The sequence below is a fragment of the Sphingomonas ginsenosidivorax genome, assembly GCF_007995065.1.
In the GTDB taxonomy this organism is placed as follows: Bacteria; Pseudomonadota; Alphaproteobacteria; order Sphingomonadales; family Sphingomonadaceae; genus Sphingomonas; species Sphingomonas ginsenosidivorax.
Genome location: NZ_VOQR01000001.1, coordinates 3,912,126 through 3,958,997, shown reverse-complemented (window position 1 = coordinate 3,958,997; position 46,872 = coordinate 3,912,126). Strand labels below are relative to the sequence as shown.

Below are 46,872 nucleotides of genomic sequence, written 5' to 3'. Positions count from 1 at the left end.
CGATCGCATGCGCCAGGTCGGCGTCGGTATCCGCCCGTCCCTCGACCGCGTCCTTCCAGAACTTGCGGTCGTCGAGCCCGCCGCGGGCGTAGGCGAGGATGACCGGAAGCGTCATCTTGCCCTCGCGGAAATCGTCGCCGATGTCCTTGCCCATCGTGCCCGCATCGGAAACATAGTCGATCGCGTCGTCGACCAGCTGGAACGCGATGCCCAGGTTGCGGCCGTACGCGTCGAGCGCGGCTTCCTCCGCCTCGGATCGTTCCGCGACGACCGCGGCGATCCGGCAGGCGGCGGCGAACAGCGCGGCAGTTTCGCGACGATGATGTCGAGATAGCGTTCCTCGGCGATGTCGACCTGCCGCGCGGCGGTCAGCTGGTTGACCTCGCCCTCGGCGATGATCGCGCTGGTCGACGACAGGATCTTCAGCACCTTGAGGCTGCCGTCCTCGACCATCAGTTCGAAGCTGCGGCTGAACAGGAAGTCGCCGACCAGCACGCTTGCCGGGTTCCCCAGATCAGGTTGGCGGCACGCTTGCCGCGGCGCATGTCGCTGCCGTCGACGACGTCGTCGTGCAGCAGCGTCGCGGTGTGGATGAATTCGACCGCGGCCGCGAGGCGGTGGTGGCGAGAGCCCGTATAGCCGATCAGCCGTGCGCTCGCGAGCGTCAGCATCGGGCGCATCCGCTTGCCGCCGCCCGCGATCAGATGCCCTGCGAGTTCGGGAATCAGCGGGATGTCCGACTGCATGCGGCCGAGGATGACCGCGTTGACAGCGTTCATGTCGCCCGCGACCAGCTTGACCATCGGGTCTAGCGAGGGATCCGGCCGGTGGGATCGAGGCGGTGGATGGTGGCGCTCATCTGCCCCGAGCCTGTGGCCGCATCGCCCTCGCAAAGCAAGTCTTGCCGGGCGCGCCGGACGCCCGCAAAAGGCGCGCGACGTTGAAACGAAGGGTTCGCATGACCGACGACCTGCTGAGCGGATACCGCCAGAGCATCGACATATCGACGCGGCGCTGATCCACATGCTCGCGAGCGCTTCAAGGTGACGCAGGCGGTCGGCCGCCACAAGGCGACCCATGGCCTCCGCCGGCGGATTCCCGGCCGCGAGGAGCGCCAGATCGCGCGGCTGCGCCGGCTGGCGGAAGAAGCGCAGCTCGACCCCGAATTCTCGGAGAAGTTCCTGCGCTTCATCATCGACGAGGTGATCCGCCACCACGAGCGGCTGCAGGCCTGATGGGGTTCCTCCTCGCGATCGAGGGCGCCGACGGCGCGGGCAAGGCGACCGCGTCCGCGCTGGTGGTCGAGCAGTTGCTCGCCGCCGGGCGCAGCGCGTGCGTCATCTCGTTCCCGCGCTATACCGAGACGGTCGGCGGCTGGGCGCTGGGCGCGATGCTCGCGGGCACGCTGCCGCGGCCGGTGTCGCCCAAGGCGGCGGCGACGCTCTATGCGCTCGACCGGATGGAGTCGCGGGGCGTGCTGATGGCGGCGCTCGACGCGCACGAGGTCGTGGTGTTCGACCGCTATATCGCGTCGAACATGGCGTATCAGGCGGCCCAGGTGCCCGCGGACGAGGCGGGCGCGATGATGGAGTGGATCGCGGCCCTGGAGACCGGCGCGTTCGCGCTGCCCGCGCCCAATCTGTCGATCTATCTCGACACCCCGGCGGACATCGCCCGCGGGCTGATCCTCAAGAAGCGCAAGCGGTCGTACACCGACGATACGTTCGACGCGTACGAGGCCGATACTGGGCTGCAGGACCGCGTGCGGGCGAATTATGCGGCGATGACGCAGGGGCGCGTGCTGGGCGAATGGCTGCGCGTATCGACTGTCAAGAACGGCGCGTCTCGGCCACCGGCGGACATCGCCGCGGAGATCGTGGCGGCGCTGTAGTCCTTTCCTGTTCTGGAAGGGAAGGTGGCAGCCAGCAGCTGACGGAGGGGTGTCAGCCTATCGAGAGCGGGTCACCCCTCCGTCTGGCTGCGCCAGCCACCTCCCCTTGCAGGGGAGGATTGGTTCTTGCGCTCACCCCTGCCGGCTCACTCCCGCCTCGCGCACCGCGGCGATCGTCGGGTAGCCGTTCACCGCCATCAGCAGGTCAGCTTCCGCCAGAATGCAGCGCAGCACATGCGCCGCCCCGGCCTCGCCGTCGAGCGCGAGGCCATAGCTGTACGGCCGGCCGATCCCGACCGCCGTCGCGCCCATCGCCAGCGCCTTGACCACGTCGGTGCCGGACCGCACGCCCGAATCGAACAGCACCGGCGTGCTCCCCGACGCAGCCACCACGTCCGGCAACAGGTTGATCGCGGCGATCCCGCCATTGGCCTGCCGCCCGCCATGGTTCGAGCAATAGATCGCATCCGCGCCGAGGTCGATCGCGCGGCGCGCGTCGTCGCCGTGGCAGATGCCCTTCAGGATCAGCGGCAGCTTGGTCAACGAGCGCAACCATGGCATGTCGTCCCAGGTCAGCACGCGCCCGAACAGCCCGGCCCAGGCGCGGACCGCCGCGGGCCCGTCCTGCTCCGGCGGCACGGCAAGCAGCGACCGGAACACGGAGTCGCTGAAATAGTTGGTGAGCACATGCCCGCGCAGCTGCGGGAAATTGCCGGTATTCAGGTCGCGCGGCCGCCATCCGGTCACCCAGGTGTCGAGCGTGACGACGATACCCTTGTAGCCCGCCGCCTCCGCGCGGCGGACGAGGCTTTCGGTCAGCGCCTCGTTCTTGGGGGTATAGAGCTGGAAGAACCCCGGCGTGTCGCCGCAGGCCGCCGCGACCGACTCGAGCGGATCGTTTGACAGCGTCGACGCCATCAGCGGCACGCCGGTCGAAGCGGAGGCACGCGCGGCGGCGAGGTCGCCATGCCCGTCCTGCATGCACATCCCGGTGACGCCGATCGGCGCCATGAACACCGGGCTCGGCAGGCGCATCCCGAACAGGTCGATCGACAGGTCGCGCTGGCGGCAGTCGACCATCATCCGCGGCGTCAGCCCCCAGTGCCGGAACGCATCGGCATTGTGCCGCTGCGTATGCTCGTCGCCGCATCCGCCCTGGACATAGGTGCGCACCGATGGCGGCAACGCGGCACAGGCCTGCGCCTCGAGCGTCGCGAAATCGACCGGCACCCTGGGCAGCACCCCACCGAGTGCCGCGCCGTAGAGGAGATTCTGGTAGTCGCCGTACTGGGGCATGGACCGCTCGCTGCTCGTGATGCGCCGACCCTATCACCGAGCGGCAAAGCGGAACCATTGCTCCCCCGCATTATTTTGTCGTGCGCCCGCGCGGTGCCGACGATATAGCGCCCCGCAATCCTGTCGGCATGCCGCCGGCCATCCCCAATCCGGAATCTGCGTTCATGACCGTGACGACTCGCCCGCCCGTGCTGATCCCCGACAACGTCGCCTTCATGTCGGCGGCCGTGACCTGGGTGCGGCACTGGAACGAACATCTGTTCAGCTTCGCGATCGAGCGGCCGGCATCGGTGCGGTTCCGTTCGGGCGAGTTCGTGATGATCGGGCTGCCGGGCGACACCAAGCCGCTGATGCGCGCCTATTCGATCGCGAGCCCGGCCTATGCCGACGAACTCGAATTCCTGTCGATCAAGGTCGCCGACGGCCCGCTGACCTCGCGGCTGCAGCAGATCCAGACCGGCGACCAGGTCTATCTGGGCAAAAAGCCGACCGGCACGCTCGTGTGCGACGCGCTGCTGCCGGGCAGCCGGCTGTTCCTGCTCGCGACCGGCACCGGGCTTGCCCCGTTCCTCAGCCTGCTGCGCGATCCCGACGTCTATGCGCGGTTCGACCAGATCGTGCTGGTCCACAGCGTCCGCCGCGTCAGCGACTTGGCTTATTACGAAGAACTCGAGTCGCAGCTGGCCGAGGATCCGCTGATCGCCGACGAGGCCAAGGCACAGTTCGTCTACGTGCCGACCGTCACGCAGGAACAGTTCCGCAACCACAAGCGGATCGGCGCGCTAATCGACGACGGCACGGTGTTCGCCGCGCCGCTGAAAGGCCCCGCCAAGCTCGACCCCGCGACCGACCGCGTGATGCTGTGCGGCAGCAACGCGATGATCCGCGACTTTGCCGAACTGCTCGAGGCGACCGGCTTTACCGAAGGTTCGAACGCCAATCCGGGCGATTTCGTGATCGAGCGCGCATTCGTCGGCTAGGGGCTAGACCCCGGCGGCGGGGAGCACCGCGTTCAGCAACTCGATCACGTCCGCGACCCGCGCTGCGATGACCAGTTCCGTACTGTCGTCGAGAATGTCGAGTGCGCGGACGAGATGGTCGCGCGCCACGACGAGGCTGTTCGGCTTGGGAAAAGTCTGCATACACGTCTCGATGTGCGAAAAGGCTGGAAGCCGATCGGACGCGTATATCGCCGAGATTTAACCTATGTTAGATTGAATCGTACCGCGAACGACCGCTCAGATCTCCGCCATCACGCCTTGGTAGATCGGTTCCTCCATCGCCCGGCCCGCGCCGATCGCGACGCAGGTCAGCGCATTCTCCGCGACGATCACGGGCAGGCCGGTCGCCACCGACAGCACCTCGTCGATCCGCGCCAGCAGCGCGCCGCCGCCCGTCATGACGATGCCCTGGTCGACGATGTCGGCAGCCAGTTCGGGTTCGGTCATCTCGAGCGCGTTGAGCACGGTCTCGACGATCTGCCCGACCAGGTCGGCGAGCGAGGCGGCGATGTCGGCCTGGCTCACCTCGATCTCGGTCGGCACGCCGGCGCGCAGGTCGCGGCCCTTGACGCGCATTACCTTGCCCAGCCCGTCCTCGGGCATCATCGCGGTGCCGATCTCGAGCTTGATCCGCTCGGCGGTCGCCTCGCCGATCATCAGATTGTATTTGCGGCGGATCGCCGATGCGATCGCATCGTCCATCTTGTCGCCGCCGACCCGCGCCGAATTGCTGTAGGCGAGCCCGCGCAGCGACAGCACCGCGACCTCGGTAGTGCCGCCGCCGATATCGACCACCATCGCGCCGACCGGCTCGGTCACGGGCAGGCCCGCGCCGATCGCCGCCGCCATCGGCTCCTCGATCAGATACACCTTCTTGGCCCCGGCGCTCGTCGCGGCCTGGCGGATCGCGCGACGCTCGACCGGAGTCGCGCCCGACGGGATGCAGATCGCGATCTCTGGGTGGCGCGGCAGCCGGCTGGGGCCGCCATGCGCCTTGTCGATGAACACCTTGATCATCTGTTCGGCGACGTCGAGGTCGGCGATCACGCCGTCGCGCATCGGCCGGATCGTCTTGATGCCCTCGGGCGTCTTGCCCATCATCAGCTTGGCCTCGGCGCCGACCGCCCGCACGTGCTCGACACCGTCGCGGGTCTCGATCGCCACCACCGACGGCTCGTTCAGCACGATCCCCTGCCCGCGCAGATAGACCACGGTGTTCACGGTGCCGAGATCGATCGCCATATCGTTGGAAGGCAGGCCGAACAGGCGAGGAAAGCGCATCGATTGAACTACCCGGTAAGGCTTCGCACGGACGTCGGCGAAGCGCGCGATCTTGATCCCGTATTCCCGACGGGCGTCAACCCGTGTGCGCCCGGGCGAGCGCTAACGACCGTTCGTCAGAGCTGCCGATTCGTCAGATACGTTCCCGCAGCTCGATCTCACCTTCGACCTCGATCTCGTCCTCGTCGTCGCCCGCGTCCTCGGGAATCGTGAAGTCGGCCTGCCAGTCATAGACCTTCTCCGCGCCGCCATCGACCCAGACGCGGACCGCACCCTTGGTGATCTCGCCGCCCATCTGGCCGACGAAATCGGCGACCAGGGATTCGGCGGCCTCCTCGTGGTCCGTCGCGCCCGAGATGCTCGCGGCCTCGATCTCTTCGTCCAGCTCGATCAGCTGGGCCCAGAACTGCTTTGCCATGTGTCGCTCCTTTGCGTGTCGCCCTGCCGCGTGGCGGCCGGTTTGCCAAGACGGGTGTGTGCGGTCAGCACAGGCTCACGATCGGATGCTGTGCGCGGACGCGGTCGACCAGCGTCTCGACCGCGTCGATATCGTCGAACGCGCCCGACGGCGTCACCGACCAGTTACAGTGCGGGTGCGTGGCGAGCGGATAAACCTTCACCTCGCCCAGCACGAGCCGCCACCGCCGGCGGTCGCCGCCATGGTCGCGCAGCAAGGTGGTGATGAGCAGGGACTGGAGATCGGACGCGGTCATCGCGGCGCCTTAGCGGCAAAGACCCGGGGGATCATCCTCTGATCGGGCCCTACGCCGCCAGCCGCAACCGGTTCCGCCCTGCCCGCTTCGCCTGGTACAACGCTGCGTCGGCCGCCTTCAGCACCGCATCCGAATCGCCGACCAACGAGGCGATGCCGGCGCTGACCGTGATCCGCGTGCGCTTCTCGCCCAGTGCGAACGCGGTGTCCGCGATCGTCGCGCGCAACCGTTCGCAGACCAGGCGCGCCTGGTCGACGCTCGCGCCGGGCAGGACGATGCCGAACTCCTCGCCGCCGAGCCGCGCGATGAGATCGCCGTCGCGCACGCACCCCCGCGCGATCGTCGCGAAGGTCCGCAGCACGTCGTCGCCGGCCTGGTGGCCATGCCGGTCGTTGACCGCCTTGAAGTGATCGATATCGAAGATCGCGAGGCATCCGCCCTGTTCGGCGCGGTGGATCTCGGCGAGCCGCAGGTCGAACCGGCGCCGGTTGGCGAGCCCGGTCAGCGGATCGGTCAGGGCCGCGCTGGTCAGTTCGGCCTCCAGCTGCTTGCGATGCGAGACGTCGCGCGCCGCGTTGACGATCCCGATCGCCGCACCGCTCTCGTCGGCGACGCCGCGCGAATGCGCCTCGAACCAGCGCAGCGACCCATCCGCCATCCGCGCGCGGAATTCGACGATCTGCGTCACGCCCGGCGTCGCCACCGCCGCCCGGTGCGCGGCCGAGACGGCAAGCCGGTCCGATTCGAGCACGAGGTCGATCGCGTTGCGCCCGATGACATCGTCGGGCGCATAGCCGCCGAGCTGCGTGATCGACGGCGACGCATAGCGGACCGTCCCATCGACGTGCAGGCTCATCACGATGTCGGTCGAATTGTCGGTCAGCAGCCGGTAGCGCGCCTCGCTGTCGCGCAACCGCGCGTACAGCCGGTCGCGCCGCGCCAGGTCGGCCGCGACGGGCAATGCGGTCATCACCGTCGCGGCGAGGTAGAACTGAAACAGGTGCACCCGCGACACGATGTCGCCGCCGACCAGGTTGACCGGCCCGAAGCCCTTCAGCGTCAGCACGCCACCGATCCCCGCCACGCACACGATCGACAGCGCCGCCCCCAGGCGGCCCAGCCGGAAGGTCGCCAGGATCACGGGCAGGATCGGCACGAACAGCAGGGGCAGCGTCTTCTGCAGGAAGACCGCGAGCGTCGTCAGGACGACCAGCATCAACAACGCCGCGCTCTCGGCGATCTGCCGGCGCGACGCCCTGGAGACCGTGCGTCGGACGTTGCCCGACAGGAACATCGCGAACACCGGCATGAAGGTCAGCGTGCCCAGCGAATGGCCGGCGTACCAGCGGACCCAATTGATCCAATAACCACCGCTGCCGACCCAGGCGGCGACCGCGGCGCCCACCGTCGCGCCGATGACGGGCGCCACCACCGCGGTCGCGAAAACCAGGATCGCCAGCCGGCCGACCGGATCGCCGGCCTGATGCCGCCGCTCGAGCCAGCGCAACAGCACCGCGCCCGTCACTGCCTCGACCACGTTGAGCAGCCCGAGCGGCAGCGCCGCCCGCAAGCCGAGCCCGAACGACGCGGTGGCGACCACGCCGGCAAGGCCACAGCCGACGCAGAGCATCACCCAGTCGCGGCGCGGGCTGGTGACCAGCGCCGCACCCAGCACCGCGGTCGCGATCCAAACACAGGCGACGCCGCCGCCGAAGCGAGTCGTCATGACGGCAGCCATCGCGCTGGCGAAGTAGACGGCGACGACAACCGCCGTCCGGCCAATCGACCTGACAGAGAGTTCCATGATCGCGATGCTACCCCGACGAAGTTAACTGATCTTTGCCCGCCGCAAGACACGCAGGACAGATACGGGTCGGCATGGCGCGCGGATGCGGTTAGGGGACCGGAATGGCGACGCTCGACCCGCACCGTACCGATCTTGCCGCGCTTCGGGCGCGCGACCGGCTGCGTTCGCTGCGCCCCCGGACGGGCGTGGACTTCTCCTCCAACGACTATCTCGGACTGGCGCAGTCACCGCGGCTGCGGGCCGCTGTCGCCGATGCGCTCGCGCGCGGCGTTCCGGTGGGATCGGGTGGTTCGCGCCTGCTGCGCGGCAATTGCGACGAGCACGAAGCGCTGGAGGACGAGGCCGCCCGGTTCTTCGGCAGCGAGGCCGCGCTCGTCTTCGCCAGCGGGTTCGCCGCCAACACGACCCTGTTCGCGACATTGCCGCAGACCGGCGACCTGGTCGTCCACGACGCGCTGATCCATGCCAGCGCGCACGAAGGCATGCGGCTGGGCCGCGCGACCTGCGTGTCCGCCGCGCACAATGACGCCGATGCCGCCGAGGATAAGATCCGCGACTGGCGCCGCCGCGGTGGCACGGGCACGCCGTGGATCGCGGTCGAGAGCCTCTACAGCATGGATGGCGACCGCGCGCCGCTCGCCGCGCTCGCCGTCGTCGCCGAGCGCCACGACGCCGTGCTGCTGATCGACGAGGCGCATGCGACCGGCGTGCTTGGCCCCGACGGCCGCGGCCTGACCGCGGAACTCGCGGACCGGGCCTCGATCATCACGCTCCACACCGCCGGCAAGGCGCTCGGTTGCGAGGGCGCGCTGCTGTGCGGTCCGCCGACGATGCGCGATTTCCTGGTCAATCGTGGGCGCGGCTTCATCTTTTCCACCGCCCCGTCGCCGCTGATGGCGAGTGCGGTGCGCGAATCGCTCCGGATCGTCGCCGACGAGCCCGCGCGACGCGACCGGCTCCGACAGCTGGTCGCGTTCGCCGAACGTAAGCTGGCGCCGTGCGGCGTCGCGCCGAGCGGATCGCAGATCCTGCCGCTGGTGATCGGTGACGACGCCGCGACGATGCGGCTGGCGAGCGCACTGCAGGCGGCCGGCTTCGACGTCCGCGGCATTCGTCCGCCCACCGTGCCGGTCGGCACCTCGCGGCTGCGGATCTCGCTGACGCTGAACGTCACCGACGCCGACATCACCGCATTGGCTGATACGCTGGAGAGCCTGCAATGACCCGCACGTTCGTCGTCACCGGGACCGACACCGACATCGGCAAGACCGTCTTCGCCGCGGGGCTCGCCGCTGCGCTCGGCGCTTCCTACTGGAAGCCGATCCAGGCGGGGCTCGACGGCGGCGGCGACTTCGATACCGTCGCGCGGCTCGGCGTCGCGCGGATCGTGCCCAGCGCCTATGTGCTGCAGACCCCGTGCTCGCCGCACCGTGCCGCCGAGATCGACGGAGTCGCGATCGACACCGAACGCCTTGCGCTGCCCGTGGTCGACGGATCGCTGGTGGTCGAGGGAGCCGGCGGCGTGCTGGTGCCCGTCACCCGCGACCTGGCCTTCGCCGACCTGTTCGCGCGCTGGCGACGCCCGGTCGTGCTGGTCGCGCGCACCGGGCTCGGGACGATCAACCACAGCCTGTTGTCGATCGAGGCGCTGCGCGCGCGCGGCGTGCCGATCCTCGGCATCGCCTTCATCGGCGACGCGGTCGAGGACAGCGAGGCGACGATCGCCGCCATCGGTGGCGTGCGGCGGCTGGGGCGGCTGCCGCGGCTCGACCCGCTCGACGGCGCCACGCTCGCCGCGGCGTTCGCCGATGCGTTCGACTTGGGCGATTTCGCATGAGCGCGGTCTGGCATCCGTTCACGCAGCACGGGCTGGGCGAGCCGATCCCGCAGGTCACGCATGCCGAGGGCGCGATCCTGCATACCGTCGACGGGCGGCGGATCGTCGATGCGATCTCGTCCTGGTGGGTGACGACGCATGGCCATTGCCACCCGCGCATCGTCGCCGCGATGCGTGAGCAGGCCGAGCGGCTCGACCAGATCATCTTCGCCGGCTGGACGCACCAGCCTGCCGAGGACCTGGCGCAGGGGTTGCGCGCGATCATGCCCGAGGCGTTGACGCGCGTATTCTTCTCCGATTCGGGATCGACCAGCGTCGAGGTCGCGCTGAAGATGGCGCTCGGCTACTGGACCGCGCGCGGCGAGCCGCGCCACCGCATCGTCGTGCTCGAACACAGCTATCACGGCGACACGATCGGCGCGATGTCGGTCGGCGCGCGCGGCGTCTACAACCAGGCCTATGCGCCGCTGCTGTTCGACGTGGCGACGGTGCCGTTTCCGTCACCGGGCCACGAGCAGGCGACGCTCGACGCGCTGGAGCGCGCCTGCGCTGACGGTGCGGCGGCGTTCATCGTCGAGCCGCTGGTCCTCGGCGCGGGTGGGATGCTGTTCTATCCGGCACACGTCCTGGCGCAGATGCGCGCGATCTGCGCTGCCGCGGGCGTACTCTTCATCGCCGACGAGGTGATGACCGGGTGGGGCCGGACCGGCACGCTGCTCGCCTGCGAACAGGCCGGCGTCGTGCCCGACATCCTGTGCCTGTCCAAGGGGCTGACCGGGGGCGCCGTGCCGCTGGCGGTGACGATGGCGATCGAGCCGATCTTCGAGGCGCACTGGAGCACCGACCGCGCGCGGATGTTCTTCCATTCGTCGAGCTACACCGCCAACCCGCTCGCCTGCGCGGCGGCGAACGCCAATCTGGCGATCTGGCGCGACGAGCCGGTGCTCGAACGCGTCGCCGGTCTCGCCGCGCGCCAGGCGGCCGGCCTTTCGACGCTCGCGACGCTGCCCGGCGTCACCGGCGCCCGCGCGTTCGGCACGATCATCGCGCTGGAGCTCGGCGGCAACGCGGCCTATCTCTCCGAACTCGGCCCCCGCCTCCTCGCATTCTTCCGCGACCGAGACCTGCTGTTGCGCCCGCTGGGCAACACCGTTTACGTCATGCCCCCCTACAGCATCACCCCTTCCGACCTGGACCGCGTCCATGCAGCGATCGGAGAAGCCTGCGCCGTACTGGCCGGCTGACCGGGCAGGTCACCAGGATGCGGATGAGTGAAGGCGATGGCGGCCCGGGCGTGTAACGCCGTCATCGGAGGCGCGGCGTCCACCGGGACTAGGCGCTTCGATCAAAAGGAGAGCCGCTGGTTGGGCAGTGCGGGGGAGAGCGTCTCGCTCATCCCCCGCGCGGTCGTCCGGCCGGTGCCGGTTTTCCCGGCGGCACCACTCCTGCACGTTTCTTTTCTTGTTACGGCTAGCGACGGCACGGCCAGCATGCGCCAAATCGAATCAAAAAAAAAGGCCGGTCGTGAGACCAGCCAAAGTTTTTAGGAGAGGATGCCTGAAAGGCACGCTCCTTGTGCATCGCAGCACGCTAGCTCGCAAGTGCAATGCGCCTCATTACAGTTGCACTAAATGCAATCGCGCCCAGATGATGGTACTGGCGCACGCTAGAATTTCCTGCCGATCGTCCCCCGCAACGTCCCGACCCGGCTGCCATTGGCCAACAGTCCCCCGAGATCGACGCCGAACGTCCAGTCGGTTTCGGTTTGCAGACCGATACCGAGCTCGAGGTTGAATTCGTCGCGCGGCCAGCGGTCGCCCTCGACGACGCGCGCCAGTCCACCAAGATCTGCGTAATCGAGCCATTGTCCGCCCTGCCCGCGGTAATCGTGGCGCCATTCGAAGCGGAGCCGGGGGCTGACGACCCCCAAGTCGATCGGCCGGTACATCGCGCCGCGCCCACCGAGGACGCTCGACAGCGAATCCAGCGTGCGGCGGCCATAAGCGAGGTCGTACAGGCCCGCCCCCGTCTCGCGATACGCGTCGAGCGTCGCGGCTAGATATTCGACGCGGCCATAGGCCGAGACCATGCCGCCAGGCCCCTGCCGATCGAGCCCTCCAGCCAGCGAACCGAACCGCATCGTGCCGTCGCGGTGCCCGACGCCGATCCCGCCATTCGCCGCGAGCCGCCGGCTGTCGAAATCGACGCCTCCATAGCCGATCACGCCGTCGACGAACGTCCCCGGCAACGGCGCCAGACTGCCATACAGCGCGCCGACCCAGGTATCGCCGTCGAGCCGCGCATCGCCCTTGCCGATCCGGGTCCGCTGGCTGCCATAGCCGCCGCCTATCCCGACCGTCAGCGTGTCGGCTAGCTTGATGTCGCTTCCCGCACTCAGTCCGCCGCTCGTGACGTCGAGGTGGACGCGTCGCGTGGTCGCGTCGCGCGACCCGACCGTGATCGCCCCGCCGCTCCAGATCGCGATTGATCCGATCCTGCGGTCACCACCTCCGGCCGCAGCGGCTGCCGAAGACCCGCGCGGGTAACCGCCCTGCGCGCCCAGGACGCCCGGCGCCGTCGCCTCGGTACGCGACGGCGTTGCGGCGCCGCGCCCGGAGCGTCCGCTGCCGGTTCCATCTCGGTTACCGATTCCGACCCTATCATCGAGCCCGCCGTACCCGTCCGATCCGAACCCGGCCAAGCCGGTGGGTGGGCGGCCATACGCGCCATACGCGGCCTCCGCACCGGCGACTTCGGTTGCGTGCTCCATCTTGAGCGCCGTCTCGCGGTCGATGCCGCTGGGCGGATAACCGCCATAGCCGCCGTACAGGCCAAACCCGTTGGTGAAGCATACCCCGAACGGCCGCGCGGTACTGCTCGCGCCGCCGCCGTGCAGCGCCTCGTTGCGGCGGGCGAAATTGCCGAGCTGCGTGGCCGCGAAGCTGCGCGTCGCTTCGGCCTGCGCCCCGACCAGCCCGCGCACCAGCGGGTCGGCAGCGGGATCCGCACGCGCCGTGACCGTGACCGTGGCGGTCGCCGCCGCGGACGTCCCGACCGCGTTGCTGAGGGTATAGGTGACGACGATCGTACCGCTATAGCGCGGCTCGGGCGTGATCCGCATCTGATAGGTGCGGGCGTCGACTACGCCGCCTTCGATCAGCGCCGCCGTCGCCGCGCCGGACGGGTTCACCGAGACGATTGCCGCTCCGGTATAGGGCGCGCCCCGCGCCTGTGTCGTGAGGTCGACCGTCACCGGCACGTTCTGCCCGGTGCCTGCCGTCAACGTCGGTGCGACCGGCGGCGATCCGAGCACCGTGATCGCGATGGTGGCCGGAGCGGAACGCCCTCCCGGTCCGAAGGCGACGAAAGTGAAGCCGTCATGGCCGCGATAGCCGATCGGCGGGGTATAGGTGGCCACCACGATCGGTTGCCCGCCCGCGCCACCCGCCGGCGTCGTCGCCAGCGTCACCGTGCCGCGGAGTGGCGGCGTGGCGAGATCGATACTCGTCCACACGCCGCTGACCAGGCCGGACAGGGTGACATCGACGGACCGCGTGCCGCCGGCGGGGCTCGTGACGGTGACCGACGTCCCGGCGGCGATCGGGGCCGGCGGCGCGGCGATCACCAGCGTGTAGGTGCGCACGGCCGACGCAGGCGCGGCACCGGTCGAGCTGTCGGTCGCGGTGATCGCGATCGCGAAGCTGCCGCTCTGCGTCGGCGTTCCGGCCAGTTCGCCCGTGGCGGACAGCGCCAGCCCTGCCGGCAACGCCCCGCCCGTGCTCGCGTAGCGATACGGCGCAGCGCCGCCGCTGGCGGACATGGTCGCGGAATAGGCCATGCCCTGTTGTCCCGCCGCCAGCGAGTCGGGCGCGATCGCGATCGCCTGCACGCCGACCGTGATCGTCACCGTTGCCGCCGCCGACACGCCCCCGGGGCCGGTGGCAGTATAGGTGAAGCTGTCCGCACCGTAATAGCCGGCCGTGGGAGCGTAGCGCACCACCTCGCCACTGACGCTCGCGGTGCCATGCAACGGCCCGCTGGCGATGGCGATACCGGTGTGTACGCCTGCGATCGCTCCCGAGAGATCGATGCCGGTCGCGGTGCCGTAGGCGGTGGTGACCGATTGGTCCGCCGCGGTCGGTACCGCCGGCGGCGTCACCGTGACCGTCACCGTAGCGGGCGCAGACGTACCGCCCCCGTTGGACGCGGTGTAGGTGAAGCGATCGGTCCCGGCATAGCCGGGCGCGGGCGCGTAGGTCATCGACATCCCGCCGGCGACGGCAGCGCCGTGCGCGGGCGGACTCGAGACCGCGACCCCGACGGCGGGAGGCCCGCTCAGCTGCAGCGGAACCGGCGTCGGCCCCGCCCCGTATTTGGCGGTCAGGGTGGTATCCACGGCAATCGGCTGCACCGCCGCCTTGACCCGGACGGTATAGTCCTGCGTGGCGGCATAGGGTCCGCTGCCGCCCGAACTGTCGGTCACGGTGACGCCGAAGGTGAAGCTGCCGCCTGCGAGCGGCGTCCCCGACAGCGTCCCGTCGGCGGCGAGCGCCAGCCAGGCAGGCAGTGCGCCAGCGGTCACCGCATAGGCGTAGGGTGCGGTGCCGCCGCTCGCGGCGATACTCGCGACGTAGGTTGCCCCGACGGTCGCGCCCGTCAGCGTCGCAGGGGCGGGCGTCAGCGTGGTCGTGGCTGCGCCGATCGCCAGCGTGTAGCTGCGCGTTCCGGCATAGGGTCCGTTACCACTCGAACTGTCGGTCGCGGTCACGGTGAACGTGAAGCTGCCGCTCGCGCTCGGCGTACCCGCCAGTGTGCCGCTCGCCGACAGGCTCACCCCGGACGGTAGCGCGCCCGCGGTGACCGCAAAGGCATTGGGCGCAGCGCCGCCGACCGCTATGAGGGTCTGGCTGTATGCGGTTCCCACCCGTCCCGCCGGCAGGCTCGCGGGTGCCAGGATTACTGTCGGAGCCGCCACGACCAGCGTATAGGCGCGCGAGGCGCTATAGGGTCCGCCGCTGCCCGCCGCGGTTGCGTCGGTCGCGGTGACGGTGAAGCCGTACGTGCCGGCCGCGGCCGCGGTCGCGGTCCCCATGAGCGTCCCGTCGGCGGCGAGTGCCAGCCCGGCGGGCAGCGCGCCCGCGGTAACCGTGTAGGCGTAGGGCGCGGTACCGCCGCTCGCGGTGAGGCTGGCGCTATAGGCCACCCCCGCGGTCGCGTTCGCGAGCGTCGCAGGCACCAGCGTCAGCGTCGGCGCACCGATGGTCAGCGTGTAGCTACGCGTCCCGGCATACGGCCCGCTGCCGCTCGAACTGTCGGTCGCAGTCACGCTGAATGCGAAGCTCCCGTTCGCACTCGGCGTCCCTGCGAGCGTGCCGCTTGCCGACAGGCTCAACCCGGCCGGCAGCGTGCCCGCGCTGACCGCGTAGCTATAGGACGCCGTGCTGCCGGTCGCGAGAAGCACCTGACTGTACGCGGTGCCCGTCTGCCCCGCCGGCAGGCTTGCCGGCTCCAGCGAAACGGCCGGTGCTGCAACGACCAGCGTATAGCCCCCCGCGCCCGCGAAGCCGCCGGCGTCGGTCGCGGTGATTGTGACGCCGAAGCTGCCACCCGCGGTCGGCGTGCCGGACAGCGTCCCGTCGGCGGCGAGCACCAGCCCGGCGGGCAGCGCGCCCGCGGTCACCGCATAGGCGTAGGGCGCGGTGCCGCCGCTCGCGGCGATACTCGCACTGTAGGTTACCCCGACGGTCGCGCTCGCCAGCGACGTTGGCGTCAGCGCCAGCGTCGGTCCGCCGATCCCCAGCGTGTAGCTGCGCGTCCCTGCATAGGGCCCGCTGCCGCCCGAACTGTCGGTCGCGGTCACGCTGAAGGGGAAGCTGCCGCCCGCGCTGGGGGTCCCCGCAAGCGTGCCGCTCGCCGACAGGCTCAACCCGGACGGGAGTGCACCCGCGGTGACCGCGAATGTGTAGGGTGCGGTGCCCCCGATGGCGAGGAACGTCTGGCTGTATGCCACCCCCGCCTGCCCCGCGGGCAGTCTGGCCGGTGCCAGCACGACAGTCGGTGCCGCCACGACCAGCGTATAGACGCGGGATACGCTGTACGGCCCGCCGCTCCCGACCGCGGTCGCGTCGGTCGCGGTCACGGTGAAGGCGTATGTGCCGCCCGCGGTCGTGGTTCCCGACAGCGTGCCGTCCGCGGCAAGCGTCACCCCGGCGGGCAGTGCACCCGCGGTCACCGCATAGGCATAGGGCGCGGTGCCGCCGCTCGCCGTAATCCCGGCATTGTAGGCCACCCCGACAGTCGCGTTGCCCAGCGTCGCAGGTGCGAGCGTCAAGGCCGGTGCGGCGATCGCCAGCGTGTAGCTGCGCGTCCCGGCATACGGCCCGCTGCCGCCCGAACTGTCGGTCGCGGTCACGCCGAAGCTGAAGCTGCCGCTCGCTTCGGGCGTACCCGCCAGCGTCCCACTTGCCGACAGCGTCAATCCGGACGGCAGCGCGCCCGCGATCACCGCATAGGTGTAGGGCGCCGTGCCGCCGGTCGCGGTGATCGTCGCGCCGTACGCGGTCCCCGCCTGGCCCGCGGGAAGGGTCTCAGGTGTCAGCGTCACGGTCGGTGCCGCAACCGTCAGCGTATAGTCGCGTACGCCCGTGAAGCCGCCGGCGTCGGTTGCGGTGATCGTGATGCCAAAGCTGCCGCCGGCAGTCGGCGTGCCCGAGAGCGCGCCGGCGCCGGACAGGGCCAGGCCTGGCAGGTCGCCCGACGTGATGGCGAAGGAATATGGGCCGCTGCCCCCGCTTGCCGTGACCGTCTCGCCGTACGCGACGCCGACCGTCGCGGCGGGCAGCGTCACGGGCGCCACGACGATCGTCGGGGCGGCGACGCTCAGCGTATAGTTTCGCGTACCCGAAAACGGCCCGACGCCGGTCGAACTGTCCTGCGCCGTCACGTCCACGGAGAAGCTGCCGGCCTGGGTCGGCGTGCCCGACAGCGTCCCGTCGGCCGCCAGCGCCAGGCCCGTCGGCAGGCCCGTTGCGGCGAAGGCATAGGGCGTCGCGCCGCCCGACGCGGTCAGCGTCTGGCTATAGGCCGTCCCCGCCTGCCCAGCCGGCAGCGTCGAGGGCGCGATGGCGATCGTCGGAGTGCCCACCGTGATCGATACCGTCGCGGCTGCCGAGGTGCCGCCGGGACCGGTCGCGGTGTAGCTGTAGCTGTCGGGCCCGGCATAGCCCGCGGTCGGCTGGTAGACCGCGGTCTGGTAATTGCCCGGCGCACCGGGCGTGAGCGTGCCGTGGACCGGACCAGCCCCGAGCGTAACGACGGTGTAGCTGCCGCTGATCGATGCCGACAGGTCGATCGTCGCGGACTGGTTGTAGCCGGTCGACACGCTGCGCGACGCCGCCGTCGGCGCCGCGACATAGGTGAAGCCGTTTGCGAGCGTTGCCGTGCCGCCCGCCGTCACGACCGCCACCGCGACGGTCCCCGCCGCATAGCCGGGTGCTGCGGGCGCCGTCGCGCTGATCTGCGTCGCGCTGTCGACGATAAAGCCCGTCGCCGCGACCCCGCCGACGGTCACCGCGGTCGCACCGGTGAAGTTCGTCCCCGTGATCACGATGCCGGTGCCGCCCGCGATCGGCCCCGATGGCGGCGCGACCGACGACAGAGTGGGCGCGGCGGCATAGGTGAAGACGCCGCCAAGCGTCGCCGTTCCGCCGGGTGTCGTCACGCCGATCGCGACCGGCCCCGCGATACCCGCCGGTGTCGTCGCGGTGATCTGGGTCGCGCTGTCGATCGTGACGGCAGTCGCGGCGGTGGCGCCGAACGTGACCGCCGATGTGCCGGCGAAATTCGTGCCGGTGATGACGACGGTGGTCCCGCCCGCGGTCGGCCCTGTGGTCGGTGTCGCCGCGGTCACCGTCGGCGGACTGGCATACCCATAGGCGCCCGCAAGGACGCCGGTGCCGCCGGTCGTGGTGACGCTGATCCCCACCGTCCCGGTCCCCGGCGGCGAAACCGCGGTGATCTGCGTCGCGCTGTCGATCGTGACGGCAACCGCGGCGGTGGCGCCGAACAGCACGGTGCTGCCGGCGACGAAACCGTTTCCGGTGATGACCACGCTCTGCCCACCGGCAGACGGCCCGGTCCCCGGCGCGACCGCCGACACGGTCGGCGCGGCGACATAGGTATAGGCGTTCGCCAGGCTGCCCGTCCCGCCGGGCGCAGACACTGCGACCGTGACCGGTCCCGCGGGCTTCGCTGGCGTCGTCGCCGTGATCTGCGTCGCACTGTCGACCGTGAACGTCGCCGCCGCGGTCCCGCCGAAACTGACCGCGGTCGCGCCGGTCAGGCCGGTCCCGGTAATGACGACGCTGGCGCCACCCGCCGCAGGACCGCTGACCGGCGCGACCCCCGTGACCGAGGTCGGCGACGTGATCGTCACGGTCGCGTCGTACAGGACCGACGGCGCCAGATAGCTGGCCGGCCCGCCGCCATAGATATCGAACGTCCCGATCTCGCCGACCGTGATCGGTGTCGTCGGGGCCGATCCGATCGTGACGATCTCGACCTGCCCCCCGAGCAGCTGGGTCGCAGGCGACGATGCCGAGGGCGTGATCGAGAAGTTGCCGCCGCTGCTACTGTAGCTGAGCACGTTCCCGGTGGCGGTGAACCGCACCGAATATCCCGTCCCGAGCCGAACGATGGTACCGTCGCCCTTGATGAAACGCCCTCGTGCGGTCGCTCCCGAGATGCCGGCTGCGGTCTGGAGGTCACCGGCCTGGAAGATGATCTGATCGCCGCCGGTCGCGTTGACGCGAAGCGTGGACAACTGGCCCGACCCGGCGCCTCCGGTACCGTAGACGACGCTGTAATGGGTCTGTGCCTGGGCGATCGTCGCGCCGGCGAGAAGCAGCCACGCAAGGACGAGCGTCACGACGATCCGCCGGACCACCCCCACGATACCGTCGCCCGCGCATCTGCGCGGCGTCATGCCCGCTGCCCCCATGCCCGACACTTCGCCTCCCCAACGCCGTGCTCGCCCCCACCTGCGATCACAACAACGTTGCGCAACCCGTAGCGACAGATGCACGACTAATCCATGACATCGGTCGGTTACCGACCAGTAACTTCGACTATACCACCAATACAATATCGACTGCTTTCCTTACCCTTTCTATTCTTATCATAGATTACTCCATTACAGTGCAAATTCGTTTGGATTAGACTTGCTTGATTAAAAGGGACCCGGCATCTGGAGTGTCGGTAAACCCACTTGATCCGTACGAACTATATCGTCTCAAGCACTGGGATCGAACGGCAGGGGAGCGCGGCGTGTCCGACTATTTCATGGGCCAGATCATGATGACCGGCTTCCCGTTCGCGCAAAGGGGTTTCGCGCAGTGTAACGGCGCTCTTCTTGCGATCCGGCAGAACAGCGCACTCTTCTCCTTGCTTGGCATCGCCTATGGCGGCGATGGACAGGCCACCTTTGCCTTGCCCGATCTGCGCAGCCGTACCCCGACGGGCGGAGGGTTCAGTTCGGCCGATGGCGGCTGGCAACCGCCGACGATGCCGCTGGGCGCGATCGGCGGGGTCGAAACGGTGACCCTGATGCCGGATCAGATTCCCCGCCACAGCCATGGGCTTGCAGCCACGTCGGATCAGGCGACCACCTCGTTCCTCGAAGGCAATGAGTTGCTCGCGCAGACGACCAACGGCGCAACGCTCTACGGCGCGCCCAGCAATCTGGTCCCGCTAGGCGGCGGTCCGTCGTCGATGACGGGATCGGGCGCGCCGCATCCCAATATGCAGCCCTATTCGGTGATCAACTTCAACATCGCGCTCTCTGGGATCTTTCCGTCGCGCAGCTAGGTCGACCCCGGGCTGCGTACCGACGGACTCGTATCCGGCGACCCGCCGGCAGGAAGGATGGACGATGAGCGACTGGTTTGTGGGCGAGATACGCATCCTTCCCTATTCGCGCGGCGCACCGTTGGGCTGGCAGCGCTGCGACGGGTCCCTGCTGACGATCAGCGAGAACGAGGTCTTGTTCATCCTGATCGGCACCATCTATGGCGGCGACGGCCAGATAACGTTCGGCGTGCCCGACCTGCGCGGGCGTGTTCCGGTCCATCAGGGGACCGGACGCGGCCTGACGACGCGAACGCTCGGCGAATTGGGCGGCTTCGACTCGGTCACGCTGACGGTGCCGGAGATGGCCCGCCACGCGCATGCCATGATGGCATCGACCGATGTCGGCACCGCGTCGGCGCCCGCCGACCTGGTCCTGGCCACTGTACCGGCCGCCGCGGACGACCAATTCTATGCGACCGCGCCAGCAGGGGTGACTACGGTGCCGTTCCCGACGTCGATGGTCCGGTTGTCGGGCGGCAACCAGGCGCATGACAACACCGCGCCCACGCTCTCGCTGCAATATTGCATCGCCACCGTCGGCGTCTTTCCGACCCAATCCTGATCGCCGCACGACGACCGCCTCCGGCTCATCGATCCAGTTAGGACATTCCCGTGACCCAACCCTTTCTCGGCGAAATCCAGATCTTCGGCTTCGGTTTCGCGCCAGCAAACTGGGCGTTCGCGGCGGGACAGACCTTGCCGTTGCAGCAAAATACCGCGTTGTTCTCGCTCTACGGCACCAATTTCGGGGGGAACGGCTTCAGCACGTTCCAGTTGCCGAACCTCGCCGGGCGCCAGGCATGCGGTTCGGGCCAGGGGCCGGCCACGCAGCCGCGGCAGTTGGGCGAGCCATTCGGCAGCTACGACGCGACGCTGACGATCGACGAGATGCCGATGCACAATCACGTCTTCTCCGATTACCAGCCGGACGGATCGCTATCGACGACCCCTGCGGCGTCCTCTGCGATCGGCTATGCCGCACAGGAGAATTTCCTGGCGTTTGCGGCACCCGGCACGACGGTTGCATTCAATCCCGTCGCGGTCAGCGTAGCGGGCGGCGGCGTCGCGCATCCGAACAGCCAGCCCTATCTGGGGCTCACCTATGCGGTCGCGCTGGTCGGCACGTTTCCGCAATTCCCCTGACTATGGCGACGCCCGCGCGCGATCCGTTTCCCGTCGCGGCGCCACCCCCGCCCGACTGGACCCTGCGCGCGACCGGGATCGCGCTACGGCCGGCGAGCGATGCGGACATGCCGTTCCTCGAGCGGCTGTACGCCGCATCGCGCGCCGACGAACTCGCGCACGTCCCCTGGACCGCGGCGGCCAAGGCGGCGTTCGTCGCCAGCCAGTTCGCGCTTCAGCACCGGCATTATACCGCCGGCGGGTCGACCACCGATTTCTGGATCGTCGAACGGCATGGCCACCCCGCCGGGCGGCTCTACGTCGATCGCGCGCCAGCGATGTGGCACCTCGTCGATCTCCTGCTGGCGAGCGTCGCGCGCGGTCGCGGCATTGGGTCGGCGCTGCTCGACTGGCTCCAGCAATCGGCGCGCGCCTCGGGTGCATCGGGCATCGACCTGCACGTGCTCATACCCAATATGCGCGCCGCCGCGCTGTACGCACGCCATGGCTTCACCCGCGTACCGGATCACAGCCAGACGCATCGACGGATGATCTGGCGGATCAGTTGAACACCGCCTGATACAGCACGCCCGCCGGATCGCGGCCGATCGGCACCAGGAATATGCCGTGCCGGCCGAGCGTCGCATTGGCGAGCGAGTAGATCTTCTGCGGCAATACGACGTGCGACGCCGCGCGAAACACCAGCGAGAAGGGGTGTCGCAGCCCGCCGGCGCCGTGCGACAGCGGTTTCGCCTCGACCAGCGCGAGCGCCACCGACGCGGTACCGAGATCGAGCGCGAACTCTTCACCGACCGCGGCGGCGAAGTTCTGCAGCGACAGCATCGTGTTCACACCGCATCACTCCGTCCAAGAGATCAGCGCCGTCCGAGCCGGCACCGCGACTGTCCGGCCGCAATGCTAGGCGATCGTGCGCGCGCGATCAATTGCGCGCGCGTACCGTTAATGCTTGATCGTACCGTACCATCGCCGCCCCGCCTCTTCCGATACGAGACAAGGCGGCGATCGCCGGGATCCTACATCTTGAATCGCGCGCCAGCCAGGAACGTGCGGCCGAAGTGGTTGTTCTCGTAGTTCCGGTTGGCATCGAGATCGGTGTAGCGATCGCGATATTCGTCGGTCAGGTTGGTGCCCTCGAGCGAGATCTCCAGGCTCGGCGTCAGCTTGTAGCGCACCGACGCATCGACGTTGATCGTCGAGTTATACCCTTCGAACACGTTGCCGGTCGCGCTGTTCTGGTCGACATAGGGCCCGCGATAGCTGATCGAGCTGCGCGCCGAGAACTTCGCGTCCTCATAGTACAGCGTGCCGTTATACTGGCGCTTCGACAGGCCGAACAGCGTGCCCTTCCGCGACACCGAGACGTTCGGACCGAAGGTGCACGCCGCCGCCGGGGTCGCGCCGGCGACGCACGGGTTCACCGTCGGCCCCTGCACCGTGTAGGTCGCGGTCGAATCGATGAAGGTCGCGTTGGCGATCGCGCCGAAGTTCTTGAGGAAGCCCGGCAGGAAACGGAACGTCGTCTGCAGCGCGATCTCGACGCCCTTGAGCGATGCGCCCGAACCGTTGACCGGCGAGGTGATCGTGTAGAGCTGGTCGGCATTCTGAGGCAGCGCGGCCGGGCTCGACGGCGGGATCACCGATCGCGGCAACCCGGTCGATTCGAACGACCCGCTGACCGATTGCGATACCGGGAAGCTCTCGACCTTCTTCTTGAACGCCGCGACTGAGAAGATCGACTGCGGCGCGAAATACCATTCGGCGGCCAGATCGAACGCGGTGGCGCGGAATGGGTCGAGCTGCGGATTGCCGAAGGTGACGCGGTAGTTGAAGCCGTCGACCGATCCGCCGGGGGTCAGGTTGCCCAAAGTCGGCCGCGTCAGCACCTTCGAGATCGCGCCGCGCAGGATGACGGTGCTGGTCGGGAACAGCGCGACGTTGATCGCCGGCAACCAGTCGTCGTAGCTGCGCGCGATCGTCACCGCGAGGCCGTTGTTGAGCCCGGTCGAGCTCTGCGCGGTGTGCACGTAGCGGACGCCGGCGTTGGCGGCATAGTCGAGCCCGAGGACCGAGCCCTTCACGTCGACCTCGCCGTACCCGCCGGTGACCTCTTCGCTGACGCTGCGGATGTTGCCCGCGTCGGCGACCTTGGGCCGGTTGTAGAGCCCGGTGAACGCCGCCGACGCGTCGATGTTGGGGATCAGGAAGGCGTTGGTGTTGCCACTCGGCTGGCCGGCCTTGCCGACCGTGAACGTCTCGCCGAGGTTGCCTGCTGGATAGCCATAGACCGCGGTCGGGCCGAACAGCGACGCCGCCGAACAGGTGATCGTGCCGAGCACCACGTCGCGCCCCGCCGCCGGGCAGATGACCGCATCGCGGGTATAGGCTTCGGTATCGAACGAGAATTTGCGGTAGAGCCCGCCGAGCTTGAGCTTGAAGCCCTCGGCGACGTCATATTCGGTGCGCAGCTGCGCGGTGCGGAACTTGTTGACCGTTTCCGACGGCCGATCGCGAATTTCGGCGAGCTGGAAATTGGCCGGATCGGTCACGCTGGTGCCGAAGGTCAGCAGTGGACTGCGCGAATTGGTATAGTCGTAGCGGTAGCCGGTGGCGTCGCGGTCGTCGAACACGAAGGTCGTCTCGACCGGGATGCTCGCGGTCGACTTGGAGAAGCCGCCCATCAGCGTGAAGCGCAACCGGTCGGTGACGTCCTGGTCCCAGCTGCCGCCGAGCTGGTAGAATTCGGTCTTCGACTTGCGCAGATAATGTTCGGTCCGGACCCAGGCGTCGTTGAGCGTCGCCGCGATCAGGTTGTTGTTGTTGTCATACTGGACGTTACTGAGGTCGATCGAGCGTTCGTTCGAGCGCAGCAGCACCTCGCCCCATTTCTCCTCGCGCGTTTCCTTGAACCGCGAATAGAGGCCGTCGATCGAGATCTTGGTCGCGTCGCTCGGCGACCATTGCACGCTGCCGGTGATGCCCAGGCGTTCGCGGCCGTGGAAGATCTCGCCGTAACGCGGGATACGCGGGTGGAAGGCGAGCGCCGCCTGGTCGCACGCCGCGCTCGGCCGGTAGAAGCCGCCGGCATTGGCCACCCGCGTCGTGCCGGTGTTCGAATTGAAGAAGCACGGCGTGCCGTTGACCGAATCGAACCGCGCCTGTGCCCAGCGCGTCGTGTTGTTGCCGAGTTCGAGATTGTCGGTCTTCGAATAGGCCGCCGATACCGACGCGCCGAACGTGCCGTCGGGCGACTTGAACGACAGCAGCCCGGCGAGCCGCGGCCGCGTGTTCTTGCTGAGGTCGTTGTAGCTCGCCTGCGCCGAGGCGACGAAGGTGAAGCCTGCCTTGCCGCCGAGCGGGTTGCCGGTGTTCAGGTCGACCACCGCGCCGAGCGAGCCTTCGTCGAGCGACGCCTCGGCGGTCTTGTGGACGACGATCGAGTTGAACAGCTCGGACGCGAACACGTTGAAATCGAACGCGCGGTCGCGGTTGGCGCTGGCGCCGTCGGTCGAGGTCGCGACCGTCTCCATGCCGTTGACCCGGACGCGAGTGAACTGCGCGCCGAGACCACGCACGGTGATCGCGCGGCCCTCGCCCGCGTCACGTTGGATCGAGATGCCGGGGATGCGCTGCAGCGATTCGGCCAGGTTCTGGTCGGGGAATTTCGCGATATCCTCGGCGACGATGGCGTCGACCGCAGACACCGACTCGCGCTTGACGTTGAGCGCGGCGTCGAGCGAGCGGCGGAAACCGGTGACGACGATGTCGGCGTCGGAGTCGGCATCGACGGTTTGCGGTGCCGCGGTCGTCGCGGCGGGATCGTTGGCGCCCTCGGCAGGCGCAATCGCGGTCTGTGCAGGCGAGGGATCGGTCTGCGCGGGCGTACCCGGGGTCGCCGTCTGGGGGATCGCCGCGGCCTGCGCGAACGCGCTCGCCGGCAGCAGGAGCGACAGCGCCAATGCGGTGCCGGAGACACCGGAAAGGCGGGAGAACCGCCGCGAGGCCGTTGCGAAGTCTGTCATATATCCATCCCCTTCGGCCGAAACCGTTTTTGCACCGCATGCTTCGCCCGTCCCGGAGGACGACGAACCGGCGCAAACGATGCGGAAGGGGATAGCGTGGCGGCACGTCCTGCCATTCATCCCCTCCTGAGCCGCCGGGTTATCCCGGTCGTGCCCACCGATTCCTTACCGAAGCAGGTAACCGGTGTCAGCCATGCTTACGGACGATCCCGGTGTCAACATCGCGTCGTCGCAAACGGACGGGAGCATCGGTGCTTCGGGTCACGCTCAATCCTCCCCCGCAAGAGGGAGGATGAAAGGGCTCAGGTCCCCGGCTGGATGTAGGGCACGCGCGCGAACAGCTCGCGCTGCCAGCGCCTCGGGTCGTTCTCGACATGGCTGCGCGTGTCGAAGACCATCGTCGCACGCGTCCGCGTGTCGTAGCGCGACCAGCGCGGCAGGCCGGCATGGTTGGGGTCGCCGGTCGCGGCGAACGCGACGAAGCTGTCCTGCATCGCCTTCGACGCCGCGCGCGCGTCCGCGGCAGTGCCGGTCTGCGATCCCGCCGCGCCGAGTGTCCCGAACACCAGCGGGATATCCATGGTGTGGAACGCCCCGCGGCGCGGCTCGGTGCGTGAGGCGAAGTCGACCTGATAGACGAACGCCGGCGCACCCGCCGCCGCGCGCGCTTCCGCCTCGATCACCTGTCCACGCCAGCTGCGCCCAGCGGTCGTCGCATCGTAGAAGATGTCGGTCGGCGTCCAGTCCGGGTAGCGCGCGCGGTACTGCGCCACGACCCATTCGGGGAGGATATCGATCTTCAGCTCGGGCGCCATGCGATCGGCGAGGTTGCTCCAGTCGAGCCCCTTCACCTTGGGCGAATCCGGCCCCAGGAACCCGCCGGTCTCGCGGTGCGTGTTGCCGAGCATCATCGGGATGCTAAGCGATTGCCGGTTTGCATCGGGCCAGAACGGGTGCCGCGTCAGCCAGGTCATGTCGAGCACCGGCCCGAAATACACCCCTCCGCCGAGGATCGGATCGATCGCCGACAGCCCCTCGACCAACCGCTCGACCGGCATCGCGAGCAGCGGCGCGAGATCGCTCTCGCGGACCCCGAGCTTCGCGAGATAGGAGCGCGCGCGCGCGGTGGCGTTGAGCGGGCCCGACGCGGTGACCTGCTGCCCGCTCATCGTCGCGGCGCGCTGGAACAGCCCGGCCGCGGCGGGCATGCCCATCATCGTCGCGATCTTGGCGCCGCCGCCAGACTGGCCGAACACCATGACGCGGGCTGGATCGCCACCGAACGCACCGATGTTGTCGCGCACCCATTTGAGCGCGAGGATCAGGTCGAGCTGCCCGGCATTGCCGCTGTCGGGAAATGCCGCGGACAACCGCGCGAGATAGAGATAGCCGAACGCGTTCAGCCGGTGGTTGACGGTGACGACAACACAATCGCCGCGCGACGCCAGCGCCTGCCCGTCATTGAGCGGATCGGTGACGCTGCCGTTCGAATAGGCGCCGCCATGGATGTAGAGCAGCACCGGCTTCTTCGCGCGCGCATCGGCCGCAGCGGTCCAGATGTTGAGGAACAGGCAGTCCTCGGACTGCGGGGCATAGGCGCCACCCTGCGGCGCGACCGGGCCGAACGCCGTAGCCTGGACGATACCGCCAGCGCGGCGCTCCGCGATCGATGCCTTGAACCGCTGCGCCCGGCCATAGCGGATGCCGAGGAAGCGCGTGACGCCGCCTTCGGTGATACCCGCAAACCCGCCGGCTCTGGCCTGCACAGGTGCGGCAATGCCGCGCCCGGCGATCAGCGCGGCGCCGACGCCCCCCAGCGCCGCGCGCCGCGTCCAGCCGTCAGCGGCGGACATCCAGCCCGCCGGCGAGGTACGCGTCGATATCGACCTGGCGGAACAGCGAGGCATCGCCCGGCAGCGAATGCTTGAGCGCCGCGAGCGCTAGCCCCGTGCGTGCCGCGCCGGCGCTGTCCTCGCCTGAGCGCAACGCGTGGAGCACGCCGCTCGCGAACGCGTCGCCGCCGCCGATCCGGTCGACGATCCCGGCCAGCACGACCTCGTCGGTCTGCGCATGGCCCGCGCGCGTATCGACGCGCGCCGACAGCCGGTGCAGGTCGACATGCTCGACATGCCGCGCGGTCGAGGCGACCGTCTGCAGCTTCGGGAAGGCGTCGAACGCGGCCTCGACCGCCTCGCGCCGGCGATCCTCCGCGCCGCCCGGAAACTCGCGGCCGAGCAGCAGCGCGATGTCGCGGTGGTTGCCGAACATCAGGTCGGCATGCTCGACGAGCTCGGTCAGGATCGCGCGCGGGTTGGCGTCCCAGCGCTCCCACAATTTGCCGCGCCAGTTGCCGTCGAACGACACCGCGATGCCGCGCTCGCTGGCGGCACGGACCGCGGCGAGTGCGCTCTGCGCCGGCACCGGCCCGAGTGCGGGCGTGATCCCCGAGAGATGCAGCCGGTCGACGCCGTCAAGCAGCGTGTCCCAGTCCCACGCGCTGGTCGGTGCCTGCGCGAACGACGACCAGGCGCGATCGTAGATCACTTCGGTCGCGCGCATGCCGGCGCCCGAGGTGACGAAATACAGCCCCATCCGCTCGCCGCCGAGCGCGATGCCTTTGGTGTCGACGCCGTGGCCGCGCAGGGTCGTCACCGCCGAGCGGCCGAGGTCGTTGTCGGGCACCATGCTCGCAAAACCGACATCATGGCCGAGTTTGGCGAGCTGAGTCGCGACGTTCGCCTCGGCGCCCGCGACCCACACGTCGAGCTTGGGCGTCTGCAACAGCAGCTCGCGCCCGGGGGGCGACAGGCGGAGCATGATTTCGCCGAAAGCCAGTAACTTCGCCACTCTATCGCTCCTTAAACCTCGCCCTCACCCATCGCCGCTCCCTCTCCCATCGGGAGCAAGAAGGGGCCCGCCCGGCGGCAGCCGGGTGGGAAGGGTGAGGCGACCTGCTCTGATCAGCGCGCCAGCCAGCCGCCGTCGACCGCCAGGATATGCCCCTGCACATAGTTTGCCGCCGCCGACGACAGGAACACCGCCGCGCCGCCGAGGTCGCTCGCATCGCCCCATTTGCCCGCGGGGATGCGGCCGAGGATCGACGCGTTGCGCTCCTCGTCGGCCTGCAGCGCCGCGGTGTTGTTGGTCGCGATATAGCCCGGCGCGATCGCGTTGACGTTGATGCCCTTCGACGCCCATTCGTTGGCGAGCAGCTTGGTGATGCCGCCGATCCCCGATTTGGACGCGGTGTAGCTCGGCACGCGGATGCCGCCCTGGAAGGTCAGCATCGACGCGATGTTGACGATCTTGCCGCCACCGTTCGCGATCATGTGCCGCCCGGCCGCCTGGCACAGGAAGAACACCGACTTGAGGTTGGTGTCGATCACCGCATCCCAGTCCGCTTCCGAGAAGTCGACCGCGTCGGCGCGGCGGATGATGCCGGCATTGTTGATCAGGATGTCGAGGCCGCCGAGCTTGGCGATCGTCTCGTCGACGACGCGCTGGACGGGTTCGATGGACGAGAGATCAGCCGAGACGATCTCCGCCTTGCGGCCGAGCGTGTGAATCTTCGCGACGGTGTCCTCGGCGGGGGTGCGGCCGACACAGGCGACGTCGGCGCCGGCTTCCGCGAGCGCGACGGCGATCGCCTGGCCGATGCCGGTGTTGGCGCCGGTAACGACGGCGACCTTGCCGGTCAGATCGAAGGGATTGGTCATAAAATACCTCATTCCCCTCCCGCTCGCGGGAGGGGTTAGGGGAGGGCCTGTCGGGAGGCGCCGCGGGAGGACAGCCCCTCCCCCCAGCCCCTCCCGCAAGCGGGAGGGGGGCTTTACGCCAGCTGGCAGATGTCGAGGACGTTCATGTCGGTATAGTCCTGGTTCTCACCGGCCATCGCCCAGATGAACGCATACGCCTTGGTGCCCGAGCCCATGTGCACCGACCAGGGCGGGCTGATCACGGCTTCCTCGTTCGCGATCACGATGTGACGCAGCGCCTCGCCTTCGCCCATGTAGTGGAACACGCGGTCGTTCGGGCCGTCGAGCTCGAAGTAGAAATAGATTTCCGAGCGCCGCTCGTGGATGTGCGGCGGCATTGTGTTCCAGACGCTGCCCGGCTTGAGCACGGTCAGGCCCATGACCAGCTGTGCGCTGTCGCAGATGCCGGGGATGACCATCTGGTGGATGGTACGCTCGTTCGACTCCTCGAGGCTGCCGCGCTCGAGCGTGGTCGACTGCGCGACCGAGACGACGCGGGTGGTGAACGCCTTGTGCGCCGGGCACGACGCCAGATAGAAGCGCGCGCCGTCGCCCGAGAACGACACGTCGGTCGCGCCCATCGTGACGTACAGGCAGTCCTTGTTGCCGAGCGTGAACGTCTCGCCGTCGACGGTCACGGTGCCTTCGGTGCTGCCGACGTTGACGACGGCGAGCTCGCGTCGCTCGAGAAACGGATGGCCCGCAGCCGATGCCGGCTCGGTCTGGTGCGGCAGCGCGACGCTGCCGTTCGACACCGCGACGCCGCCGATGACCATGCGGTCGGCATGCGTGTAGTTGAGGACGCACTCACCGTCGCGGAACAGGTCCTGGATCAGATAGCGGTCGCGCAGTTCGTCGTTCGAGACGCACTCCATCATGTCGGGGTGCGTGGCGTAATAAGTGCGCTCGTACATGGTCAGCTCCGGTCGATGCGACGCGCCGCGTTGGGGCGTCCGGGAAGGGGATAGGCAGTCAATTACATATATTGGAATGCTATCCCACCGTCTTTTCGTCGATCCGGTAGGCGCGGCGGACGAGTCCGGTGGTCAGGTCATATGCGAGTTCGGCCGCTTCCCAGTCGGCGATGCGGTGCTCGGCGACGAGCCGCGCGAGGAAGCCGCAGTCGACGCGGCGCGCGACGTCGTGACGCGCGGGGATCGACAGGAAGGCGCGGGTGTCGTCGTTGAACCCAACGGTATTGTAGAAGCCCGCGGTCTCGGTGGTCTGCTCGCGGAAACGGCGCATCCCCTCCGGGCTATCGTGGAACCACCAGGACGGCCCGAGCTTGAGGCACGGATAATGGCCCGCAAGCGGCGCGAGCTCTCGCGCGTAGGTGCTTTCGTCGAGCGTGAAGAGGATGATCGACAGCGTCGTGCTGGTCCCGAACCGGTCGAGCAACGGCTGCAGCGCATGGACGTAATCGGTGCGCGTCGGGATGTCGGCGCCCTTGTCGCGACCATGTGTCGCGAACAGCCCGGCATTGTGGTTGCGCGACGAACCCGGATGGATCTGCATGACCATGCCGTCCTCGACCGACATCGCCGCCATCTCGGTCAGCATCTGCGCGCGGAACAGCTCGGCATCGGCCGGAGTCCAGTCGCCGCGCGTGACCTTCGCGAACAGCGCCTCGGCCTCGACCGCGGACAGGTTCGCGGTAGCGGCGGTCGGGTGGCCATGGTCGGTCGCGGTGGCGCCGGCGGCGCGGAACGCGGCGCGGCGCTTGCGGTGCGCGGCGAGATAGCCGGTCCAGCTATAGACGTCCTCGCCCGTCAGCTCGGCGAAGCGCGCCATCGCTGGCCCGAACGCCTCGTGCTCGACGTCGATGACGCCGTCGGGGCGATAGGTCGTGACCACCCTGCCCTGCCAGCCCGATTCGCGGATGCGGGCATGCGCGGCGAGATCGTCGTGCGCGCCCTCGGTGGTCGCGAGGAAGTCGATGCGGAACCGCTCGAACAGCGCGCGCGGGCGGAATTCAGGGGTCGCGAGCTTCTGGGTGATCGTGTCGAAATAGAGGTCCGCGGTCGACGCCTCCAGCGCGACGTCGAAGCCGAACACGTCCGCAAACACATGGTCGAGCCACATCCGCGACGGCGTGCCGCGGAACAGCGTGTAGTTCTGCGCGAACAGCGCCCACGCCGCGCGCGGATCGGTCGCGGGCACGCCGCTCAGCCGCGGGATCGCGAGGTCGTCGAGCGCGATCCCCTGGCTGTAGAGCATCCGGTAGAGATAATGGTCGGGCGCGAGCAGCAGGCTGGTCGCGTCGGTCCATGCCGCGTTGTCGGCGAACCAGACCGGGTCGGTATGGCCGTGCGGGCTGACGATCGGCTGGTCGGCGATCTCCGCGTACAGCGCGCGGGCAATGTCGCGCGTGGTGGGATCGGCCGGGAACAGTCGGTCCGGATGGAGTTCCAGTGGCCGTGCCATCATTCGTCCTCTCGTGCCGGGCGCATCGCCCATGCTGTTGCGACGCCGCTGGTAAGCGGTGTCAGTTGGTCGCGCAACCCGTCACGACGGCCGTCAGGACGGATCGTCCGACGGTGTAGCCGCGGTCGCCGCCGGGCTCGCCTGCGGGGGCGCGACCGAGGCGCGGCGGATCAGCGTCGAGAGGAACAGCGACGGCTCCTCGACCTCGGCAGGCATGCCGTCCTCGCCTGCGATCAGCTTCAGCGCCGCCGATCGTGCCATCGACGTCATCGGCCAGCGCACCGTGGTCAGCGGCGGCCAGACGTGCGCCGCGATCGGCGTGTCGTCGAAGCCGATGATCGACAGGTCGCGCGGAATGTCGAGCCCGCGCTGCCGCGCCGCATGGATCACGCCCGCCGCCATCTCGTCGTTGGACGAGAAGATCGCGGTCGGCCGCGGCGTCAGGTCGAGCAGCCGTTCGGCCGCGACCAACCCTGAATCGAACGTGTAGTTGCCGTCGGCGATCATGCTGCGCGGCAACGGGATCCCCGCATTCGCCATCGCATCCTCGAACCCCAGCCGGCGTTCACGCGCCGATCGAAAGCCGTGCGGCCCGCCGACCAGCCCGATCCGGCGATGCCCCTGTGCAATCAGATAGTCCGTCGCCGCGCATACCGCCTCGCGGTCGTTCGACGCGACCATGTGATCAGTGTCGTCGAGCGCCACCGACCCCATCCGGACGTAGCGGCAGCCGATCGAATCGCACAAAGCCGCAACCGAGTCGTTCTCGCTGATCGGCGGCATCAGCAGCACGCCGAACAGCCGCTGGCGCTCGAGGAAATGCCGCAGGTCCTGCAGCATCGTCGCCGACCCGCGATCGAGCGGCCGCACCACCATCTCGAATTCGCTGCCGCGCAGCGCCTCGAGCATGCCCTGCTGCACGTTCATCACGGTCTGCGCGTTGGGGTTGTCGTGCACCAGCCCGATCAGGAAATTGCGCCTGAGCGCGAGGCCGCGGGCCTGCGGATTGGGGATGTAGCCGATCTCGCCGATCACGTCCTCGACGCGTTTCCGGGTATCGCCGTTGAGCAGCGGCGAGCGGTTGATGACCCGGCTGACCGTCTTCTTTGAAACCCCCGCCAAACGGGCGACGTCGTTGATCGTGGGTTGGCCGGTCTTCTGCATGACGCTAAGGCATAGCCGCGTCGTGCGCCGACGAACAGCCTTGCACCGGGCCGCCCACAAGGGCATGATCTGACACCGGTTCCCAACATATAAGAGGATGCGATGGCGAGGGCCCTGAGAGTCGATCCGGGCGACAGCGTCGCGACGCTGCTCGACGACGTCCGCAGCGGCGACCATGTCGAAGTTGGCAGGTCTGTCGTCACTGCATCGTCGGACATCGGGCGCGGGCACAAGATCGCGCTGCAGCCGATCGCCGCCGCCGCGCCCGTCCTCAAATACGGATTCCCGATCGGCCGGGCGAGCACGGCGATCGCGGCGGGCGAGCACGTCCATGCGCATAATCTGAAGACCGGGCTCGAAGGCACCCTCGCCTATCGGTTCGACCCGGCGCCAGCCTCATTGCCGACGGCGCCGTCCACGGCGACCTTCGACGGCTATGTCCGCGCCGACGGCCGCGTCGGCACGCGCAACGAGATCTGGATCCTGTCGACCGTCGGCTGCGTCGCGCGCACCGCCGAGCGGATTGCGACCAAGGCTGCTGCGCTGGTCGGCGACACGGTCGACGGCGTCCACGCCTTCACGCATCCGCATGGCTGTTCGCAGCTCGGCAACGACCTCGACGGCACCCGCACGATCATGGCGAGTCTGGCCTGTCACCCCAATGCCGGCGGCGTGCTGATCGTCGGGCTGGGGTGCGAGGAAAACCAGATCAAGGCGCTGATGGCGACGATCCCGCCCGAGCGCCACGCGATGATCCGCACGATGACCACGCAACTTAGCGGCGACGAAGTCGAGGAAGGCTGTGCGCTGGTCGCCGAACTGGCTGCACTCGCGGCGACGCCGCGGACCACGGTCGGGCTCGATCGCCTCGTGCTCGGCGTCAAGTGCGGCGGGTCGGACGGGCTGTCGGGGCTGACCGCCAACCCGCTGGTCGGGCGGATGAGCGACCGCGTGACCGCGGCGGGCGGCCGCGCGGTTTTCACCGAGATCCCCGAGGTCTTCGGCGCCGAACAGTTGCTGATGAACCGCGCGGCGGACGCCGGCATCTTCGACCGGATCGTCCACGTCGTGAACGACTTCAAACAATATTTCATCGACCACGGCGAGCCGGTGTCGGAGAACCCCTCCCCCGGCAACGTCGCGGGCGGGATCACGACGCTCGAGGAAAAGTCGCTCGGCGCGGTGCAGAAGGCCGGGCGCGCGACCGTGTCGGATGTCATCGGCTATGGCGAGCGGATCACGCATGACGGGCTGACGATGCTCGAGGCGCCGGGCAACGACGCGGTGTCATCCACGGCGCTGGCCGCGGCGGGCGCGACCGCGATCCTGTTCACGACCGGGCGCGGCACGCCGCTCGGCTTCCCGGTGCCGACGATCAAGATCGCATCGAACAGCGACCTTGCCGCACGCAAGCCCGGCTGGATCGACTTCGACGCGGGCGCGGTGCTGGTCGACGGCTTCCCGGCGGCCGAGGATGCGCTGCTCGCGCGCATCATGGCGGTCGCATCGGGCGCCGAGACCGCCGCCGAACGCAACGGCGAACGCGAAATCGCAATCTGGAAACGAGGCGTTACCCTGTGACCGCACCCCGACTGACGATGGCGACGCTGGGTCGCGTCGCCGTGCCGAGCCCGATCGGGCGCACCGAGCCGCATGTCGGGATCGTGCATTTCGGCCCCGGCGCGTTCCACCGCGCGCACCAGGCCGCCTATATCGACGCGGTACTGGCGGACGATCCGCGCTGGGGGATCGCTGCGGTATCGATGCGGACGCGTCGGACGGTCGAGGCACTGGCCGCGCAGGACGGGCTCTACACGCTCGCGATCCGCGACACCGAATCGTCGATGCGCGTCATCGGCGCGCACCGCGAATTCCTGGGGCCCGAGGACGCCGCGCGGATCCATGCCTTGCTCGCCGACCCGTCGGTCGAGCTCGTGACGTCGACCGTGACCGAGAAGGGCTATTGCCTCGCCGGCGACGGCACGCTCGACATGAACCATGCGGACATCGTCCACGACCTCGCCGGCACGGACACCCCGCGCAGCCTGATCGGCTGGCTGGTCGCCGGGCTCGGCGCGCGCAAAGCCGCCGGCACCGCGCCGTTCGTGCCGATGCCGTGCGACAACCTCGCCAGCAATGGCGCGAAGCTTCACGCCGCATTGATCGCGTTCGCGCGGATGCGCGACGCCGCGCTCGCCGACTGGATCGCCGCCGAGGTGCGCGTGCCGTCGACGATGGTCGATTCGATCACGCCGGCCAGCGACGCCGCGCTCTACGACGATGTCGAGGCGACGATCGGTCTGCGCGACGAGGCTGCGGTGCAGCGCGAATCGTTCGCGCAGTGGGTCATCGAGGATATTGGACGGCCGTTCGGCCCCGACCTGGCCGGCGCGGGCGCGACGATCACCGACGATGTCGGCGGGTATGAAAAGGCCAAGCTGCGGATCCTCAACGGCGCGCACTCGACGCTCGCCTATGCCGGGCTGCTGCGCGGCGCGACCAGCGTCGCCGACGCGATGCGCGACGACGCGCTCGCGGGCTTCGTCGATGCGATGATCGTGCGCGACATCGTGCCGATGCTGCCGAGCGTCCGCGGGCTCGACATCGACGCCTACCGCGCCGCGGTGCTGCAGCGCTTCCGCAACCCGGTGATCGTCCACCGGCTCGACCAGATCGCGCAGGACGGGTCGCAGAAGCTCCCCTATCGCCTGGGCGACACGCTGATCGCGAACCGCGACGCGGGGCGGATGCCGACTCATGTCGTCGCCGCGATCGGCTGCTGGGTCGCGTTCCTGATTCGTCAGGCGCGCAGCGGGACCGCGATCGTCGATCCCGCCGGGACCGAGCTGGCGTCGATCGCCGCACAGGGCAGCCCGGCGGAGGTCGTCGCCACGCTGGTCCGCCAGGGTCTCGGCATCCCCGCCGCCGTCGCCGGGGACGACGCGCTGGTCGCCGCGCTGCAAACCGCCGCCACGGATGCGCATGACGGAAATTGGGTGAAGCTCTTTGCCTGATCCTTGTCAGTGACACCGGTTTCCATTACGCCCCGGCAAAACAGAATAGAGGAGGGGTTCTTGGGCGAACGGCCGAACACGACCGACAACAGCATGCGGATCGCGCGTACCTTCGTGGACGCACGACGCAACGGCATCGCGGTGCCGGACTATCCCGGCACGCTGCCGACCACGCTGGCCGAAGCCTATGCCGTGCAGGACGACGCGCTGTCGCTGTCCGACGCCGAGGTCGTCGGCTGGAAGGTCGGGCGGATCAATCCCCCGATCGACGGGATCGACCGGCTGAGCGGCCCGATCTTTGCCGGTTCGGTGCATGACCAGGCGGAGCCGCCGGTCGGGATGCCCGTTTTTGCCGACGGCTTCGGCGCGGCTGAGGCCGAGTTCCTGCTCCGCATCGGCACCGCACCCGACCCCGCCAAGACGCAGTACACTATGGCGGAGGCGACCGCGCTGATCGACGCGGTGCATGTCGGCATCGAGATCGCCAGCTCGCCCTTCCCCGGAATCAACAGCAACGGCGCGACCGCGACGATCTCCGATTTCGGCAACAACAACGGGCTGGTCGTAGGTGCGGAGGCCGAGGGCTGGCGCGACGGCGACGTCAACACCTGGCCGATCGAGCTCTGGATCAACGACGAGCAGATCGGCGCGGCGACCGCGGCGGCGATGCTCGACGGTCCGTTCGGTGCCGCGCGCTATCTGTTCGAACATATGGCGCAGCGTGGTATTCCCTTGCGCGCCGGCCAGTGGATTTCGAGCGGCGCGGTCACCGGCGTCCACCAGGTCGCGATCGGCGACCGGGTCGAGGCCAAGTTCGACGGGCGGTTCGCCGTCACCTGCACGATCAAAGCCCGCTAGAGGCGTTTTTGGAGAGAAGACCAATGGCAACGATGGACATGCCGGAGGTCGCCGGCGCGGCCGGCCGGGTCGGGCGATACCGCTGGGTGATCTGCAGCCTGTTGTTCGCGGCGACCGCGCTCAACTATGTCGACCGGCAGATGATCGGGGTGCTGAAACCCACCATCTCCGCCGATCTCGGCTGGGACGAGACCACCTATGCCGACGTCATCTTCTGGTTCCAGGCCGCCTATGCGATCGGCTATTTGAGCTTCGGCAAGATCGTCGACGTGCTCGGCGCGCGGATCGGCTATTCGGTCGCGTTCGTGATCTGGACGCTCGGGCACACGCTGTGCGGCTTTGCCGGCAACGCGTTCCAGTTCTCCGCGGCGCGCGCGCTGCTCGGCATCGGTGAATCGGGCAACTTTCCCGCCGGCATCAAGGCGGTGTCGGAATGGTTTCCGGCGCGCGAGCGGGCGCTGGCGACCGGCGTGTTCAACGCCGGCGCGAACATCGGCGCGATCATCACGCCGCTGGTGGTGCCGTTCATCGTCGTGACCCTAGGCCTCGGCTGGCGGATGGCGTTCGTCATCACCGGCGCGTTCAGCCTGATCTGGCTAGTATTCTGGATCGCGATGTACCGCCGCCCGCGCGAGAGCACCAAGGTCTCGGCCGAAGAGCTCGCCTTCATCGAAAGCGACCCCGCCGACCCCGCCGAGAAGATCGGCTGGCTGAAACTGCTCGGCTACCGCGAGACCTGGGCGTTCGCGCTGGGCAAGTTCCTGATCGACCCGATCTGGTGGCTGTTCCTGTTCTGGACGCCCGACTTCCTCGCCAAGACCTATGATCTCGACCTGAAGTCCTTCGGCCCCCCGCTCGTCGCGATCTACCTGATCTCCGACATCGGCAGCGTCGCGGGCGGCTGGTCGTCGTCGAAGCTGATGCGACGCGGCTACAGCGCCAATTTCGCGCGGAAGATCGTGATGCTGATCTGCGCGTTCCTGGTGATGCCGATCTTCTTCGCGCAATATGTCGACAATCTGTGGCTGGCCGTCGGCATCGTCGGGCTCGCGACCGCGGCGCACCAGGCCTTCTCGGCGAACCTCTACACGATCCCGTCGGACATGTTCCCGCGCGGCGCGGTGGGTTCGGTGGTCGGGATCGGCGGCACCGTCGGCGCGATCGGCGGCATGATGATGGCGAAGTTCACCGGCTACGTGCTGCAGACCACGGGCAGCTACACGCTGATCTTCGCGGTCGCGGGGAGCACCTATCTGATCGCGATCGCTGTGGTGCATCTGCTGTCGCCGAAACTGGCGCGGGTCGAGGCGCGGTAAAGAGAGACCGGCCGACCAGACGGGGAAGACCCCGCACCGGCACATGGAGGGAATGACGTGAAGGCCAAGACGTCCCTGCTCGCGCTGGCGATCGCCAGCGCGACACCCGCCGCGGCGCAGGACGGCCTCCTGTTCCGGATGTCCGCGGACACGAGCCTGACCGCCGACGTCGCCCAGGGCGATCCGGTGCCGAACTTCCGCAGCAACGTCGACATCGTGCCCGACGGCGCGATCGGCGGTGCGGCGAAGTGGGCGGACGACGGCTATGTCGCGTGGAACGCGCCCGGCAACATCCGCGCCGCACGCGGCACGCTGTCGTTCTTCTGGCGGCCGCGCCAGCCGGTCGGCGAGGCGCCGTTCGTGCTGTTCCGCGTCGGCTTCGCGGATCATGCGAGCTGGGACATGGCGTTCCTGCGGATCGACTGGAACGGCGACGGCTTCGACGCCTTCGTCACCGACGCGAACCTGTCGCGCGTCCGCGTCTCGTGGAAGATCGACCCGCTCCCCGCCGCCGACGCATGGCGCCACATGGCGTTCGCCTGGGACGAAACGCGCGGCGTCCGGCTCTACGTCGACGGCCGCGAAGTGGCGCGCAAGGACCAGGTCGCCGATCTCGACAGCGGGCTCGACCAGTTCGGGCTCGCCGGCCGCGTGATGTCGCCGCACCAGGTGCAGAGCCGCTATAATTTCATGCGCGGATCGGACTTCGACGAGATTCGCGTCTACGACCACATGCTCGCCGCCACCGACGTCGCCGCGCTCGCCGACAAGCGCGATCCCGTCCCGACACAGCCGGTCGACTCGGTCGCGCAGCGTCAGGCGTGGCTGCACCGCCATGGCTGGGACCGCGCTTCGCCGCCCGTCCTCGACACCGCCGTCACGCGCGTGCGCAAAGTCGAGTTCGCCGATGCGAAGGATCTCAAGCAATGGAACTGGAAGGGCGTCGACGGCATCGCCGAGACGACCTGGCCCGGCGTCTACAACCGCTCGCGCCTGCCCGGCCGCGACGATTATTTCGAGCTGCCCGACTGGAACACCTATGTCGAGGGCGGCAAGCGCTACGACCTGACGATCCCGCCGGGCGAACGCGTCAACCGCGTCGAGATCCGCGGCGCCGCCTATGGCAGTCTCGACTGGAGCGGCGGCACGAAGACCACGCAGCTTGCGAAACGACCGCAGGGCGTCGTCCGCAGCGTCGACAGCATCGCGCCGCGTACCGGCGGACGACTCAGCTTCACCAACGTGATGCAGGAACAGCCGATCCAGGAGCTCTGGGCCTATGATGTCGGCCCCGGCGCCGAGCCCGCGGGCAGCTTCAAGCTCTCCTATGTCGTCAACGCCGCGACCGCGACCGACCTCGCCGCGCTCGGCGATCTCAACACATACATCGCCGGCCGGTTCGCGCCCGACGAGCGCAGCACCGTCGTCGCCATGCCCGCCGCTGGGCTCAAAGCCGCAGTCGGTGCGGGCACTGGCGGCGCCGGGGCGGCCGCCGTACGCCGCGCCGATGCCGCGCCGATCGTTCATGTCCTGATCCCTTCGAGCTTCGGCGACGCGCTGCCCGACCGCCCGCTCGCCCGCGCGTTCGATTATGGCTGGCAGAACGTCCATGACGGGCTCGACGGCATCGCGATCGACATCCCCGCGCTGGGTGCGAAACCCAACGCCGCGGGCGTCATCCCGCTCAACATCCGCGTCAAGGATCCGCTGTGGCCGGGTCGCGACATGATCGACCTGTCGGTGTCGGTCCGGCCGAACGAGGCGCGGACGCTGTGGCTCGACCTGCGCGACCGCATCCTGCCCGACGCCAGCCTGTACCTGACGATCGCCAGCGCCGCGCCCGACTTCGCCGCGCAGAGCCTGGACGGCACCAAGATCCGCCTCGTCTTCAAGCCGCGCGCAGAGGCGCTGCGCGAGCATGTCGCCGACCGCTTCGCGCAGGTGAAGGACAATTGGGGCTTCCTGGTCGAGGAACACACCGCGTCGAAGCGCGCGGGCCTCTACCGCCGGCTGTTCGCCGACATCTCCGACCTGCTCCGCGTCGATCCCGACAACAAGGAGGCGCGCGCATACTGGGCGGACATCAACTACCGGCCCGAGAACATGCCGGCGTTCGTCCAGCCGGTCGCGCCCGCGGGCGTCCCGCTGTGGGCGTTCCGCCAGCTCGAGGACCTCAAGCGCGTCCGCCATTTCGTGAACTGGTGGATCGACGAGCGCCAGGTGCCGTACGGCGATTTCGGCGGCGGGATCTCGGACGATGTCGACCTGACGCAGCAATGGCCCGGCCTCGCGCTGATGGGCGTCGACCCGGACAAGATCAACGCCTCGCTGCGCGCGCTGTCCGACGCGGCGTACAAGAACGGCATGATCGTGAACGGCCTCGGCTATATCACGACCGACGAACTGCACGCCTATGAAGAGGGGCTCAACTCGAACGCAGAACGCCTCTATCTCAACTGGGGCGAACCGCGCAGCGTCGAACGGCTGATGGATACCGCGCGAGCGCTGCAAGGCGTCATCCTCAGGAACCCCGCCGGGCACATGCACTTCGCCAGCAACTGGTACGGCGCGCGGAAAATGTACCGCGAGGGGGCGTGGGAATGGCAGAAGCCCTATTCCTTCACCGTGATCCACGCGCCGATCCTGGTCGGGCTCTACAACGCCAACCCCGCCGCGCGCGGGCTGGTGACGGGCGTGATCGACGGCTGGATGGCGCATGGCACGCAAGCCGCCGACGGCAGCTGGAGCTATCCCAACGAGATCAACTGGCGCACCGATGCGACGCGTGCGGGCGATGGCGGCGGGGTGTCGACCCCGCTGCAGGGTGCCTGGGCATCGTGGCGCTTCACCGGCGACGACCGCTATCTGCGCCCGATCCAGGGCCGCGTCGCCAAGGGCCCGAACGCGATCGCCGAGTTCAACGAGAACGCGTTCGACCTGATGCCCGGCGGCGACGCGGCACGGGCGAAACTGGCGAAGGCGAAGTCCGACGATCCGTTCGCGCGCTATGCCGCCTGGGCCGCGTCGGGCGACACCGCGCCGCTCGCCGCGCTCCACGCCGATGCGATCGCCGACAAGGCGCAGCACGAGTATATGTACACCGAGGGCCATTGGTGGTCCGACCGCGTCGAACAACCGAACGAGATTTTGCAACGCGAGCGACTGGGTGGTATCGCGCTGCGTCGCAACCAGACATGGCCCGGCAACACGGTCAGCTGGCGCTTTGACGATCCCGAGGCCGCGCAGGGCGTCGCGATCCTCGTTCCCGGCGCGACCCGCGACCGCTTCCGCGTGATCGCGTACAACATGACCACGAGCGCCCAGCGGGCGATGATGTCGACCTGGAACGTCTCCGCGGGCAGCTGGTCGATGCGCGCCGCGACCAGCGTCGACGAGGGCAAGACGCTCGTACCCGTGGGTGCGGCGCAGACGGTGTCGCTCGAACGCAGCGCGAGCACGCCGGTCGTCTTCGCGCCGGGCACGACGACGGTGCTCGACTTCGCGCTGGTCACGCCGGGCACGCCGGTCGACACGCGTCCCGACCTCGGCATCGGCATCGACGACGTCGTCGTGAAGGGGCGCTCGGTCACGCTCACCGTCCACAGCCTGGGCGCGCGCGATACCGATGGCGGCACCGCGACTCTGGTCGATGCGGCTGGCGCAATCGTCGCCCGCGCCACCATCGCCCCGCTCGCCGCGCCGCTGGACCTGCGTCCGCGGACCACGACGGTGAAGCTCGCGATCCCCGGCGGCGCACGGACGCCGGTTTCGGTGCATGTTGCGCTGCCGGGCGATGCGGCGGAGATCACGCAGGCGAACAACAGCGTGACGCTCCAGTGATCCGCCCGCACCGTCGCGCGGTGATCGGCGGCATCGGCGCCGCGCTGCTCGCGCCGACGCTTGCCCGCGCCGCCGCCGACCCGTTGCGCGATGCGCTGGACCGGGCCGCGACGGAGAGCCCGGAAACGGCTTTGCGGACGCTCGCAGGCTTCGACGAAAGCACCTTGCAGGGCGCGGACCGGCTCGACCTCACCGCGGCGCGTGCGGGGCTCGCGATCGACGCGACCCTGCTGCGCGACTTCGGCCGGCGGACGCCGTACCGGGTCGCGCCGCTGGTCGGGGCGTGGAAGGCGGCGCGGCCCGACGCGGCGGCGATCGACGCCGACACCGCGGGCCTGCGATCGGACGCCGATGCGGGCATAGTGCTCCCCCTCGCCTCGCTGGACCTCACCATCACCGCGCTGCAGACCGCAAGCGCGGCGGCCCGCCCCGACATCGCCGCCGCGATCGACCGTCAGATCGCGCTGCTGACTAGTCAGCGCGACGCCGCCCCCTCGCAGCCGGGGATCGGCCGGCTCCGCGACGGCGTGTCCTGGTACACGCTGCTGCTCAACCGCGCGGTCGGGAACGGCCATACGCCCGCCATCGTGGAAGCCCGGCTGATGGCCGAACTCGAGACCCAGACCGCGCGCGCCGCTGCGCTGTTCGGTCGGATCGGTATGACGACCGGGACCGTCGCCGAACGCTATACGGCGCTGTGGCGCGACGATCGCTATCTCTATCCCGACAGCGACGCCGGCCGTGCGAGCGCCGTCGCCGACATGAACGCGACGCTGGCCACGATCCGTGCGCGCATCCCCGCGCTGGTCGGCGCGGTGCCTTCCTGGACGCTCGACGTCACGACCCGGTCGCTGTCGCCGCAGGAGATCGCAGCCGGCCGCCAGGGCTATCGCCAGGCGCCGACCGCGACCAAGCCCGGCGTCTATATCGTCGACCTGAAGGATATCCGCCGCCGCCCGCGCTGGACGCTGCCCAGCGTCGTCGCGCACGAACTGCTGCCCGGCCACATGATCCAGCTCGGGCTCGAAACCGTCCGCCCGCCTCACCCACTGCGGATCGACTATGCATCGTCCTTCCCGGAGGGCTGGGGCATCTATGCCGAGCAGATCGCGACGGACGCCTATCCCGACCCGCTCGGCGAGCTCGGCCATGTCCACTGGCTGTTGTTCCGCGTGTCGCGCGCGCTCGTCGACCTCGGTATCCATGTCCGCGGCTGGTCGCTGACCGAGGCGCGCACGCGGTTCGTCGCGTGGATGGGCGAACCCGGCTATTTCGCGCCGTTCGACGTCGATCTTGCGCGCATCCCGGTGGAGCCCACGACGCGCCTCGCCGATGCGGTAGCGTGGCTCGCGATCGCCGATGGTGCGCGGGGCAAGCGCGGGGCGGCGCTGATCGCCTATCGCCGCGCCATCCTCGCGGACGGTCGAAAGCGCACCGAACAATTGCGTGCCTCCTCTCCCCGTTCGCCCTGAGCGAAGTCGAAGGGCATGGCACAAGCGCGGATGCTTCGACTGCGCTCAGCACGAACGGGGTGGGGACACTGAGCGCACGATAATTCTCGACGAAAGTCTCTATTTATAAGATGACGTCGCATAATACGGCACAATGTCGAGGAGTAGGATGATGGGACTCGCATCGTGAAGCGGGCAATCACGGGATTCGCGCTCGCATCGCTGCTGGCCACCCCCGCCGTCGCGCAGGTCCGCAGCTTTGCCTTCGGGCCGGGCAAAACCGGCGGCACGACCGTGCCACGCGACCAGATCTATAACGGGGATCATGGCTATGAGCCGGGCCGACCGACGCTCTTCTCGGTCCGCGCAGCCCCCGGCAACTACCGGGTCACGGTCACACTCGGCCTGCCCAGGACCGCGACCGAGACCACGATCAAGGCCGAGAACCGCCGGCTGATGCTCGACGCGGTGAAAGTCCCCGCCGGGCGCCGCGTCAAACGCGACTTCATCGTCAACGTCCGCGATGCCGCACTGGTCCCCCCGCCGCTCAACGCACCGGGCGGCGCCAGCGTGCTGCTCAAGCCGCGCGAGAAGACCGCGTTCACCTGGGACGACAGGCTGACGCTCGAAATCCTCGGCGCGACCCCCGGCGTCACCGCGATCCGGATCGAGCCCGTCACCGTGCCGACCGTCTTCCTGCTCGGCGATTCGACCGTCACCGATCAGCCGACCGAGCCCGGCGCGAGCTGGGGGCAGATGCTCACCGCGTTCTTCAAGCCCGATATCGCCATCGCCAACCACGCCGAGAGCGGCGAGACGATGAAGTCGTTCATCTCCGAGCTGCGCTTCGCCAAGGTGCTCGAGCTCGTAAAGCCCGGCGATGTCGCGATGATCCAGTTCGGCCACAACGACCAGAAGGCGCAGTGGCCGCAGACCTATGCCGCCGCCGAGACCACCTATCGCGACTATCTGCGCACCTTCATCGCCGAGTTCCGCCGCCGCGGGGTGACGCCGATTCTGGTCAACTCGCCCGAGCGGCGCAACTGGAACGGCGCGAAGATCACGCCGACGCTCGCTGACTATGCCGCCGCGGTCCGCGCGGTCGGCGCGGCGGAGAAGGTGCCGGTCATCGACCTCAACGCCGCCAGCATCCGCGTCTACGAAGCGCTCGGCCCCGAGCGCGCGCCGCTCGCGTTCAGCGACGGCGGCAAGGATGCGACGCATCACGACAATTACGGCGCCTGGGTGCTCGCACGCGCGGTCGCGGCGGAAATCGCCGCGGCGAAGCTGCCGCTCGCGGGGCACCTGCGCGACGATCTCGGCACGTTCGATCCCGGCCGGCCGCCCGACCCGGCGACCTTTCGCCTAACCGCGAGCGCGGCACAACCTTACGTCAAACCGGACGGCAATTGATGAAGAGAGAAATCCGCATGCGCGCATTCGCCGCCTGGGGCGCCGTACCGCTCGCGCTCGTCGCCGCCGCGACCCCCGCGATTGCCGCCGACCGCACGGACTGGGTCGATGCGAAGACCGGCCACCGCATCCATCTCGTGTCCGACGCGCCGGGCAATTACGCGCTGTATTTCAACTACAACGCCTATACGCCCAATGGCGACACGATGATCTTCCAGACCGCGGACGGCATTTCGCGGCTCGACATGACGAGCTGGAAGGTCACGCCGCTGCTCAAGCGGCCGGGGCTGAAGCTGCTGTTCGCGGGGCACAAGACACGCACCGCCTATTTCTCCGAACGGCCCGCGGGCGATCCGACCGGACCGGTGACCATCTATGCCGCCGACATCGACAGCGGCGCGGTGCGGTTGATCGCGAAGGTGCCCAAGGGCAGCCAGATCGACACGATCAACGCCGACGAGACGTTGCTCGCAGGCCAGGTCGCGTCGCGCGACATGCCGCTGCAGCCGGGTGCCGGCCCCTCGGTCGGCGGGCTCACGCCCTATGCCGCGAACTGGCCCGATGGCCGGCCGATGACCTATGCCGATGCGAAGGAATATCGCCTCAACCAGCGGCTCGACGCGCGCATCCCGATGGAGATCTACACGGTCGACGTGAAGACCGGCGCCAGGCGGACGGTGCTGAAGGCGACCGACTGGCTCAACCACCTGCAATTCTCGCCGACCGACCCGACGCTGCTGATGTATTGCCACGAAGGACCGTGGCACAAGGTCGACCGGATCTGGACGATCCGCACCGACGGCACGCAGATGACCAAGGTCCATGCGCGCACGATGAACATGGAGATTGCGGGGCACGAATTCTGGTCCCCCGACGGCAAGACGATCTGGTACGACCTGCAGCGCCCGCGCGGCGAGAGTTTTTGGCTCGCCGGCTATGAGGTCGGGACCGGCAAGCGCACGCAATATTATCTCGAGCGCAACCAATGGTCGGTGCACTACAACCTGTCGGCCGACCAGAAGACCTTTCTCGGCGACGGGGCGGACAGCGAGATGGTCGCGCGCGCACCCGATGCGAAATGGCTGTACCTGTTCAAGCCGCAGACGATCCCCGACGTCGCCGGCATCCGTGCGGAGAACGCCGCCAGCCTGATCGCGTCGGGCCGGATGGACCAGGAGAAGATCGTCGACTTCGCCAAACAGGATTACAAGCTGGAGCCCAACGCACGCTTCTCGCCCGACGGCAAATGGCTGATCTTCCGCGCCAATATCGAGGGCAAGACCGCGATCTACGCCGCCGAAGTCGCGAAGGCCGCGTCGTGATGCGCGCGCTGGCTTTCGCCGCGCTGCTGATGGCAGGCACCGCGCACGCCGCGCCGCGCGAGACGACGTCGTTCGACAGCGGGTGGCTGTTCGCGAAGGGCGACGTGAAGGATGCCGAGACGCCGGCGCTCGCGGATGCCGCATGGCAGCGCGTCGAGCTGCCGCACGACTGGGCGATCGCCGGGCCGTTCGACGAGAAGGCCGCGGCAACCGGATCGGGCGCCTTCCTGCCGACCGGAATCGCCTGGTACCGCAAGCATCTGGCCATGCCCGCCGCCTGGCGCGGGCGCCGCGTGTTCGTCGAGTTCGACGGCGTGATGGAGCGGTCGGGCGTGTGGCTCAATGGCATGCACCTCGGCTATCGCCCGAACGGCTCGCTGCCGCTGCGCTACGAGCTGACGCAATTCCTGCGCGACGGCGACAACGTCCTCTCGGTCCGCGCGGACACCGCCAGCCAGCCGGCGTCGCGCTGGTATGCGGGGAGCGGCATCACCCGCCATGTCCGGCTGGTCGTCACCGATCCGGTGCATCTCGATGCCGATGCGACCGTCGTCCGCACGACCGCGATCACCGATGCGTCGGCAACCGTGACCGTCGACACCAGCATCCTCAACCAGTCCACCGCACCCGCCGACGCGCGCATCGCGGTCGACCTGGTCGCGCCGGATGGCAAGGTCGCGGCGCACGGCGAGAGCGCGGCGCTGTCAGTCCCCGCCGGCCGGGCGAGCGCGGGCAGCGTGACGCTCACCGTCCCCCGCCCCCGCCGCTGGGACATCGCCGATCCCGCGCTCTACACCGCGCGGGTCCGCGTGCTCGCCACCGACGGCGGGTCGCTCGACGACGAGCAGGTCCGCTTCGGCATCCGCGACGCGACGTTCAAGGCGGCGACCGGATTCTGGCTCAACGGCCGCAACGTGAAGTTGAAGGGAGTCGCGATCCATGCCGATGGCGGCGCGTTCGGCAATGCGACGCCGCTCGCCTTCTACGAACGCCGCCTGCGCGGGCTGATGGCGCTGGGCGTCAACGCGATCCGCACCGCGCACAATCCGTTCCCGCCCGAATTCCTCGATCTGTGCGACCGGCTCGGGCTGATCGTGATGGACGAGCCGTTCGACATGTGGACCGTCGGCAAGAACCCGCAGGACTATCACCTGTTCTTCACCGACTGGTCGTCGATCGACGCGCGCGCGTTCGTGCGCCGCGACCGCAACCATCCAAGCGTCGCGATCTGGTCGATCGGGAACGAGATCCACGACACCGCCTATCCGATCGTGACGCAGTCGATCATCGCGCGGCTGAAGGCGATCTTCCACGAGGAGGACCCGACACGGCCGGTGACGATGGCGCTGTTCCGCCCCAACACCACGCACGACTATCAGAACGGCACCGCCGACATGCTCGACGTGGTCGGCCAGAACTAC

Annotated in this window: 33 protein-coding genes and 2 pseudogenes (1 of these 35 cut by a window edge); 19 read left to right on the top strand and 16 right to left on the bottom strand. The window is 68.9% G+C overall.

Translation table 11 applies throughout. The annotated features are described in order from the left end of the window. A pseudogene (locus FSB78_RS18165) lies at positions 1–671 on the bottom strand (polyprenyl synthetase family protein); the annotation flags it as partial. 287 nt (positions 672–958) lie between these two features. Here FSB78_RS18165 and FSB78_RS18160 point away from each other — a divergent pair. Both FSB78_RS18160 and FSB78_RS18155 read left to right on the top strand, forming a co-directional pair. Next, positions 959–1,235 (top strand): annotated as a pseudogene (locus tag FSB78_RS18160) (chorismate mutase). Then, positions 1,235–1,891 carry a nucleoside/nucleotide kinase family protein gene (locus tag FSB78_RS18155; protein WP_147078888.1) on the top strand — a complete coding sequence of 219 codons (657 nt, stop codon included), beginning with the start codon at positions 1,235–1,237 and terminating at the stop codon, positions 1,889–1,891. Before FSB78_RS18160 ends, FSB78_RS18155 begins: the two are co-directional and overlap by 1 nt. A gap of 132 nt (positions 1,892–2,023) precedes the next feature. Here the strand turns inward: FSB78_RS18155 and FSB78_RS18150 are convergent, their stop codons facing one another. After that, positions 2,024–3,187 carry an alpha-hydroxy-acid oxidizing protein gene (locus FSB78_RS18150; protein WP_147078886.1) on the bottom strand — a complete coding sequence of 388 codons (1,164 nt, stop codon included), beginning with the start codon at positions 3,185–3,187 and terminating at the stop codon, positions 2,024–2,026. Between the two features lie 164 nt (positions 3,188–3,351). Here FSB78_RS18150 and FSB78_RS18145 point away from each other — a divergent pair, with 164 nt between their 5' ends. Next, the gene (locus FSB78_RS18145; RefSeq protein ID WP_147078884.1) at positions 3,352–4,167 is read left to right on the top strand and encodes a ferredoxin--NADP reductase; all 816 of its coding nucleotides are present in this window, start codon (positions 3,352–3,354) and stop codon (positions 4,165–4,167) included. Between the two features lie 3 nt (positions 4,168–4,170). On the opposite strand, the gene FSB78_RS19170 is transcribed toward FSB78_RS18145, so the two are convergent. The 5 genes from FSB78_RS19170 to FSB78_RS18125 form a co-directional block, all read right to left on the bottom strand. Continuing rightward, positions 4,171–4,329 carry a hypothetical protein gene (locus FSB78_RS19170; protein ID WP_158637931.1) on the bottom strand — a complete coding sequence of 53 codons (159 nt, stop codon included), beginning with the start codon at positions 4,327–4,329 and terminating at the stop codon, positions 4,171–4,173. A 96-nt stretch (positions 4,330–4,425) separates the two neighbouring features. Further along, positions 4,426–5,469, bottom strand: a complete 1,044-nt coding sequence (locus FSB78_RS18140) for a rod shape-determining protein (RefSeq protein ID WP_147078882.1) — start codon at positions 5,467–5,469, stop codon at positions 4,426–4,428. 133 nt (positions 5,470–5,602) lie between these two features. After that, positions 5,603–5,887: a hypothetical protein gene (locus tag FSB78_RS18135; RefSeq protein WP_147078880.1), complete on the bottom strand. Its 285-nt coding sequence runs from the start codon at positions 5,885–5,887 to the stop codon at positions 5,603–5,605. 64 nt (positions 5,888–5,951) lie between these two features. Further along, positions 5,952–6,182 carry a hypothetical protein gene (locus FSB78_RS18130; protein ID WP_147078878.1) on the bottom strand — a complete coding sequence of 77 codons (231 nt, stop codon included), beginning with the start codon at positions 6,180–6,182 and terminating at the stop codon, positions 5,952–5,954. A gap of 49 nt (positions 6,183–6,231) precedes the next feature. Continuing rightward, positions 6,232–7,986, bottom strand: a complete 1,755-nt coding sequence (locus FSB78_RS18125) for a sensor domain-containing diguanylate cyclase (RefSeq protein ID WP_147078875.1) — start codon at positions 7,984–7,986, stop codon at positions 6,232–6,234. Positions 7,987–8,090: 104 nt separating this feature from the next. Between FSB78_RS18125 and FSB78_RS18120 the strand changes: the two genes are divergently transcribed. Genes FSB78_RS18120 through FSB78_RS18110 form a run of 3 tightly spaced genes read left to right on the top strand, consistent with a single transcriptional unit; the run spans position 8,091 to position 11,070 of the window. Beyond that, positions 8,091–9,212 (top strand): 8-amino-7-oxononanoate synthase, encoded by a 1,122-nt coding sequence (locus FSB78_RS18120; protein ID WP_147078873.1) that lies wholly within the window; start codon positions 8,091–8,093, stop codon positions 9,210–9,212. Then, a complete protein-coding gene (gene bioD / locus FSB78_RS18115) occupies positions 9,209–9,826 on the top strand; it encodes a dethiobiotin synthase (RefSeq protein WP_147078871.1) in 618 nt (205 codons plus the stop codon). The genes FSB78_RS18120 and bioD overlap by 4 nt, the downstream gene beginning before the upstream one ends. Further along, on the top strand, positions 9,823–11,070 hold the full coding sequence (locus tag FSB78_RS18110; RefSeq protein WP_147078869.1) for an adenosylmethionine--8-amino-7-oxononanoate transaminase: 1,248 nt from the start codon (positions 9,823–9,825) through the stop codon (positions 11,068–11,070). The genes bioD and FSB78_RS18110 overlap by 4 nt, the downstream gene beginning before the upstream one ends. A 422-nt stretch (positions 11,071–11,492) precedes the next feature. On the opposite strand, the gene FSB78_RS18105 is transcribed toward FSB78_RS18110, so the two are convergent. Beyond that, entirely contained in the window at positions 11,493–18,809 is a 7,317-nt protein-coding gene (locus FSB78_RS18105; protein ID WP_158638038.1) for a putative Ig domain-containing protein, read from the bottom strand. Between the two features lie 341 nt (positions 18,810–19,150). Between FSB78_RS18105 and FSB78_RS18100 the strand changes: the two genes are divergently transcribed. The 4 genes from FSB78_RS18100 to FSB78_RS18085 all read left to right on the top strand — a co-directional run bounded on the left by FSB78_RS18100 (position 19,151) and on the right by FSB78_RS18085 (position 21,423). After that, entirely contained in the window at positions 19,151–19,690 is a 540-nt protein-coding gene (locus tag FSB78_RS18100; protein ID WP_147083917.1) for a phage tail protein, read from the top strand. 64 nt (positions 19,691–19,754) lie between these two features. Further along, positions 19,755–20,294, top strand: coding sequence for a phage tail protein (locus tag FSB78_RS18095; RefSeq protein ID WP_147083916.1), 540 nt, complete (start codon positions 19,755–19,757; stop codon positions 20,292–20,294). A gap of 50 nt (positions 20,295–20,344) precedes the next feature. Then, the gene (locus tag FSB78_RS18090; protein ID WP_147083915.1) at positions 20,345–20,875 is read left to right on the top strand and encodes a phage tail protein; all 531 of its coding nucleotides are present in this window, start codon (positions 20,345–20,347) and stop codon (positions 20,873–20,875) included. 2 nt (positions 20,876–20,877) lie between these two features. Continuing rightward, the gene (locus FSB78_RS18085; protein ID WP_147083914.1) at positions 20,878–21,423 is read left to right on the top strand and encodes a GNAT family N-acetyltransferase; all 546 of its coding nucleotides are present in this window, start codon (positions 20,878–20,880) and stop codon (positions 21,421–21,423) included. Here the strand turns inward: FSB78_RS18085 and FSB78_RS18080 are convergent. The 8 genes from FSB78_RS18080 to FSB78_RS18045 all read right to left on the bottom strand — a co-directional run bounded on the left by FSB78_RS18080 (position 21,416) and on the right by FSB78_RS18045 (position 32,237). Next, positions 21,416–21,697 carry a DUF6916 family protein gene (locus FSB78_RS18080; protein WP_147084312.1) on the bottom strand — a complete coding sequence of 94 codons (282 nt, stop codon included), beginning with the start codon at positions 21,695–21,697 and terminating at the stop codon, positions 21,416–21,418. The genes FSB78_RS18085 and FSB78_RS18080 overlap by 8 nt on opposite strands. Positions 21,698–21,888: 191 nt before the next feature. Further along, positions 21,889–24,894, bottom strand: coding sequence for a TonB-dependent receptor (locus FSB78_RS18075; RefSeq protein WP_147083913.1), 3,006 nt, complete (start codon positions 24,892–24,894; stop codon positions 21,889–21,891). Positions 24,895–25,196: 302 nt separating this feature from the next. Next, positions 25,197–26,747: a carboxylesterase/lipase family protein gene (locus FSB78_RS18070; protein WP_147083912.1), complete on the bottom strand. Its 1,551-nt coding sequence runs from the start codon at positions 26,745–26,747 to the stop codon at positions 25,197–25,199. Continuing rightward, positions 26,734–27,741: a sugar kinase gene (locus tag FSB78_RS18065; protein WP_147083911.1), complete on the bottom strand. Its 1,008-nt coding sequence runs from the start codon at positions 27,739–27,741 to the stop codon at positions 26,734–26,736. Before FSB78_RS18065 ends, FSB78_RS18070 begins: the two co-directional genes overlap by 14 nt. A 113-nt stretch (positions 27,742–27,854) precedes the next feature. Continuing rightward, positions 27,855–28,610 (bottom strand): 2-dehydro-3-deoxy-D-gluconate 5-dehydrogenase KduD, encoded by a 756-nt coding sequence (gene kduD, locus FSB78_RS18060; RefSeq protein WP_147083910.1) that lies wholly within the window; start codon positions 28,608–28,610, stop codon positions 27,855–27,857. 113 nt (positions 28,611–28,723) lie between these two features. Then, complete coding sequence (gene kduI / locus FSB78_RS18055; protein WP_147083909.1) at positions 28,724–29,563, bottom strand: 5-dehydro-4-deoxy-D-glucuronate isomerase; 840 nt, start codon at positions 29,561–29,563, stop codon at positions 28,724–28,726. Between the two features lie 79 nt (positions 29,564–29,642). Beyond that, entirely contained in the window at positions 29,643–31,073 is a 1,431-nt protein-coding gene (gene uxaC / locus FSB78_RS18050) for a glucuronate isomerase (RefSeq protein ID WP_147083908.1), read from the bottom strand. Between the two features lie 93 nt (positions 31,074–31,166). Continuing rightward, on the bottom strand, positions 31,167–32,237 hold the full coding sequence (locus FSB78_RS18045) for a LacI family DNA-binding transcriptional regulator (protein ID WP_147083907.1): 1,071 nt from the start codon (positions 32,235–32,237) through the stop codon (positions 31,167–31,169). A 102-nt stretch (positions 32,238–32,339) separates the two neighbouring features. Here FSB78_RS18045 and FSB78_RS18040 point away from each other — a divergent pair, with 102 nt between their 5' ends. The 9 genes from FSB78_RS18040 to FSB78_RS18000 all read left to right on the top strand — a co-directional run. Next, positions 32,340–33,818: a UxaA family hydrolase gene (locus FSB78_RS18040; RefSeq protein WP_147083906.1), complete on the top strand. Its 1,479-nt coding sequence runs from the start codon at positions 32,340–32,342 to the stop codon at positions 33,816–33,818. Next, entirely contained in the window at positions 33,815–35,251 is a 1,437-nt protein-coding gene (locus FSB78_RS18035) for a mannitol dehydrogenase family protein (RefSeq protein WP_242008388.1), read from the top strand. Before FSB78_RS18040 ends, FSB78_RS18035 begins: the two co-directional genes overlap by 4 nt. 93 nt (positions 35,252–35,344) lie before the next feature. Next, positions 35,345–36,109: a 2-keto-4-pentenoate hydratase gene (locus tag FSB78_RS18030; protein WP_147084310.1), complete on the top strand. Its 765-nt coding sequence runs from the start codon at positions 35,345–35,347 to the stop codon at positions 36,107–36,109. Positions 36,110–36,132: 23 nt separating this feature from the next. Then, complete coding sequence (locus FSB78_RS18025; protein WP_147083905.1) at positions 36,133–37,425, top strand: MFS transporter; 1,293 nt, start codon at positions 36,133–36,135, stop codon at positions 37,423–37,425. 57 nt (positions 37,426–37,482) lie between these two features. Next, positions 37,483–41,265 (top strand): LamG domain-containing protein, encoded by a 3,783-nt coding sequence (locus FSB78_RS18020; protein ID WP_242008387.1) that lies wholly within the window; start codon positions 37,483–37,485, stop codon positions 41,263–41,265. Beyond that, complete coding sequence (locus tag FSB78_RS18015; protein ID WP_147083904.1) at positions 41,262–42,737, top strand: DUF885 family protein; 1,476 nt, start codon at positions 41,262–41,264, stop codon at positions 42,735–42,737. The genes FSB78_RS18020 and FSB78_RS18015 overlap by 4 nt, the downstream gene beginning before the upstream one ends. 165 nt (positions 42,738–42,902) lie before the next feature. Next, positions 42,903–44,129 carry a rhamnogalacturonan acetylesterase gene (locus FSB78_RS18010; RefSeq protein WP_242008386.1) on the top strand — a complete coding sequence of 409 codons (1,227 nt, stop codon included), beginning with the start codon at positions 42,903–42,905 and terminating at the stop codon, positions 44,127–44,129. A gap of 17 nt (positions 44,130–44,146) precedes the next feature. After that, complete coding sequence (locus FSB78_RS18005) at positions 44,147–45,451, top strand: oligogalacturonate lyase family protein (protein WP_242008385.1); 1,305 nt, start codon at positions 44,147–44,149, stop codon at positions 45,449–45,451. Next, positions 45,451–46,872, top strand: partial view of a glycoside hydrolase family 2 TIM barrel-domain containing protein gene (locus FSB78_RS18000; protein ID WP_147083902.1) — the 5' portion only. 933 nt of this gene lie beyond the right edge of the window; 1,422 of the gene's 2,355 nt are visible here — the first part of the coding sequence; the start codon lies at positions 45,451–45,453; its stop codon lies off the right edge, out of view. Before FSB78_RS18005 ends, FSB78_RS18000 begins: the two co-directional genes overlap by 1 nt.

Bases quoted from the DNA above. Each gene is read 5' to 3' on its own strand.
- FSB78_RS18135 (WP_147078880.1), bottom strand. From the start codon at position 5,887: ATGGCAAAGCAGTTCTGGGCCCAGCTGATCGAGCTGGACGAAGAGATC.
- FSB78_RS18110 (WP_147078869.1), top strand. From the start codon at position 9,823: ATGAGCGCGGTCTGGCATCCGTTCACGCAGCACGGGCTGGGCGAGCCG.
- uxaC (WP_147083908.1), bottom strand. From the start codon at position 31,073: ATGGCACGGCCACTGGAACTCCATCCGGACCGACTGTTCCCGGCCGAT.
- kduI (WP_147083909.1), bottom strand. From the start codon at position 29,563: ATGTACGAGCGCACTTATTACGCCACGCACCCCGACATGATGGAGTGC.
- FSB78_RS18155 (WP_147078888.1), top strand. From the start codon at position 1,235: ATGGGGTTCCTCCTCGCGATCGAGGGCGCCGACGGCGCGGGCAAGGCG.
- FSB78_RS18140 (WP_147078882.1), bottom strand. From the start codon at position 5,469: ATGCGCTTTCCTCGCCTGTTCGGCCTGCCTTCCAACGATATGGCGATC.
- FSB78_RS18105 (WP_158638038.1), bottom strand. From the start codon at position 18,809: ATGACGCCGCGCAGATGCGCGGGCGACGGTATCGTGGGGGTGGTCCGG.
- FSB78_RS19170 (WP_158637931.1), bottom strand. From the start codon at position 4,329: ATGCAGACTTTTCCCAAGCCGAACAGCCTCGTCGTGGCGCGCGACCAT.
- FSB78_RS18070 (WP_147083912.1), bottom strand. From the start codon at position 26,747: ATGTCCGCCGCTGACGGCTGGACGCGGCGCGCGGCGCTGGGGGGCGTC.
- FSB78_RS18150 (WP_147078886.1), bottom strand. From the start codon at position 3,187: ATGCCCCAGTACGGCGACTACCAGAATCTCCTCTACGGCGCGGCACTC.
- FSB78_RS18085 (WP_147083914.1), top strand. From the start codon at position 20,878: ATGGCGACGCCCGCGCGCGATCCGTTTCCCGTCGCGGCGCCACCCCCG.
- FSB78_RS18075 (WP_147083913.1), bottom strand. From the start codon at position 24,894: ATGACAGACTTCGCAACGGCCTCGCGGCGGTTCTCCCGCCTTTCCGGT.
- FSB78_RS18080 (WP_147084312.1), bottom strand. From the start codon at position 21,697: ATGCTGTCGCTGCAGAACTTCGCCGCCGCGGTCGGTGAAGAGTTCGCG.
- FSB78_RS18005 (WP_242008385.1), top strand. From the start codon at position 44,147: ATGCGCGCATTCGCCGCCTGGGGCGCCGTACCGCTCGCGCTCGTCGCC.
- FSB78_RS18025 (WP_147083905.1), top strand. From the start codon at position 36,133: ATGGCAACGATGGACATGCCGGAGGTCGCCGGCGCGGCCGGCCGGGTC.
- FSB78_RS18120 (WP_147078873.1), top strand. From the start codon at position 8,091: ATGGCGACGCTCGACCCGCACCGTACCGATCTTGCCGCGCTTCGGGCG.
- bioD (WP_147078871.1), top strand. From the start codon at position 9,209: ATGACCCGCACGTTCGTCGTCACCGGGACCGACACCGACATCGGCAAG.
- FSB78_RS18145 (WP_147078884.1), top strand. From the start codon at position 3,352: ATGACCGTGACGACTCGCCCGCCCGTGCTGATCCCCGACAACGTCGCC.
- FSB78_RS18125 (WP_147078875.1), bottom strand. From the start codon at position 7,986: ATGGAACTCTCTGTCAGGTCGATTGGCCGGACGGCGGTTGTCGTCGCC.
- FSB78_RS18040 (WP_147083906.1), top strand. From the start codon at position 32,340: ATGGCGAGGGCCCTGAGAGTCGATCCGGGCGACAGCGTCGCGACGCTG.
- FSB78_RS18130 (WP_147078878.1), bottom strand. From the start codon at position 6,182: ATGACCGCGTCCGATCTCCAGTCCCTGCTCATCACCACCTTGCTGCGC.
- FSB78_RS18030 (WP_147084310.1), top strand. From the start codon at position 35,345: ATGCGGATCGCGCGTACCTTCGTGGACGCACGACGCAACGGCATCGCG.
- FSB78_RS18095 (WP_147083916.1), top strand. From the start codon at position 19,755: ATGAGCGACTGGTTTGTGGGCGAGATACGCATCCTTCCCTATTCGCGC.
- FSB78_RS18045 (WP_147083907.1), bottom strand. From the start codon at position 32,237: ATGCAGAAGACCGGCCAACCCACGATCAACGACGTCGCCCGTTTGGCG.
- kduD (WP_147083910.1), bottom strand. From the start codon at position 28,610: ATGACCAATCCCTTCGATCTGACCGGCAAGGTCGCCGTCGTTACCGGC.